The organism is Lysinibacillus composti (assembly GCF_016908465.1).
Taxonomy (GTDB): domain Bacteria; phylum Bacillota; class Bacilli; order Bacillales_A; family Planococcaceae; genus Ureibacillus; species Ureibacillus composti_A.
The window spans coordinates 1-57,671 of sequence record NZ_JAFBDY010000008.1 but is presented as its reverse complement, the minus strand read 5'-3'; the positions used below and the strand labels follow the sequence as shown (position 1 = coordinate 57,671).

At 36.9% G+C, this 57,671-nt stretch carries 53 protein-coding genes; 39 read left to right on the top strand and 14 right to left on the bottom strand.

Going from position 1 to position 57,671, the window contains the following annotated elements:
• Positions 1–198: 198 nt before the first annotated feature.
• Both JOD29_RS10490 and JOD29_RS10485 read left to right on the top strand, forming a co-directional pair.
• Positions 199–1,938 (top strand): 2-oxoacid:acceptor oxidoreductase subunit alpha, encoded by a 1,740-nt coding sequence (locus JOD29_RS10490; protein WP_124764695.1) that lies wholly within the window; start codon positions 199–201, stop codon positions 1,936–1,938.
• A complete protein-coding gene (locus tag JOD29_RS10485; RefSeq protein ID WP_124764693.1) occupies positions 1,938–2,804 on the top strand; it encodes a 2-oxoacid:ferredoxin oxidoreductase subunit beta in 867 nt (288 codons plus the stop codon). The genes JOD29_RS10490 and JOD29_RS10485 overlap by 1 nt, the downstream gene beginning before the upstream one ends.
• Before the next feature lie 44 nt (positions 2,805–2,848).
• Here JOD29_RS10485 and JOD29_RS10480 read toward each other — a convergent pair whose 3' ends face one another.
• Complete coding sequence (locus JOD29_RS10480) at positions 2,849–3,052, bottom strand: spore coat protein (protein ID WP_124764691.1); 204 nt, start codon at positions 3,050–3,052, stop codon at positions 2,849–2,851.
• A gap of 259 nt (positions 3,053–3,311) precedes the next feature.
• On the opposite strand from JOD29_RS10480, the gene JOD29_RS10475 reads away from it, so the two are divergent.
• From JOD29_RS10475 to cotE, 6 genes are all read left to right on the top strand, one after another.
• Positions 3,312–4,862, top strand: coding sequence for a methyl-accepting chemotaxis protein (locus JOD29_RS10475; RefSeq protein ID WP_124764689.1), 1,551 nt, complete (start codon positions 3,312–3,314; stop codon positions 4,860–4,862).
• Positions 4,863–4,960: 98 nt separating this feature from the next.
• Positions 4,961–5,917 (top strand): nuclease-related domain-containing protein, encoded by a 957-nt coding sequence (locus tag JOD29_RS10470; protein WP_124764687.1) that lies wholly within the window; start codon positions 4,961–4,963, stop codon positions 5,915–5,917.
• A 266-nt stretch (positions 5,918–6,183) separates the two neighbouring features.
• Positions 6,184–6,543 (top strand): hypothetical protein, encoded by a 360-nt coding sequence (locus JOD29_RS10465; protein ID WP_124764685.1) that lies wholly within the window; start codon positions 6,184–6,186, stop codon positions 6,541–6,543.
• A 368-nt stretch (positions 6,544–6,911) separates the two neighbouring features.
• Positions 6,912–8,456 (top strand): tRNA (N6-isopentenyl adenosine(37)-C2)-methylthiotransferase MiaB, encoded by a 1,545-nt coding sequence (gene miaB / locus JOD29_RS10460; RefSeq protein WP_124764683.1) that lies wholly within the window; start codon positions 6,912–6,914, stop codon positions 8,454–8,456.
• Positions 8,456–8,893, top strand: coding sequence for a YlbF/YmcA family competence regulator (locus JOD29_RS10455; protein WP_124764681.1), 438 nt, complete (start codon positions 8,456–8,458; stop codon positions 8,891–8,893). Before miaB ends, JOD29_RS10455 begins: the two co-directional genes overlap by 1 nt.
• 441 nt (positions 8,894–9,334) lie before the next feature.
• Complete coding sequence (cotE, locus tag JOD29_RS10450; protein ID WP_124764679.1) at positions 9,335–9,982, top strand: outer spore coat protein CotE; 648 nt, start codon at positions 9,335–9,337, stop codon at positions 9,980–9,982.
• Between the two features lie 773 nt (positions 9,983–10,755).
• Here cotE and JOD29_RS20595 read toward each other — a convergent pair.
• Complete coding sequence (locus JOD29_RS20595) at positions 10,756–10,878, bottom strand: hypothetical protein (RefSeq protein ID WP_275579644.1); 123 nt, start codon at positions 10,876–10,878, stop codon at positions 10,756–10,758.
• A 170-nt stretch (positions 10,879–11,048) separates the two neighbouring features.
• Here JOD29_RS20595 and mutS point away from each other — a divergent pair, with 170 nt between their 5' ends.
• The gene (gene mutS / locus JOD29_RS10445) at positions 11,049–13,673 is read left to right on the top strand and encodes a DNA mismatch repair protein MutS (RefSeq protein ID WP_124764677.1); all 2,625 of its coding nucleotides are present in this window, start codon (positions 11,049–11,051) and stop codon (positions 13,671–13,673) included.
• Positions 13,674–13,922: 249 nt separating this feature from the next.
• The gene (mutL, locus tag JOD29_RS10440) at positions 13,923–15,794 is read left to right on the top strand and encodes a DNA mismatch repair endonuclease MutL (protein ID WP_124764675.1); all 1,872 of its coding nucleotides are present in this window, start codon (positions 13,923–13,925) and stop codon (positions 15,792–15,794) included.
• Positions 15,795–15,879: 85 nt separating this feature from the next.
• On the opposite strand, the gene JOD29_RS10435 is transcribed toward mutL, so the two are convergent.
• Positions 15,880–16,080: a DUF6366 family protein gene (locus JOD29_RS10435; RefSeq protein WP_124764673.1), complete on the bottom strand. Its 201-nt coding sequence runs from the start codon at positions 16,078–16,080 to the stop codon at positions 15,880–15,882.
• Positions 16,081–16,380: 300 nt separating this feature from the next.
• Here JOD29_RS10435 and JOD29_RS10430 point away from each other — a divergent pair, with 300 nt between their 5' ends.
• The 5 genes from JOD29_RS10430 to JOD29_RS10410 all read left to right on the top strand — a co-directional run bounded on the left by JOD29_RS10430 (position 16,381) and on the right by JOD29_RS10410 (position 20,646).
• The gene (locus JOD29_RS10430; protein WP_124764671.1) at positions 16,381–18,012 is read left to right on the top strand and encodes a glycerol-3-phosphate dehydrogenase/oxidase; all 1,632 of its coding nucleotides are present in this window, start codon (positions 16,381–16,383) and stop codon (positions 18,010–18,012) included.
• A gap of 51 nt (positions 18,013–18,063) precedes the next feature.
• On the top strand, positions 18,064–18,993 hold the full coding sequence (locus tag JOD29_RS10425) for an alpha/beta hydrolase (RefSeq protein WP_239585666.1): 930 nt from the start codon (positions 18,064–18,066) through the stop codon (positions 18,991–18,993).
• Positions 18,974–19,900 (top strand): tRNA (adenosine(37)-N6)-dimethylallyltransferase MiaA, encoded by a 927-nt coding sequence (miaA, locus tag JOD29_RS10420; RefSeq protein WP_124764669.1) that lies wholly within the window; start codon positions 18,974–18,976, stop codon positions 19,898–19,900. Before JOD29_RS10425 ends, miaA begins: the two co-directional genes overlap by 20 nt.
• Positions 19,901–19,958: 58 nt before the next feature.
• The gene (gene hfq / locus JOD29_RS10415) at positions 19,959–20,195 is read left to right on the top strand and encodes an RNA chaperone Hfq (protein WP_124764667.1); all 237 of its coding nucleotides are present in this window, start codon (positions 19,959–19,961) and stop codon (positions 20,193–20,195) included.
• 148 nt (positions 20,196–20,343) lie between these two features.
• Complete coding sequence (locus JOD29_RS10410) at positions 20,344–20,646, top strand: rhodanese-like domain-containing protein (protein WP_124764665.1); 303 nt, start codon at positions 20,344–20,346, stop codon at positions 20,644–20,646.
• Between the two features lie 527 nt (positions 20,647–21,173).
• Here the strand turns inward: JOD29_RS10410 and JOD29_RS10405 are convergent.
• Positions 21,174–21,782, bottom strand: a complete 609-nt coding sequence (locus tag JOD29_RS10405) for a trimeric intracellular cation channel family protein (RefSeq protein WP_124764663.1) — start codon at positions 21,780–21,782, stop codon at positions 21,174–21,176.
• A gap of 167 nt (positions 21,783–21,949) precedes the next feature.
• Here JOD29_RS10405 and JOD29_RS10400 point away from each other — a divergent pair, with 167 nt between their 5' ends.
• Positions 21,950–23,200 carry a methionine gamma-lyase family protein gene (locus JOD29_RS10400; RefSeq protein ID WP_124764661.1) on the top strand — a complete coding sequence of 417 codons (1,251 nt, stop codon included), beginning with the start codon at positions 21,950–21,952 and terminating at the stop codon, positions 23,198–23,200.
• A 139-nt stretch (positions 23,201–23,339) separates the two neighbouring features.
• On the opposite strand, the gene JOD29_RS10395 is transcribed toward JOD29_RS10400, so the two are convergent.
• The 4 genes from JOD29_RS10395 to JOD29_RS10380 are packed head-to-tail and all read right to left on the bottom strand — an operon-like array spanning position 23,340 to position 27,979.
• Positions 23,340–23,741, bottom strand: coding sequence for a hypothetical protein (locus JOD29_RS10395; protein ID WP_124764659.1), 402 nt, complete (start codon positions 23,739–23,741; stop codon positions 23,340–23,342).
• Positions 23,742–23,744: 3 nt separating this feature from the next.
• Positions 23,745–25,142, bottom strand: coding sequence for an ATP-binding protein (locus JOD29_RS10390; protein ID WP_124764657.1), 1,398 nt, complete (start codon positions 25,140–25,142; stop codon positions 23,745–23,747).
• Positions 25,139–25,810, bottom strand: coding sequence for a response regulator transcription factor (locus tag JOD29_RS10385; protein ID WP_124764655.1), 672 nt, complete (start codon positions 25,808–25,810; stop codon positions 25,139–25,141). The genes JOD29_RS10390 and JOD29_RS10385 overlap by 4 nt, the downstream gene beginning before the upstream one ends.
• A gap of 45 nt (positions 25,811–25,855) precedes the next feature.
• Entirely contained in the window at positions 25,856–27,979 is a 2,124-nt protein-coding gene (locus tag JOD29_RS10380) for an MMPL family transporter (protein WP_124764653.1), read from the bottom strand.
• A 246-nt stretch (positions 27,980–28,225) separates the two neighbouring features.
• Between JOD29_RS10380 and JOD29_RS10375 the strand changes: the two genes are divergently transcribed.
• From JOD29_RS10375 to JOD29_RS10355, 5 genes are read left to right on the top strand one after another with little or no spacing between them, the layout of a single operon-like run.
• Positions 28,226–28,900 carry an adenosylcobinamide amidohydrolase gene (locus tag JOD29_RS10375; RefSeq protein ID WP_124764651.1) on the top strand — a complete coding sequence of 225 codons (675 nt, stop codon included), beginning with the start codon at positions 28,226–28,228 and terminating at the stop codon, positions 28,898–28,900.
• 1 nt (position 28,901) lies between these two features.
• The gene (gene cbiB / locus JOD29_RS10370; protein WP_124764649.1) at positions 28,902–29,855 is read left to right on the top strand and encodes an adenosylcobinamide-phosphate synthase CbiB; all 954 of its coding nucleotides are present in this window, start codon (positions 28,902–28,904) and stop codon (positions 29,853–29,855) included.
• Positions 29,830–30,909: a pyridoxal phosphate-dependent aminotransferase gene (locus JOD29_RS10365; protein ID WP_124764647.1), complete on the top strand. Its 1,080-nt coding sequence runs from the start codon at positions 29,830–29,832 to the stop codon at positions 30,907–30,909. Before cbiB ends, JOD29_RS10365 begins: the two co-directional genes overlap by 26 nt.
• Entirely contained in the window at positions 30,896–31,519 is a 624-nt protein-coding gene (locus tag JOD29_RS10360; RefSeq protein ID WP_158610562.1) for a histidine phosphatase family protein, read from the top strand. The genes JOD29_RS10365 and JOD29_RS10360 overlap by 14 nt, the downstream gene beginning before the upstream one ends.
• A 53-nt stretch (positions 31,520–31,572) precedes the next feature.
• Entirely contained in the window at positions 31,573–32,199 is a 627-nt protein-coding gene (locus JOD29_RS10355; protein ID WP_158610561.1) for a Bax inhibitor-1/YccA family protein, read from the top strand.
• A 113-nt stretch (positions 32,200–32,312) separates the two neighbouring features.
• On the opposite strand, the gene JOD29_RS10350 is transcribed toward JOD29_RS10355, so the two are convergent.
• Positions 32,313–33,008 (bottom strand): response regulator transcription factor, encoded by a 696-nt coding sequence (locus JOD29_RS10350; protein WP_239585665.1) that lies wholly within the window; start codon positions 33,006–33,008, stop codon positions 32,313–32,315.
• Between the two features lie 212 nt (positions 33,009–33,220).
• On the opposite strand from JOD29_RS10350, the gene JOD29_RS10345 reads away from it, so the two are divergent.
• The 6 genes from JOD29_RS10345 (at position 33,221) to glnA (ending at position 40,804) form a co-directional block, all read left to right on the top strand.
• A complete protein-coding gene (locus JOD29_RS10345) occupies positions 33,221–34,420 on the top strand; it encodes an iron-containing alcohol dehydrogenase (RefSeq protein WP_124764641.1) in 1,200 nt (399 codons plus the stop codon).
• Between the two features lie 187 nt (positions 34,421–34,607).
• Positions 34,608–35,510: an NAD(P)-dependent oxidoreductase gene (locus JOD29_RS10340; protein ID WP_124764639.1), complete on the top strand. Its 903-nt coding sequence runs from the start codon at positions 34,608–34,610 to the stop codon at positions 35,508–35,510.
• A gap of 24 nt (positions 35,511–35,534) precedes the next feature.
• A complete protein-coding gene (locus JOD29_RS10335; protein WP_158610560.1) occupies positions 35,535–37,010 on the top strand; it encodes an aldehyde dehydrogenase family protein in 1,476 nt (491 codons plus the stop codon).
• A gap of 266 nt (positions 37,011–37,276) precedes the next feature.
• Positions 37,277–38,728 (top strand): GntP family permease, encoded by a 1,452-nt coding sequence (locus JOD29_RS10330; RefSeq protein ID WP_124764635.1) that lies wholly within the window; start codon positions 37,277–37,279, stop codon positions 38,726–38,728.
• Between the two features lie 231 nt (positions 38,729–38,959).
• On the top strand, positions 38,960–39,364 hold the full coding sequence (locus tag JOD29_RS10325) for a MerR family transcriptional regulator (RefSeq protein ID WP_124764633.1): 405 nt from the start codon (positions 38,960–38,962) through the stop codon (positions 39,362–39,364).
• Positions 39,365–39,469: 105 nt separating this feature from the next.
• Positions 39,470–40,804 (top strand): type I glutamate--ammonia ligase, encoded by a 1,335-nt coding sequence (glnA, locus tag JOD29_RS10320; RefSeq protein ID WP_124764631.1) that lies wholly within the window; start codon positions 39,470–39,472, stop codon positions 40,802–40,804.
• Between the two features lie 150 nt (positions 40,805–40,954).
• Here glnA and JOD29_RS10315 read toward each other — a convergent pair whose 3' ends face one another.
• From JOD29_RS10315 to JOD29_RS10300, 4 genes are all read right to left on the bottom strand, one after another.
• The gene (locus JOD29_RS10315) at positions 40,955–41,416 is read right to left on the bottom strand and encodes a hypothetical protein (RefSeq protein WP_124764628.1); all 462 of its coding nucleotides are present in this window, start codon (positions 41,414–41,416) and stop codon (positions 40,955–40,957) included.
• Positions 41,417–41,954: 538 nt separating this feature from the next.
• Complete coding sequence (locus JOD29_RS10310; RefSeq protein ID WP_124764625.1) at positions 41,955–43,721, bottom strand: hypothetical protein; 1,767 nt, start codon at positions 43,719–43,721, stop codon at positions 41,955–41,957.
• Positions 43,722–44,162, bottom strand: coding sequence for a hypothetical protein (locus tag JOD29_RS10305; RefSeq protein ID WP_124764623.1), 441 nt, complete (start codon positions 44,160–44,162; stop codon positions 43,722–43,724). It abuts the gene before it with no gap.
• A 22-nt stretch (positions 44,163–44,184) separates the two neighbouring features.
• The gene (locus JOD29_RS10300) at positions 44,185–44,658 is read right to left on the bottom strand and encodes a type IV pilus modification PilV family protein (RefSeq protein ID WP_124764621.1); all 474 of its coding nucleotides are present in this window, start codon (positions 44,656–44,658) and stop codon (positions 44,185–44,187) included.
• A gap of 775 nt (positions 44,659–45,433) precedes the next feature.
• Between JOD29_RS10300 and JOD29_RS10295 the strand changes: the two genes are divergently transcribed.
• From JOD29_RS10295 to JOD29_RS10250, 10 genes are all read left to right on the top strand, one after another.
• Positions 45,434–46,753 carry a VanW family protein gene (locus tag JOD29_RS10295; RefSeq protein WP_124764619.1) on the top strand — a complete coding sequence of 440 codons (1,320 nt, stop codon included), beginning with the start codon at positions 45,434–45,436 and terminating at the stop codon, positions 46,751–46,753.
• A 16-nt stretch (positions 46,754–46,769) separates the two neighbouring features.
• Entirely contained in the window at positions 46,770–48,437 is a 1,668-nt protein-coding gene (locus JOD29_RS10290) for a GspE/PulE family protein (protein ID WP_124764617.1), read from the top strand.
• A gap of 12 nt (positions 48,438–48,449) precedes the next feature.
• Entirely contained in the window at positions 48,450–49,496 is a 1,047-nt protein-coding gene (locus JOD29_RS10285; protein WP_124764615.1) for a type IV pilus twitching motility protein PilT, read from the top strand.
• Positions 49,493–50,698 carry a type II secretion system F family protein gene (locus JOD29_RS10280; RefSeq protein WP_124764613.1) on the top strand — a complete coding sequence of 402 codons (1,206 nt, stop codon included), beginning with the start codon at positions 49,493–49,495 and terminating at the stop codon, positions 50,696–50,698. Before JOD29_RS10285 ends, JOD29_RS10280 begins: the two co-directional genes overlap by 4 nt.
• Before the next feature lie 34 nt (positions 50,699–50,732).
• Complete coding sequence (locus JOD29_RS10275) at positions 50,733–51,230, top strand: prepilin-type N-terminal cleavage/methylation domain-containing protein (RefSeq protein WP_420844553.1); 498 nt, start codon at positions 50,733–50,735, stop codon at positions 51,228–51,230.
• Positions 51,231–51,528: 298 nt separating this feature from the next.
• Positions 51,529–52,506 carry a type IV pilus biogenesis protein PilM gene (pilM, locus tag JOD29_RS10270; RefSeq protein ID WP_124764611.1) on the top strand — a complete coding sequence of 326 codons (978 nt, stop codon included), beginning with the start codon at positions 51,529–51,531 and terminating at the stop codon, positions 52,504–52,506.
• Positions 52,503–53,090, top strand: coding sequence for a PilN domain-containing protein (locus tag JOD29_RS10265; RefSeq protein ID WP_124764609.1), 588 nt, complete (start codon positions 52,503–52,505; stop codon positions 53,088–53,090). The genes pilM and JOD29_RS10265 overlap by 4 nt, the downstream gene beginning before the upstream one ends.
• The gene (locus JOD29_RS10260; RefSeq protein WP_239585664.1) at positions 53,090–53,806 is read left to right on the top strand and encodes a potassium transporter; all 717 of its coding nucleotides are present in this window, start codon (positions 53,090–53,092) and stop codon (positions 53,804–53,806) included. The genes JOD29_RS10265 and JOD29_RS10260 overlap by 1 nt, the downstream gene beginning before the upstream one ends.
• Positions 53,807–53,857: 51 nt before the next feature.
• Positions 53,858–54,613, top strand: a complete 756-nt coding sequence (locus JOD29_RS10255) for a prepilin peptidase (protein WP_124764605.1) — start codon at positions 53,858–53,860, stop codon at positions 54,611–54,613.
• A 112-nt stretch (positions 54,614–54,725) separates the two neighbouring features.
• On the top strand, positions 54,726–55,448 hold the full coding sequence (locus JOD29_RS10250; RefSeq protein ID WP_124764603.1) for a gamma-glutamyl-gamma-aminobutyrate hydrolase family protein: 723 nt from the start codon (positions 54,726–54,728) through the stop codon (positions 55,446–55,448).
• Between the two features lie 228 nt (positions 55,449–55,676).
• On the opposite strand, the gene lexA is transcribed toward JOD29_RS10250, so the two are convergent.
• Positions 55,677–56,297 (bottom strand): transcriptional repressor LexA, encoded by a 621-nt coding sequence (gene lexA, locus JOD29_RS10245; RefSeq protein ID WP_124764601.1) that lies wholly within the window; start codon positions 56,295–56,297, stop codon positions 55,677–55,679.
• A gap of 168 nt (positions 56,298–56,465) precedes the next feature.
• On the opposite strand from lexA, the gene yneA reads away from it, so the two are divergent.
• Both yneA and JOD29_RS10235 read left to right on the top strand, forming a co-directional pair.
• Positions 56,466–56,804, top strand: a complete 339-nt coding sequence (gene yneA / locus JOD29_RS10240; RefSeq protein WP_124764599.1) for a cell division suppressor protein YneA — start codon at positions 56,466–56,468, stop codon at positions 56,802–56,804.
• Complete coding sequence (locus JOD29_RS10235; RefSeq protein WP_124764597.1) at positions 56,791–57,468, top strand: YneB family resolvase-like protein; 678 nt, start codon at positions 56,791–56,793, stop codon at positions 57,466–57,468. Before yneA ends, JOD29_RS10235 begins: the two co-directional genes overlap by 14 nt.
• Positions 57,469–57,671: the final 203 nt, after the last annotated feature.

Below are 57,671 nucleotides of genomic sequence, written 5' to 3'. Positions count from 1 at the left end.
GATAATTCTTCGTGTTAAACTAAGAATGGAAAAATTTCTAACTTTACAGTGAAATTTACTTATTACAAATCGATCCCAATTAGTTGGATATTTTTAGTCAAAAATAATGTATTATGTAATAAGTTAGTGCCCAGTGATTTTTCTTCTCGAAACGCTGAGGCTATATAAATCAAATGCAAATTTTAAGGAGTTGTTACAATGTTACATCAGCTTTCATGGAAAGTCGGTGGGCAACAAGGTGAAGGTATTGAGAGTACTGGTGAAATCTTCTCAATGGCTATGAACCGTTTAGGGTATCATCTTTACGGCTATCGTCATTTCTCTTCACGTATTAAAGGTGGCCATACGAATAATAAAATTACAGTTCGTCCAACTGAAGTTCGTTCAATTGCGGACGATTTAGATATATTAGTGGCGTTCGATCAAGAAACAATCGAAGTGAACTATAAAGAACTAACAGAAAAAAGTATCATCTTAGCAGACTCTAAGTTTAATCCTGTGGAGCCTGAAGATTCAAAAGCTCCATTATTCTCAGTTCCATTTACTGAAATTGCTACTGAACTAGGTACTTCATTAATGAAAAATATGGTTGCGATTGGAGCAACTTCTGCACTATTAAAATTAGAGATCTCTGTGTTCCAAGATGTTGTGGATGAAATCTTCGGACGCAAAGGGAAAGAAGTTGTAGAAAAGAACGTAGAAGCCATTAAACGCGGCTATGACGTGATGAGTGACTTAATTGGTGACCGTGTAGGCGAATGGGCGCTTGAACCTGCTGACGGTAAACGTCGTATGTTTATGATTGGGAATGATGCAGTTGCACTTGGTGCACTTGCTGCAGGTGTTCGTTTCATGGCAGCTTATCCAATTACACCAGCTTCAGAAATTATGGAGTATTTAATTAAAAAGCTTCCTAAATTTGGCGGAGCTGTTATTCAAACGGAAGATGAAATCGCTGCAGCAACGATGGCAATCGGAGCTAACTACGGTGGTGTTCGTGCCTTTACTGCATCAGCAGGCCCTGGTTTATCATTAATGATGGAATCAATCGGTTTATCTGGAATGACGGAACAACCATTAGTCATCATTGATACGCAACGTGGTGGTCCATCAACAGGTCTTCCAACAAAACAAGAACAATCTGACCTAATGGCGATGTTATACGGTACCCATGGGGAAATTCCAAAAGTTGTCATTGCTCCTTCTACATTAGAAGAAGCGTTCTTTGATACAATTCAAGCGTTTAATATTGCTGAGGAATTACAGATCCCTGTAATCGTGATTACAGATTTACAATTAGCGCTAGGTAAACAAACGGCAGAACCATTTGATTACAGCAAAATTGAGATTCGTCGCGGTAAAATTGTCCAAGAAGAACTTCCAGCAAATGAAAATAAAGATTATTTCAGACGCTATGAAAATACAAAAGACGGCGTTTCGCCACGTGTTTTCCCTGGTACACCAAATGGTATTCATCACGTTACAGGTGTTGAACATGATGAAACAGGAAAACCAAATGAAGCACAAGGAAATCGTAATACTCAAATGGACAAGCGTTTCCGAAAATTAGAATTCTTAAACTTCGAAACACCAGTGCATACCAATGCACCATATGAATTTGCAGACGTGTTACTAGTTGGCTTTAACTCAACGCGCGGGGCAATCGAAGAAGTTCAAGAGGCATTAATTGCTGAAGGATTAAAAGTTAACCACGCACATGTTCGTTTACTATTCCCATTCCCATCTGAGGAACTAGCACCATTAGTAAACAGTGCGAAAAAAGTGATCGTTGTTGAAAACAACAAAACATCACAACTAGCCAATATTATGAAAATGAATGTTGGTGGTCATGATAAAACACTTAGTATCACGAAATATGATGGAACACCGCTTCTACCACGTGAGCTAAAAAATCGTGTAAAGGAGCTGCTTGATTAATGGCAACATTTAAAGACTTTCGTAACTCTGTGAAACCAAACTGGTGTCCAGGATGTGGCGACTTCTCAGTGCAAGCAGCGATACAACGTGCTGCTGCTAATGTAGGGATTGAACCCCATGAATTAGCGGTTGTAGCTGGGATTGGTTGTTCAGGACGTATCGCAGGTTATATTAACTCATACGGATTCCACGGGATCCATGGACGCGCACTACCAATTGCACAAGGCTTAAAAATGGCCAACCGTAACTTAAATGTTATCGCTTCTGGTGGAGATGGTGATGGATTTGCGATTGGTATGGGTCACACTATCCATGCAGTACGCCGTAATCTAGATATTACGTATGTCGTGATGGATAACCAAATTTACGGTTTAACAAAAGGTCAAACGTCTCCTCGTTCTGCTGAAGGATTTGTAACAAAATCTACTCCAGTTGGGGCAATTGAACCTTCTGTAAAACCATTAGAATTAGCCCTTTCATCAGGTGCGACATTCGTAGCACAAGGATTCTCAACAGATATTAAAGAACTAACTGCCTTAATCGAAGAAGGCATTAAACATAAAGGGTTCTCGTTCATTAACGTATTCAGTCCATGTGTAACTTACAACAAAGTCAATACGTATGAATGGTTCAAAGAGCACTTAACAAAACTATCTGATATCGAAGGTTACGATTCATCAAATCGTGACCTAGCAATGCAAACAGTTATGGAAAAAGAAGGTCTTGTTACAGGGATCATTTATCAAAACACTGAAACTCCATCTTACCAAGAAAAATTAGATGGCTACTCAGATCAACCACTTGTTGATACAGAGTTAGAAATGAACAAAGAACGTTTCGACGAATTAGTAAAAGAATTTATGTAATAAAGGACGGCAGGATCTCTCGTGGATTCTGCCGTTTTTTTATTTTAGTAGTTACGGTATCCTCCATATGGTGGGCGATAATATGGTGGTCTTTGATAGTATGGTGGGTAAATTGGATTAACTGGAAAATACGGATTAAAGTAAGGATTAAAATATGGATAAGGGCTTACTGGATAATACGGTCTTCTTCTACGACTTCTTCCATAGCTGTCATCGTAACGACCATCACGATTGTAATCAAATTGCACAAAGTTTCCTCCCTTCAATATCGCTATAAGTTATGCTTAAGATACAAATCATCCTAGTTAATAGCCTAGATTTTTGAGTTCAATCAGTAAGCAGGAAGTTTGTTTTATCACTTTAGGAGTAAAGAAATGAAATGAATTTTCTGGATTAAGTCAATATAACTAAAAATTCATATTAAGTTTACAATTCTGTTACAATTCCTTCATATTATTCCATTATGCTCAAACAATAGTAGAAATAGAGAGTAGAGGGGTCGTTTTTGTGCGTTTTTCTCGCTATATCAAGGTAAAAGACCGTTTAATCATGTTGATGATTGTGTGTATTATTTCAAACATAATTCTAGCAATCTTCAGTATTGATTATTTAAGAAAGATGGAAAACAATACAGAGTTAATGTATGAACAAAGATTACTTGCGGTAAATGCAATTTCTGATATCGAACAGGCAATGGAGGTTGGGGATCAGGCAAAATTTGGAGAATTACATAAAAGTTTATCAAAGTATAAATTCGATTCGAAAATGGAATTTTTTCTAGAGCAAGTCGATGCCGCAATCGAAAAGGGGAGTGAAGAGGACTTTTATGCTCTAACTTCTGAAATGAAACAATACATAATAGACCGAGCTGATGCTCAACTAAATGCATACCATAAAGATATTTCCTTTGGTTATAAACTGTTAATCAGTGTTTCTCTAATAATGATTGCAGTAGTAGTTTACTTCAGTGTTGTCGCAGCACGTTCAGTTAATGTTCCAACAAGGCAGCTGAAAAAGCTCTTAAAGTTAGCTCAACAAGGTGATTTCACCAAAACAGCAAATTATGATGCAAAAAATGAAATCGGCGAAGTGATCCTAAGTTTTAATCAGATGGCAACAGAAGTGAAGGAACTTCTTAAAACTGTTCAAGAAAGTGCATCTTCAGTTGATCAATCAAATGCCAAACTTCAACTTGCCTCTGAAAAAACAACAGAAGCCAGCATTCATATTTCAAATGATGCAAAGGATTTAACCACTGCAACACAGCGCTCAACCGAACAAATCAATTTAAACGCTGCTTCTATCCAAGAAATAGCAAGTGGAGTAGAGCTGATTGCATCACACATCGATAACATTGAACAAAACATAAAACAGTCTGTGGTAGATGCAAATGATGGTGTACATTTCGTTAACGTGAACTTAGTTCAAATGAAAGAAATTGAAGAGGGCGTAAAACAAACAAATGATCGAATGCAAGTGCTAGCAAGGCATTCGAAAGAAATAGAACAAGTCATCCAAATCATTAACACGATTGCCGGACAAACAAACCTTCTTGCCTTAAATGCAGCCATTGAAGCAGCACGCGCGGGCGAAGCTGGTAAAGGATTCAGTGTTGTAGCAGGAGAAGTTCGTAAACTAGCCGAACAATCCGTTCAATCAACGAAAGTTATAGAAGAAATCATTAAAAAGATCCAAAATGATACAGTGGAATCAATGCTGTTTATGGAAAAAGCAATGCATTCCGTTCAAAATGGCATTGACTCCACAAACCAAACAGCAGCGAAGTTCCAACAAATCGTTTCAGACGTAAACGAAATTGAACCGCACATTGTGGAAGTATCAGACACTGTGAAACTAATAAAAGAAAACACAAACGAAGTCGCGAACAACTCCATTCAGCTAAGTAAAGTGTCCGAGCAAAACTCGCAAAGGATTCATCAAGTCTCTACATCCACTGCTGAACAACAGGAAGCCACTCGCGCAATGTATAACGAAATCCAAAAAATCACCCGCAACATCCGCACCCTATCCCACGCCATCCAGCGGTTTACGGTGTAGCAAGACAATAAGGGTTATCTTGTGCAGGCAATGAAATAAAATATGTAAAAACCCTTCTCCGGTAATGCCAGGGAAGGGTTTTAAAAGGAGGAAGATGATTGATTACGGTAGAACGGCAAGTGCCATCAAAAATTTATGTATTAGATGCAATCAAAAGAAGAGCAAACGGAAACATTGAAACAATAGAGATGATTGAAAATCTACTGAGATTAGCGGAGATTGGTTACGAAGGAGAGTTGAAGGTAGATCGACTTTGGTCAGAAATTTCAGTACCTGACAATTCAATCCTTATTCATAGCTACGAAACGAAAAATGACTTTGGTAATTCTCATCAAATTGACACGCTATTCGTGTGTCCAAATTTTATCGTCATCCTCGAAATCAAAAACCTTACAGGATATATTTGGTATGAGAAAGAAAAAAATCAATTTCTACGAAGAAAGAAAAACGGTGAAGTCGAGAGCTTTCAAAGTCCGATAGAGCAGGTTATTAGACATGCAGACTTTATTGAAAGAACGGTAGAACGCCTAGGTCTAACTGTGCCCATTTATAAAATGGTTTTAATTGCAGAACCCTCAACCGTCATTGGTCCAGTACCTACTGACCCCCCGATTATCCACGCAGTTGGTTTACCTTCCAAAATAAAAGAATTAAATATACAATATGAAAGAAAAGCTCTCCCTAAAGTTCATTATGAATTGTTATCAAACCATATTCTTGATCGACTCAATCCTACTATTTACAAACCAAGATTTGAAATACCTCCTCTAAGGAAAGGAGCACTTTGTTTGTGTGGTAACAATATGAAGTTTGATTATGGGAAATTTATCTGTTCGTGTGGGATAAAATCTCGTGACCCTTTATATCAGGGGTTACATGACTATCGATTTCTATATAGTGAGTGGATTACAAATAGTGAATTTAGAAGTTTTTTCAATATCAAAAACCAGGCTTTAGTGAGTAAAGTTTTAGCTCGATTGAATTTTCAATATAAAGGATCAACAAAAAGTAGGAAATATAAGATTCCAAAAGATATATTAAAAAGAATAGACTAAACTCCTTTTTTTACAAGAAATGAAATACGAAAGAATGAAAGTGTCTAGAATAACTGGAAAAGTGTCTAGAATAAATCGAAAAGTTTCTAGATTAAGCTTTGATTTGTCTAGAATAACTTGAACTGATCGGATTTGTCTGGAAAAAATTAAAAGTGTCTAGAATAATACCCAAAGTATCTAGATTAATCCAAAAAGTGTCTAGATTAACTATGAATTTGTCTAGATTATTATAAATCTCCCCAAAAACATAAAAAGAGGTAACCAAATTGAACAATGTCATAGATTTTATCTCAATTAAACAACAAAAACAGGATGTGCAAGTGGCCAAGTTGTTCAGTAAAGCCAATTCACTTCAGAATCCAGAGCAAGTTAATAAGTTAGTAGAAGAGAAGTCGCTTGCAATACAGGACCACAAGCTATTTCTTGCGTTTCTTGCCTATTTAGAAGAGAAGCAAATTGATGCAGTATCGATATTCCAAGCAGTTCTTAAATTACCGAAGCACCAGTTTGAACTGCAATATTCAATGAACTGGCATTCTGTTGTGCAATTATGTTTTACGTTTCTTTCTATATTAAAAGAAAACGACCCGAAACATTACCAACAGTTTATTTCTGTGATGAAGTGAAGAGAACGTTTCAGGAGATAATAACATCTTGCAAGGTGAGGAAAAAATTACGCGCGCCAAAGTGCTTAATCCACATGCAAATTTGCAAACCATTCAGACCTAACTTACTCAATGCACCATAAACCTTTCACTTCACCCAGAATCTCCCGCGTTATTCAGACCGCACAAATTTCCATCATTCAATACCTAAGCCCCCATCGCCCCAAAAAAACCACCTTAAATAACACCCCAAAACTCTTATTCCATGTAATTTATGGCAAATCGGGTACTTTTCGATGTACGTTATTGTTCTTTTATCCTATGTTTCGTTATAATATGAAGATGGGATTCGAGTGTACCTGAACAATTGAAAGGAGTCTCAAGATTCAATGAATGAAGAACAACGACTAGCGAGTCAACAAGTGAAACAACCAAAACCTGAAGCGAAGCCTGAAAAGGACTATAGTAAATACTTCGAACGTGTCATTACGACGCCTTCATTAAAAGATGCGAAAAAACGTGGGAAAGAAGAAGTGAAATACCACAAAGATTTCTCAATTGATGAAGAATTTAGAGGCATGGGGAATGGTCGTAAATTTTTTATTCGTACGTATGGCTGCCAAATGAACGAGCATGACTCTGAAGTAATGGCTGGGATCTTCATGGAATTAGGGTATGACCCAACTGATTCAATTGAAGAGGCAGATGTCGTTTTATTAAATACATGTGCAATCCGTGAGAACGCTGAAAATAAAGTATTTGGTGAGTTAGGTTACCTCGTTAAATATAAACGTCAAAATCCTGAAATGTTAATCGGGGTTTGTGGCTGTATGTCACAAGAAGAATCAGTAGTTAATAAAATCTTAACTACATATCAACATGTCGATATGGTATTCGGAACACACAATATTCACCGTCTGCCACACATCCTAAAAGAAGCATACATGTCAAAAGAAATGGTCATCGAAGTTTGGTCGAAAGAAGGGGACGTTATTGAGAACCTTCCGAAATCTCGTAACGGTGCCATTAAAGCATGGGTAAACATTATGTACGGATGCGATAAATTCTGTACATACTGTATCGTACCTTATACTCGTGGGAAAGAGCGTAGCCGTCGTCCTGATGAGATTATTCAAGAAGTTCGTGAACTTGCAGCACAAGGCTATCAAGAAATCATGTTACTTGGTCAAAACGTAAATGCTTACGGAAAAGACTTAACAGATCTTGAATATGGTTTAGGGGATTTAATGGACGAGATTCGCCAAATCGGTATTCCGCGAGTTCGCTTCACAACAAGTCATCCACGCGACTTCGACGACCACTTAATCGAAGTGTTAGCAAAAGGTGGCAACTTAGTCGAACATATTCATTTACCAGTTCAATCTGGATCAAATGAAATCCTTAAAATTATGGCACGTAAATATACACGTGAACATTTCTTAGATTTGGTACGCAAAATTAAAGAAGCAATGCCAAACGTTGCGTTAACAACGGATATTATCGTTGGTTATCCAAACGAAACAGAAGAACAATTCCAAGAAACACTGGATCTTTACCGAGAAGTTGGATTTGAAATGGCGTTCACATATATTTATTCACCTCGCGAAGGTACACCTGCAGCAAAAATGACAGATAATGTACCGTTAGAAGTGAAAAAAGAACGTCTACAACGCTTAAATGCGGTGGTAGAAGAGTTTTCTGCAGCTGCGCTAAAAAAATACGAAGGTCAAGTAGTAGAAGTATTAGTTGAAGGTAGCAGTAAAAAACGTGATGACGTTTTAGCTGGTTACACTAGAAAAAATAAATTAGTGAACTTTGAAGCACCTAAAGAATTAATTGGACACATTGTAAAAGTGAAAATTACTGACGCAAAATCATATTCATTACGTGGTGAGTTTGTGGAGGTAGTTAATCGACAAGAGGTGGAAGTATAATGACAACAAAACTCTATACTAAAGACGAGATCGTAGAAAAAGCAAAAGAAATCGCACATATGATTGCGAACACAGAACAAGTAGAATTTTTCAAAAAAGCAGAAGAGCAAATTAACGATAACCAATTAGTCCGTGAAAAAATTGCAAGTCTTAAAACACTTCAAAAACAAGCAGTTAACTTCCAAGCCATTGGAAAAGAACGAGCACAAAAATTAGTGGAAGATAAAATCGATAAAATCCAAGAGGAAATCGATGCACTTCCTATCGTTCAAGAGTTCAAACAATCTCAAGTGGAAGTTAATGAACTTTTACAATTAGTATCTAACGCAATTGCAAACAACGTTACAAACGAAATTATTGAATCAACAGGCGGCGATCAACTGCGCGGCGAAACAGGTTCAAAAGTTCGCAACAGCCAACCAGGAAGCTGTTCATAATAAACCATCATTCTTTTAGGCTTTACCCAAATTGAATGAAGTAAGCCTCTCGCGCGGAGACATGCGATTTTTCAGGTGAAACCTACCCGAGCAGGCTCTAAAGCGTATAATAAATTAAGGTGACTCAAAAAGTTGGAAAAACTTCAATTTTTTGAGCTCACCTTTTTTTATTTTTTTTTGGAGCAAATTAGGTAGGTGCTTAATACAATAGTCTATGTGCGGAAGACAAAACCAATTTTATCCATTAACTATGACATGCGGTAACAGTATTATTCACAGTCCTTCTTCTAATTTAATTGAAATCATTCTTGAGTATCTTTAGTTTTTCAACGTCGTGTATCAGTTTATCTAAATAAAAAATTTATATAAACCAGGACATTTCACCAATTAGGCATTCGCCGCATACTATAGTTCGACAAGAGTGTAAAAGGAGGAAATGCGTTGAAACGTTTACGTCAAATCGTGACTAAAGCGGTAATCGCGAAAGGTAAGAAGAGAACAGAAGCAAGTGAAGTGTTACGTCCACCACATACTCCAACAAGTATTTTAGGATGTTGGGTAATTAACCATCATTACTCAGCAAAAAAAGAAGGCAAATTTGTTGTTGTATCAGGTAAATTCGATGTGAACGTGTGGTACGCGTTCAATAACCACTCAAAAACAGCGGTATTTACAGAAACAATTAGCTATAAAGATAAAGTGAAATTACACTACCGTGACGAAGATATTATCGATTCAAACGATTGCCACGTTCGTGTATTACAACAACCAAACTGTATCGAAGCAATTATCAACCCAGGTGGAGACTGCTTCAACGTTGTAGTGGAACGTGAATTCATAGTTGAAGTAATCGGTGAAACAAAAGTAGTCGTATCTGTACATCCAATCGAGTTTGAAGAAGAGTGGAGATTCCAAGATGACGATGACGACGATGATGACGATCGTGACCGTAAACACGACCGCAAAGATGAAAGTTCATCTTCTTCATCTAGTTCAAGCTCAAGTTCATCATCTTCAAGCGTAGATTCTGATTCACGCAGAGGGAAACACGGCAAATTTAAAGACGAATCATCTTCATTTCACCTATAAGAAAGTAAGAGCGCCATCTACTAAGAAAAGTAGATAAAAATGGCGCTCTTCTTTATTTCTTTTATGAATTTAAGTTGAGGGGGGAGCATGTAAGAGCTAAAGGAATTTCAAGAAAGGGAGTATTTTGAAGAAGTTCAAGTATTACTTTTTAAATTTTTTACAAAGTGATTCCCGTTCTTCGAAAGTATCTAGAATAATGTTAAAAGTGTCGAGATGATATTAGTGTCTAGAATAAATGCCAAAGCGTCTAGATTTCCATGAAAAGTGTCTAGATTGATGTTGAAAGTGTCCAGATTATTTCAATGTCTAGAAAAATCCCCAAAGCGTCTAGATTTCCATGAAAAGTGTCTAGATTAATGTTGAAAGTGTCCAGATTAATTTTAAGTGTCTAGAAAAAGTGTCAAAGCGTCTAGATTATCATGAAAAGTGTCCAGATTAATGTTGAAAGTGTCCAGATTATTTCAATGTCTAGAAAAATCCCCAAAGCGTCTAGATTTCCATGAAAAGTGTCTAGATTAATGTTGAAAGTGTCCAGATTAATTTTAAGTGTCTAGAATAAATACTAAACCGTCTAGATTATGATGAAAAGTATCTAGATTAATGCCAAAAGTGTCCAGATTAATTTTAAGTGTCTAGAAAAAGTGCCAAAGCGTCTAGATTTCCATGAAAAGTGTCTAGATTAATGTTGAAAGTGTCCAGATTAATTTTAAGTGTCTAGAAAAATCCCCAAAGTGTCTAGATTATCATAAAAACTGTCTAGAATATTGCCAAAACTATCTAGAATACCGAGCAACCTGTCTAGATTTTCTCCATCCCCCTAAGTTCCCATCAAATCCCCAATCCGCAAGAATAACTACAACTCCCCCAACAATCCCCTCATGAGAACGATCCTTCATCACTAAATACCTAAGATGCACCAAAATATCCCAATTCCCCTAACTCAATCCAGTTCAACCTCCCAAGTAGCTAGACAATTTCCAAAAGTAAGACTTAACCCGAGAACCTCCGCTTTTCTTAAAAATTTGTTATAATAAAAGATACAAAGTATTCAAGTGAGGTTTACGAAATGACGACATACACACCGATGATGCAACAGTATTTATTAATTAAATCTGAATATGAAGATGCCTTCCTCTTTTATCGATTAGGGGATTTTTATGAAATGTTTTTTGATGATGCCTTAAAAGCTTCCCAAATCCTTGAAATTACGTTAACGGGTCGTGATGCAGGTGGGAAAGAAAGGATTCCTATGTGCGGAGTTCCTTATCATTCAGCTCAAGGCTACATCGAGACGCTAGTTTCAAAGGGTTACAAAGTCGCAATTTGTGAGCAAACAGAAGATCCAAAGCAAGCAAAAGGTGTTGTAAAACGTGAAGTGGTTCAACTCATCACCCCGGGGACGATTACAGAGGGGAAAACAATTGATGGGAAATCTAACCATTTCCTTGGTTGTGCAGAACAGCTTGACGAGCAGCATTTTGCCTTTGCGTATCTTGATGTATCTACAGGTGAAGCGAACGCATCCATCATTGAGGGTGGATCGAAGACTTTATTGCTTCAACTACAGGCACTTAACATTAGAGAACTGGTAGTGACAGAGCACCTACAAATTTTACTTGCCGAACATGCGTCGAATCTCGGAATTGTTTTATCGCTCGAAAACGAAGAAATGCCAAATGCCGAGTCCGAAAAATATGTCCAAGGACTTCCAAAAACTTTACATGGTGTGGCAAAGTCGCTTTTACAATATGTTGAACGTACTCAAATGCGTTCTTTAACTCATATTCAATCGTTTACATATATCGAATCAAAACAATATTTACGTATAGACACGAATTCAAAACGTAATCTAGAGTTGCTTCAATCCATTCGTGGGGGAGATCAAAAAGGAACGCTTCTGTGGCTGTTAGATGAAACGGTGACAGCAATGGGCGGTCGTAAATTAAAACAATGGTTACATCAACCGTTAGCAAACCGTAGTGCCATTGACCGTCGACTGGGCATCGTTACAGAGCTATTAGATGAATTTTTCCTTCGCGATGAATTACGTGAACTGTTAAAAGCTGTTTATGACCTAGAACGTTTAGCAGGTCGCGTTGCATTTGGTAATGTCGGGGGCCGTGATTTAGCGCAGCTTCGTGAATCACTTAGACAAGTACCATTTATCAAAGAAAAGCTCATTCAAAGTGGCAAAGAAACACTCGTTCAACTAGGGTGCAATTTGGATGAATGCCAAGACATTGAGCAGATTTTAGCAAAAGCGATTACCGATGAACCACCGATTTCAATCAAAGAAGGTGGCGTTATTCGCGATGGTTATCATGAAAAATTAGATGAATTACGCTATGCGTCACGAAACGGGAAAGACTGGATAGCGCAACTCGAACAAAAAGAACGTGAACTAACTGGCATTAAAAACTTGAAGATCGGCTATAATCGTGTATTCGGTTATTATATCGAAATAACAAAATCGAACATTGCCAATGCTGACTTAACACGTTATGAACGCAAACAAACCTTAGCCAATGCTGAGCGCTACATTACAGAAGAACTAAAAGAAAAAGAAGCAATTATTTTAAATGCTGAAGAACAAAGTTTATCGCTGGAATATGATTTATTTGTGGAATTACGTGAGGAGTTAAAAGCTTTCATCCCACGTGTACAAGTTCTTGCTTCTCAAATTAGTGAACTAGACGTGTATGTAAGCTTTGCAGTGGTAACAGAAAAATATCGCTTTGTTAAACCAGAATTTCATGAAGGAAAGGCATTGAAAATAGTGAATGGTCGTCATCCGGTTGTTGAAAAAATGTTAAATAAACAACTTTATGTTCCAAATGACTGTATTTTAACGGAGCAAAAGAACATGATGCTCATCACGGGGCCAAACATGTCCGGTAAAAGTACGTATATGCGTCAAGTGGCGTTAATTGTTGTACTGGCGCAGATGGGCTGTTATGTTCCGGCTGATGAAGCGGTGCTACCAATTACCGACCAAATTTTCACACGCATTGGGGCTGCGGATGATTTAGCAGCTGGTCAATCAACGTTTATGGTAGAAATGATTGAATCCCAACATGCCATAACAAATGCAACAGAGCAAAGCTTATTGTTATTCGATGAAATCGGGCGCGGGACTTCAACATACGACGGGATGGCGCTTGCCCAATCGATGATGGAATATATTCACGATAAAATTGGTGCCAATACGTTATTCTCAACTCACTATCATGAACTAACAGAACTTGAGGAAGAGCTTGCAAAACTACAAAATGTACATGTTAGCGCGACCGAAAAAGATGGGAAAGTTGTCTTTTTACATAAGGTGAAGCAAGGCGCAGCAGATAAAAGTTACGGTGTTCACGTAGCGCAGCTTGCTGAGATGCCAGACGCCATTATTGAACGTGCACAGATTCTATTAGAGAAATTCGAGGCAAAGGAACGTGCAACGGTCAAAAATTCCGAAGAAAAAGATGGAGAATTGCAACTTTCATTCTTTGATGAAGAAGTAAAACAGGAAGTAGTCCATGAGTCACAAGCGGAGCAAGTTGAACCATTAGAGCAAGTAGTACAAACAAATGCCGAGCTTGAAGTGATCGAACGACTTGAAAAAATGAACATTATGGGAACATCTCCAATCCAAGCCATCAATGTTCTTTATGAACTTCAGCAAACATTGCTAAATAAAAAATAAGTTCGGACAGCGCGAAAGATTCATACACAAGTGAACACAACCCAGGCTAAGCGAACACAACGGCCCTGTAAGTGAACAGAAACCAGGCTATGTGAACATAACGGACCTATAAGTGAACACAACAGGCCATAGGTGAACACAACGAACTTGTAAGTGAACATAACGAGGCAATGTAAACACAACAGACCCGTTAGTAAACTGAACTGAACGAAGATTCTAGGTCTGAAATAAAAAAAGGAGGCGCTTCACATGGGGAAAATTCAAATTATGGATGAATGGCTATCCAATAAAATAGCAGCAGGTGAAGTAGTAGAAAGACCTTCTTCTGTTGTCAAAGAGCTTTTAGAAAATGCCATTGATGCCGGAAGTACGTCGATCGAAGTATTTCTTGAAGAAGCTGGTCTTACCTCCATCCAAGTTACAGATAATGGCAGTGGAATGGATGAAGAGGATGCCTTAAAATCGTTTTCTCGCCATGCTACATCGAAAATTTCAAAAGAGCAAGACCTGTTCCGGATTCGTACTTTGGGGTTTCGCGGTGAGGCACTCGCTTCGATTGCTTCTGTTTCAAAAATTAATTTAAAAACTTCCGATGGTGAAAATAGTGGGATTGAACTAGAGATGGAAGGTGGACATGTCATTAATATGCAACCAACTGCCTTCCGTAAAGGGACGGATATCACGGTTTCCCAGTTATTTTTCAACACACCGGCACGATTAAAATATTTGAAGACGATTCAAACCGAACTGGGTCACTCCATTGATTTACTTAACCGTCTCGCTCTTGGTAATCCAGATATTGCATTTAAACTTGTACATAACGGTCAAACCTTACTTCAAACGAACGGGCGAGGCAATGTGCAACAAGTGCTAGCTGCAATTTATGGTGTTCATAATGCGAAAAAAATGGTGCCATTTAGTGGAGAAAGTCATGATTACAAAGTTCATGGGTTCGCAACGTTACCGGAAGTCACTCGGGCATCGAAAAATTACATGTCTCTTTTTGTGAACGGTCGTTGGGTGAAGCATTACCTTGTTCAGAAAGCAATTGTTGATGCCTACCACACGTACTTGCCAATTGAGCGCTATCCGATTGTTGTTCTTTATATTGAAGGGGACCCTTATTTAACAGACGTCAATGTTCATCCCGCAAAACATCAAGTTCGTCTAAGTAAAGAACCTGAATTATTGAGTCTCGTTGAAAAATCAGTTCGTGAAGCGATTCGTGGGGCGATTCATGTTCCTGTTGTGGAGAAAAAGGAAAAACCTGTACGCGTGCCGACTGAGCAAATGAACATCTTTAAACCAGCACCATCCTTTGATGAATCAAAAATAAACGCGATTGTGCATAAATTAAATGAAGAACAACTTGTCGTGAAAGAAAACCAAACAAACGTCATGCCATCAGTGTGGGATGAAACACCGTTTGAAGAGGCTTTACCGACTCCAGTAGAAAAACCGGCTCAAGAGCAATTTGATTTTCCAATGAATGAAGAAGTGGCACCCAATCCCCCTCAAATTGAGGAAACAAAGCCACCATTCCCAGATCTTGAAGTGGTTGGTCAAATTCATGGAACGTATATTGTGGCGCAAATGGAAGACGGATTTTATCTCATTGACCAACATGCTGCACAAGAACGAATTAAATACGAATACTTCCGTGATAAAGTCGGCGAAGTTGATCCAAATGAAAGACAAGCTCTTTTACTGCCACTGACTTTCCATTATTCAGCCGATGAAGCCTTGATTTTAAAAGAAAATTTGCAAGGTTTACAGGAAGTGGGGATCTATTTAGAGGAATTTGGCCAATCTTCTTTCATTGTTCGCGACCATCCAACGTGGTTTCCAAAAGGATTTGAACAAGAAATTATCGAAGAGTTAATTGAAGAAGTTTTAAAAGAACGCAAACCAGACGTGAAGAAGCTACGAGAAGAAGCGGCGATTATGATGAGCTGTAAACGTTCAATTAAAGCAAATTATTATTTAACGAAAGAACAAATGGATACATTGCTTCGTGACTTGCGAAAAGCAGACAATCCATTTACATGTCCACACGGTCGTCCAGTCATGATTCACTTCTCAACCTATGAAGTGGAGAAAATGTTTAAACGGGTCATGTAGGAATTCCCATTTAGCTGAATTAATTTTAAAAAGCGTATTCGAAATTTCTAGAATACGCTTTTTTGTTCACTAGAAATTAACCCGGTTAAAAAAATAATGAAAATACAATATATCCAACAATCAGGATTAAAATTAATATACCCGTCTCTTTCCAACTCATATCACTTAAATTTGGTGAACGTCCTCTATTGAATCCTTCATTTAAAGAACCGGCTGGATTATTTTTTAATTCCTCTTGGCGCATACGTTCTCTCATTTCTTCTGGACTTTCTTTTTTAGTGGACATCATCTCACCCCTTTGAAATTTCTCCCCTAAAGCCCTGTTCGTTTTGGGTAAGAGCAAACTCATAAAAAGATTGCTGTTTTGCGTTTTAGATTTCTTCATTCTAATTTAGTATAATATACCGTAGTAAGCTGTTTTTCCCAATAATTTAGAAATAAGTTCGATTTACAAAGAATTTTCATCAACTAAATAAATAGTTACATAACATTTGAAGGTTATGATATTTCATTATCAAATGAAAGAAGCATTCAACATGACGAAAACAATTGTAATAGAAATTTCGTAGACTAGAGGGGGATCAACATGTTCTCATTTAAAGAACGTACAAATATTATAAATATACTAAATCGATATTCGTTTGATGTCTTAGTTATTGGAGGCGGGATTACGGGGGCTGGCATTGCACTTGATGCTGCATCACGCGGACTTTCGGTGGCACTTGTGGAAATGCAAGACTTTGCGGCAGGAACTTCAAGCCGTTCCACAAAACTCGTGCACGGAGGACTACGTTACCTTAAACAATTTGAGGTTGGGTTAGTCGCAGAAGTAGGTAGGGAACGTGAAATTGTATATGAAAATGCCGTGCATGTGACAACGCCTGAATGGATGCTGCTACCACTTTATAAAGAAGGAACACTCGGAAAACTCTCTACTTCTGTCGCCCTTAATCTTTATGACAAACTAGCCAAAGTGAAGAAAACCGAGCGTCGTCAAATGCTATCCAAAAAAGAAACGTTAGAAAAAATTCCTAATCTAAAACAAGAGGGGCTGCTTGGGGCTGGCTATTATGTGGAATATAAAACAGACGATGCGCGGCTAACAATTGAAGTGCTTAAAAAGGCTGTTGAATATAAAGCGATTTGCCTAAACTATGCCCGAGTAACGGACTTCATCACTGAGAAGAAAAAGATTGTTGCTGCAAATGTACGGGATGAGATTTCGGGTGAAACAATGACGATTCATGCTAAGCAAATTGTGAATGCAACTGGTCCTTGGGTGGATGAAGTGCGAAAACTTGATCAAATCGAAAATGGTAAATACCTCAAACTTACAAAGGGTATACATATTGTCCTAAATCAATCCGATTTCCCACTCGAGCAAGCAGTATATTTCGATACTCCAGATGGGCGCATGGTGTTTGCCATTCCGCGAGATGGTAAGACATATGTCGGCACAACAGATACGTTTTACGAAGAGGATCCAGTTCAACCAATCGCAACGAAGGAAGAAGTCGTTTATTTACTTGATGCAATCCATCACATTTTCCCAGACTTAAACTTGAGACCTGAGCAAGTGGAATCAACTTGGGCAGGGATTCGACCATTAATTGCTGAAGCTGGGAAAGATCCTTCCGAAATTTCACGTAAAGATGAAATATGGTTCTCCTCAAACGGTCTGATGACAATCGCGGGTGGAAAACTGACGGGATATCGCCAAATGGCAGAAGAGATTGTGGACAAAATTGTAAAAAGACATCGCTTTAAACATGCACAAGATTGTGAAACAAAGTATTTATTATTATCGGGTGCTAAAGGGTTGAACTCGCAAAACTTCAATGACTATGTGGCGAACAAAGCAAAAGTTGGGGAAGCTGCAGGTATTGAATATGAGGAAGCAAAAAGGCTTGTTAGACGCTACGGAACAAATGTCGATCGAGTATTTGAGTATGCGCGTACTTTAGAGCTCAATGGTCTTCCGAAGGCACTCCATGCTGAATTGTTATATGCAATTTATCATGAAATGATCTATACGCCTTCAGACTTTTTCATTCGCAGAACGGGGCAACTGTATTTTAATATTGAGCAAGTGGAACGATTTAAAGAAGCTGTACTGGATATCATGCAAGAAATAATCGGCTATTCAGATAGTGAGAAATTGTTTTATCAAATTCAATTAGACCAGTTTTTAGAAGATGCTAAAAACCCAGCAAAATAATAAGGGAATTTAGGTGGATACAAAAATCCAATTAGCTAAGGGTGAGCCAAGTTGAAAAAACAAACGAAAGTACTAGCGATGAGCGATGGCCATCAGATTTTCATCCGTTTTTTTGTGCCAGAGGGGGAACCAATCGGTAATTTTCACATTCTTCATGGCATGGCGGAACATAGTGCCCGATATGATGCCTACGCTTCATTACTTTGTGAGCAAGGCTATTTTGTTACCGTTCATGATCATCGCGGTCATGGGAAAACCGTAGAACTTAATGGTTCATATGGATATTTAGCAGATGAAAATGGGTTTGACCGTATTGTAGAGGATGTATATGAAATTGTTCAATACATTCGAAATGAAAAAGAAAACGTGCCAACGATTCTTTTCGGACATAGCATGGGTTCATTTATGGCAAGGCGTTTTATTCAGTTGTATAGTGATATGGTTGATCGTTGTATTCTTTGTGGAACGGGAGCAACTACAATTCTTCATCGAATGGGGAATAGTCTTGCTAAAACCTTGGCTCGTGTGGAAGGGAAAAATGTTGAAAGTAAGCTTATGAGCGATTTAAGCTTTGGGAGTTTCAACAAAAAATTTAAAAACGCCAAAACCCCTTTTGATTGGCTTTGTGCAAACGTCCATGAAGTGAAAAAGTATATCGATGACCCGTTATGTGGTTTTATCCCAACCCATCAATTCTTTGTTGATTTAACAGACGGGTTACTCCTCATCAATCGAACATCAGAAATTGCGCAAATTCGAAAAGACTTACCAGTACTTTTAATTAGTGGTAGTGATGATCCAGTAGGGGATAAAGGCATTGGCGTCTTTAAAGTGGCGAAACAGTTGGAAAATGCAGGACTTGAAGATGTTGTGGTGTATTTGTTTGAAGGCATGCGCCATGAAATTTTAAATGAAAAAAATAATCAATACGTTTATGAAGTAACGACACGGTGGTTAGAACATGACAGAAGAAAAAATTGAAGTAGTGGCAGTTGTGGGGCCAACAGCGTCAGGAAAGACAGCGCTGAGTATTAGACTTGCAAAAGAATTTAATGGTGAAATCATTAATGGGGATTCTATGCAGATTTATAAGGACCTTGATATTGGGACTGCCAAAATTACAGAAGAAGAAATGGAAGGCATTCCCCATCATTTATTAGATATAAAAGAACCGACTGAAAGCTTTTCCGTTGCAGAATATCAAACTCTCGTACGTGAAAAAATTTCAGAAATACAAGAACGTGGGAAGTTGCCTATTATCGTTGGAGGATCTGGCCTCTATGTTCAGGCGGTTCTTTATGATTTTCAATTCACAGAAGAACAAGTGGATGAAGAAGCGCGTAAAAAATATTATGATGAATTAGCTAAAATCGGACCAGATGCGATGCATGAAAAACTTGCGAAATTGGATCCAGAAACGGCCAAAACAATTCATCCGAATAATACACGACGCGTAATTCGAGCCCTTGAAATGGTCGAATTGCACGGGGAGTCAAAAGCAACTGAAGAGCATCAGCGCGGCAATGTTCCCATGTATCATCATTTAATAATTGGCTTAGATATGGATCGTGAGAAACTTTATGACCGCATTAATTTACGCGTGGATTTGATGATAGAAAAAGGGTTACTGCATGAAGTTCGAGGCCTTTGGGAAAGAGGTATTCGGGACGTTCAATCGGTACAAGCCATTGGATATAAAGAACTTTACGCTTATTTAGATGGACTTGTCACATTTGAAGATGCTACAGAACAATTAAAGCAAAACTCAAGACGTTACGCAAAACGACAACTAACTTATTTCCGCAATAAAATGGATGTACAATGGATTGGGTATGATTGGAAAAAAATAGAAAAACTTTCTAAAAACTTTAAGTTTCAAGAAGGATAATAATCTCTTTTGTCGAATAAGTACATGTAGTAAATAAGATGGATGAGGTGTGTTCAGCGTGAAATCAATCAATTTACAAGATACTTTTCTCAATACTCTTCGCAAAAACAATACTTTTGTAACAGTTTTTTTACTTAATGGTTTCCAATTGAAAGGATTAGTAAGATCTTACGATAACTTTACTGTCCTAATCGAGTCGGAAGGAAAGCAGCACCTTATTTATAAACATGCTATTTCAACTTTCGTTCCCTCGAAGCCTGTATCAATTGGTGCAGAAGATGAAGGGGCAGAGTAATTTATCTTGTGAGATGCTTGGCTAAATTACTATAGGGTAATAATTTCCAAGGAAATATATATAAGTAAATCGGCTAAGTTGTTATACTAGCCGATTTTTTCTTTTTTCACTATAATGGCAATATGTGTGTATATTGGAGGTAAAGTAAATGAAAACAATGACAACAGATGAATTAATCAACTTATTAGATGCAAACGAAGATTTAAACATTATCGACGTTCGCGAAGATCACGAAGTAGAAAACGGAATGATTCCAGGTGCGGTTCATATTCCACTAGGCTCAATCCCTGAAGAAGCACCAAACCTAGACAAATCAAAGGAATACATCCTTGTTTGTAAAGGTGGCGTACGTAGTGCAAACGCAGCTGAATACCTAGAAGCGCAAGGCTTCGAAGTGGTAAACCTTGAAGGCGGCATGATGAGCTACGATGGAGAATTAGAGTTTAAATAAGGTACTGCATAGTATTATAATGAAGAATCCCCTTTGCATTTGATGGCAAAGGGGATTTTCTTGTTATTAGGGTAATGAACAACAAAAATGGTTGAGAAGTTATTTTGGGAAAGTCTTTCCTCAGGAGTATGAACGACTAAACTATATTGAAATTAGAGAGAAAAGTCGTTCATCAGGGATATGAGCGGCAAAACCAGATTGGAATTAGAGAGTAAAGTCGTTCATCGGGGCTAAGAGCGGCAAAACCAGATTGGAATTAGAGAATAAAGTCGTACATCAAGACTATGATCGACAAAACAATATTGAAAATCAACAGAAATATCATTCACCAACTATAGGAATAGAAATCTTAGCTAATTCGATTCAATGGCACTTGTAAGCCGATAATACCTTATTCCATCAATCTCACTAAATCAATCATGTTCCTTATGTTCATCCCACTTACGCTCTCAATCAATTGATACTCATTAACAAAATCGACTCCACAAAAAAAGATTGCCTCAAAAGACTCTGAGACAATCCCACAATTATATATTCAAATTTAGCTTTCTTACTGGCAGTTTCCAATGCTTTGTATAAGAGGCAACTCGTAAAGTAGTAATGATGGCAAATAAAAGGTACAAGAATAGATCATCAGTAAAAATTTCAAGACCAATGATTAGCCCAGCGAATGCTGCCCAAACAGCATAGATTTCTGCACGTAAAACGAGTGGTTTACGGCGAGCTAATAAGTCGCGAACGATTCCTCCACCTGCACCGGTTAAAACAGATGCCACAATTACGGCACTTATTGGTAAATCCAAAGACACAGCATACATGCCACCTTGGATGGCAAATGCTGCAAGGCCAATTGCATCTGTGAAGTTACCCCATTTGTTCCAGTGCTTTACAAAATATCGAGGAACTAGGTAAAAGATTGTAATCGAAATCATGGCAATTTGGAACATCATTTCTTGTCCCCATAAGGTTGATACAGGTAAACCAATTAATATATTTCGAATTGCACCACCACCAAAAGCGGTCACAACGCCAAGTAAGTAAACACCAAATAAATCATATTCTTCTTCCATAGCTACGATTGCACCGGAAAGAGCAAATGCAATCGTTCCAACAATACTAAACACTTCCCATGCCATAGCCTTTCCTCCTTAAATAAGCAAGTAATTATGAGAATATCAGCTTATTACTTTGAAGTCAAAATGATTTTATCATATATTACAATCAATTTGTGATGAAATAGTTGACGAGTTGGCATGAATTGATAAGATGATAGAGGACTATAAAAAGAACGGAGCTAGAAAATATGGCATTTATATCAGCATTAAAGCCAGAAACAATTGAGTTGGCTAACATAATAGAAGAAAAAGTAAAACCATTCCACACAAAAGTAGATGAAAATGCGTTTTTTAATCAACAAAAAGTATTAGCTGCATTTCGTGAACACCAGGTGAGTGATTTTCACCTAAATCCATCTAGTGGTTACGGTTATGACGATGAGGGACGAGACAATTTAGAACGTGTTTATGCAACAGTGTTTGGAGCAGAAGCAGCAATTGTGAGACCACAAATTATTTCAGGTACCCACGCGATTACGTTAAGTTTGTTCGGCGTTTTACGACCAGGTGATGAACTTCTATATATTACAGGTAAACCTTATGATACGCTACAATCCATTGTGGATGGTGGAGAAAAAGATACTGGATCATTGAAAGACTTCGGAATCGCTTATTCCCATGTAGATCTAATCGACAATCGTAATATTAATTGGGATGAAGTAAGCAATCAAATCAATGAAAATACAAAAATGATTGCCATCCAACGTTCTAAAGGATACGCAACTCGACCTTCTTATACTATTGAAGCGATTCGTGAAATGTGTGTTCGCATTCGTGAACTAGCACCAAATGCAGTGATTTTTGTAGATAACTGTTATGGAGAGTTTGTAGAACAATTTGAACCAACAGAAGTAGGTGCGGATTTAATGGCAGGCTCACTCATTAAAAATCCAGGTGGGGGCTTGGCAAAAATCGGTGGATATATTGCTGGTCGCGCCGACTTAGTAGAAAAATGTGCTTACCGCATGACGTCACCAGGGATTGGTGCAGAAGCAGGGGCTACACTGAATACGTTAGGAGACTTTTATCAAGGCTTCTTCTTAGCACCGCATGTTGTAGCACAAAGCTTAAAAGGCGCTATTTTCACTTCAGCAATGTTAGAAGAAGTGGGAATGACAACTTCGCCTCATTACACGGATGACCGAACTGACCTAATCCAATCGGTGTCATTCCAAACAGCCGATCAAATGGTCGCGTTCTGTCAAGAAATCCAAGCAGCCTCTCCAATTAATGCCCATTTCGCTCCAGTACCAGCGTATATGCCGGGGTATGAAGATGACGTTATTATGGCAGCGGGGACGTTCGTTCAAGGCTCAAGTATTGAATTAACAGCTGACGGCCCAATTCGCCCACCATATACAGCCTTTATCCAAGGTGGATTAACGTACGAACATGTAAAATATGCAATTTGCAGTGCAGTACAAAAGATAAAAGGATAACCTTTTTCTTAGTTGATAGACTTAAAAGGACTAATTCAATAACGGGTGTCTGGAAATGATTTTTCAGATGCTCGTTTTTTTGTGCATATGAAAATACGTAGCGTCCTAATGAAAGTTAGGGACACTACGTAAAGGAAAATTATTTTCTATTATTCTGCTTTTCTATTAAAAAAGTAATTGGAACGAATAGTAGAAAGGCAAGCAACAGTAAAGTGCCGCCGACGATAAATAACACCATAACAAAGGTTTCATTTAATTGGAATGGATTCAAATTGTACATCCACATGCCAAGGGTTAGGCCGAATGCACCGGCCATACCTAGGATACTATGGATGCTAACAAGTTTCTTAAACTTAATGGTATATACTTTGTAAAAAATGCCCCAAGCAAATACCGAAAGCCAGCCGACCAATAAAATATGTGCATGAATTGGTCTTAATGAATAATCCATATTTCCGGACATTTTAGAACCAATAAAGGTCCCTATGATGCCAAAAATAGCTGCAAATCGTATTAATCTAATACTCCAAATTTGTTCCAATTGTTATTCCTCCAATTTTGTTTTGAACGTAGGAAGCGAGATCGTGAATGTCGTCCCTTCTCCAAGCTTACTCTCAACAGAAATCTCACCTTCATGCAGTTCAATGATTTGTCTAACAATCGATAAGCCAAGACCAGTTCCTTCTTTTTTTCGAGAAGCATCCACACGGAAAAAACGATCAAAAACCTGAGGAATCGCTTCTTGTGATAACCCCATTCCTGTATCTTTAAAACGAATGGTAGTCAATGAGTCGTTTTGAGATAAGCCAATCCAAATACTCCCACCATGAGTATTATACTTAATGGCATTTGTTAATAAATTGTCCCAGACATTGCTCATAAGTTCCGCATCAGCCTTTATGTGGATGGGGGAGAGGTGATAAGAAACCTCAATTTCTTTTTCCTCTATTCGCCATTGATTCCTACGTAAAATCTGTTTTATTTGTTCGTCAACTTGGACATCCGAAAGCTTCATGGGGTAAGCTTTTTGATCCAACGAGGTTAATAGTAAAAGCTGCTTTGTTAAATTTGAAAGCCGTTTTGATTCATCTTCAATAATCTGCAAATATTCTCCATAGTCATTACCAATATCGGTTTGAGATTTTAATAGCTCCGCATATCCCTGAATATTCATGAGTGGCGACTGAAAATCATGGGAGACATTGTTAATGAATGATTTACGAGATTCGTCATTGTGTTGTAATTGTTTTTGCATTGTATTAAAACTTTCGACTAATTGTCCAATTTCATCTTTACGATGAATTGCTAAAGTGTAATTGAAATTTTCTCTTGTGATTTCTTTCGTTGCATCTGTTAACTTAGTGATTGGTTGTATTAAGTGTTTTGTAAACCAAATGACACCACTAATACTCACTATGGCAACAGCAACAAAAAACCAAGCAAAAATCATATGAATATCTGAAAAAAGTAGTTTATTGTTGGGACGTAGAAATAATCCGTATACCTCCCCATTTAATGTGAAAGGAACACCTACCGTATTTTTTACATCGTTTGAGAAGTGTCCCATCATTAGAAGCTGGTGGGACACTTGATCCATACCATGGTAAATCTCATTTTTATAAATCAGGTCCAATGCTTCTTTTGGAAGTTCTGTTTTAATGAACGGTTGGCCGAAATAGGCTTCTTTTCCTGATTCACTAACGATATAAATTTGATAGCCGAGTTTTCCAATTGATTCTAAGTATGGATCAAAGGAAGTAATATGAGCATGCATCCCTTCTAGGTTTACAGAGATTTCTTTCGCTACTTCTACATTTTGTTGATCAATTTTTTCCTTAGTTGAAGTCATGTACACCAAATTGGCTAGTAAAAACCCAATCGTCATACTGATCGTTAAGATGGCTAAAGTGGCAATAATAAATTTTCCGTAAAGTGTTTTCATTTGATTTCCTCTAGTTTATAGCCAATCCCACGGACAGTTTGAATTTCAACCGTTGCTTCATATTTTTTCAGACGCTCTCGAATTCGATTCATATGAGTATTTAAGGTTTGTTCACTACCTTCGTAATCTACTCCCCATACTTGCTCAATTAACACAGCTCTCGGTGTCACCTTATTAAGTCGTGAAGATAATATGCTTAGTAATTCAAATTCTTTTAGAGGAAGAAGAATTGTTTCTTGATTGATTACCACTTCAAATGTTTTTCGATCAATCTGGACATTCCCAACTTTGATGATTGCTTCCATTGATCTTTCAATACGTCGTAATACAACTGCCACACGAAACAAGAGTTCCTTCACTTCAAAAGGTTTGACGATATAATCCTCTGAACCTGAAAGAAAACCTTTTTCCTTATCGTCTAGTTGCCCCTTCGCAGTTAGTAAAATAACGGGAATTTCATAATCATTCGACAGAATTTTTGTCAATTCAAATCCGTCCATCCCTGGCATCATGACATCGACAATAGCTAAGTCAACCGTTTTCTCCTCCAATAGCGCTAAAGCTTCCTCGGCATGATTGGCTCGGTAAACGTTGTAGCCTTCTTTACTTAAATGGATTGAGACTAGTTGTTGGATAAAGATATCATCATCTACAACAAGAATTTGCATAACTTACCCCCCTATTCAATACAAAAGGGTGTCCGTTTGTATTTTTTATCTTTCACTATTATGAGAGGTAGTTCCATCTTTTTCAAATAATAGTATGAGGGCTGGTAGAAGCATGCCTCTAACTAGGAATGTGTCAATTAATATTCCTATGGAAACAATGAACCCGAATACGAATAAATCAGCAATTGGCATTGTTGTTAGTGCAGCAAAAGTTGCAGCGAGTATGACCCCGGCTGAAGAAATGACACCACCTGTATTTCTAATGGCAATTTCTAGTGCATCTTTTACCTTATGAGATTTTCTTTCTTCAATAAATCGAGAAGCTAGAATAATGTTATAGTCGATTCCAAGTGCCACTAGGAATATAAAGGCGTAAATAGGGACGCGGGTACTTAAGGCGTCGTAACCAAACAATTGATCAACTAAGAAAATTCCTAAACCTAAAGCAGAAACAAATGAAAGTAAGATAGTCGCCATCATATAGATTGGCATCTTAATAGAACGTGTAAGTGCAAATAATAAGACTAAGATGAGTATTACTTCAAGTATGACAATGGTGATAATATCTTTATTATTTACAATCTGTTCATCCACAAGTTTTGGTGTCACACCACTATAGTGAGCCTCTCCATCTATTGAAAGGTCATCTAATAATTTAGGTGAGCTTTCTCGTAAATCCTCAATAAAAGCAATTGCTTCTGTTGAATATGGATTGATGGATAATGCGATGCTAAGTTTTAAAGCTTTTGCATCATCTGAAATTGCTGACATTCGAACAGAAGCAATTTCATCAAATTCACTCCATTTTTCAATAATCGCTGCGGTAACTTCTTCAGAAAGAGATTTGTCACTCTCAATAAGTAGTGTTGAAGGGGCAAGCTCTCCTTTGTCATACCTTGCTTCAACAATTTCATATCCAACCCTAGAAGGTAAATCTTCAGGGAATTTTTTAACCGTATCAAACTCATAATCTAGGTTAAATACATTAATAGCAGTCACGACAAGGAAAATTGCCACAAGTCCACCTGAAAGACCAGGTTTGGTTACTACGAATTTGGCAATTGGTCCCCAGATGCCATGTTTGATACCTTCTTGTTGACCATAAGTTGGAACTTTCGGCCAGAATGCTTTGCGACCGAATAATGTAAATAATGCAGGGACCAATGTAATCGATGCGAACATAATAACGAACATCGCTAGTCCAAAGATTGGTGCGAAATTTTGATAATCACGGAAATTAGCAAAGAATAAGATGAGCATCGCCGCTAAAACAGTTCCGCCGGCAAAAAAAACAGGCTCTCCCGTTGCGCGCATAGCAGAACGCATCGCTTCATGTTTGCTTTCGAATTTGTTTAGCTCCTCACGATAACGAGAAAATACAAATAACGAATAATCAATTACAGCAGCGAAAAGCAAAATACTCATGATGGAAGTTGTGGAATTGTTGATTTCTAAACCACTAGCACCAAGTAACGCAACACTTTGATTGACAACTTGGTAAACAATTACCGTTGCCAATAATGGGATAAACGCAAGTAATGGCGATCGATAAATAATGATCAGTAATACTAAAATAATAGCGATTGTCACAAGAAGTAGAACAAAGTCAGCTTGTTCGAATAATTTCAGAGTATCTCCTGCAATTCCAGCAGGTCCTGTAATGTAAAACTTTGTACTATCTAATGTTACTGCGATCTCATTACCAATCTCAGAAACATGATCGTTTATTTCAGCGTACTGACTATTTCCAAGCCCTATTTCTAATACCATTGGCACAATCAACGTAGATCCATCTTCAGAGATAAAACTATTTATCGCATGAGGTGGCAGTGCATTGAGATCCACGATATTGTCAATTCCTTCGATATCTTCTGCCAAAATGCCACTCAAAATTTGTTTGACTTCTTCGACATTCACGTCTGTCGTATCACTATGGAAAACAAGGATTCCCGGTGTTCCTTGCTCGTTTGGAAAATACTCTTCTACCTTTTTCTCAGCTATGATTGATTGTGCTTCGTCGGGAAGTGATTGGAAGTTGCTTACTTTATAATCACTTAGTTTTGGTCCAGCACTTAATCCAACCATTAGCACCAGCCAGGCGATGATTGTAATCCACATACCTCTCTTTGTAGAAACCCAATCTGTTATTGGATATAATAATTTTTTCACAAATAAACCTCCTTTGTACTTACGAAGGCAATTTTACTGGATGAACATAAACTGAATATCAACTTTTGTTTACATTTATAGAACTTATGAAGTGAAATTTATAACATAATAGTAATGACCATGCTGAAATTTACTTTAGAAAAATAAATTTATAGAATTGGGATTTGTCCCAAAAGCCTATTTAATCTACAATAGAATAAGATTTTCCAACTTACAAACCGCCTAAAAAAGAAACGGGGCATACAAATGATTACATTAGAAAATATCAAAAATCACGGAGAATATATAATCGTAGAATCTGTCCAGCCTCTGAGAACCTTTAGTTCGGCGATGTACAATGCTGGGTATGGCAATTTTACATATTTCATGAATCGAACAGTAGATAAAAACTATTATCCGGATGATGCGAACGAAGAAATACGAGAATATATTAAAAATAAGGGCTACCCACTGGATCAAACCGTTGCTATGATGACGGCTGTTGATATGGAGTTTGCTCAAACTGCAACCTATAAGGATGGAGATACAACCATCACCATTCTTGTTACAGCAGGATTAGGTAATGCGGTGGATGTAACGCGCTCACATGAATATGCGTACCGAGTAGCTCCTGGAACTATCAATATGTTCATCTTTATCAATGGAAATTGTTCCGATGAAGCGCTAATACAAGCACTTTGCTGTGCAGTTGAGGTGAAAACAAAAGTGCTACACGATAAAGGAATACTTGACCTGCAATCCAACTCTTTAGCAACGGGGACTTCAACTGATAGCGTACTGATTGCAGCAACCCAGCAAGGAGAGTTTCATCAATACGGTGGCTCCATCACTCGACTCGGATCATTAATCGGAAAAGGTTTATATGAAACATTACATAAAGCGGTGGATGAATACATCGCGTTTATTGAAGGGGTAAAGTAAGATGCAGATTTTAGCGGTTATTTTAGGGCAGTTACTTGACCTAATCATCGGTGATCCACCAAAGTGGCCACATCCGATTCGGTGGATTGGTTCGTTCATCTCCTGGTTGACGAAAAAGTTAAACAAGGGCGATCATCGTTTTTATAAAGGACTGTTTTTGGCTATCATTGTAATTTCGACTGTCACACTCACGACTTTGGCAATCGTTTACGCAGCCTATCAAGTTCACATGGTTGTAGGATTCATTGTCGAAACCATTCTCATCGCAATTGGCTTGGCCCAGAAAAGTTTAAAAGAGGCAGCAATGGTTGTTTATGATGCCCTGAAAATGGGGGATATGCAGGAAGCACGCACTAAGCTATCGTGGATTGTTGGGCGAGATACGGCGGAGTTAGAGGAACCAGAAATTGTGCGTGGTGTTGTGGAAACTGTGTCTGAAAATACGAGTGATGGAATTACAGCGCCTTTATTCTATGCAATTCTTTTTGGTGCACCAGGATTATGGGCATATAAAGCGATTAATACCCTTGATTCCATGGTGGGCTATAAAAATGAAAAGTATCGGCAGTTTGGTACTGTGAGCGCAAGACTTGATGACGTGGCGAATTTCATACCAAGTCGCATTACAGGATTACTAATTCTCTTGTTTACAAAGAATAAAACGAACCGTACTCTTTTAAAACGAATGAAACTTTGGCTAAATGATGCGAAGAAGCATCCAAGTCCGAATAGCGGATATCTCGAAGCAGCAACAGCCTATCAACTAGGCATTCGTTTAGGGGGTTATAATACATATCACGGTGTTACGTCGTTTCGAGCTTATATGGGTGAACCCGATGAAGAATTGAGAAGCGTTCATATTAAAGAGACGATTCAACAAATGACCATTGTCTCGCTCATTTTTACAATAGTAGTAGGAGGTGTTAACCTTGCAATTTCCTTCCCATGGCGCTAATTATGAAGCGCTCTACCAGAACTTTGGAATCAACATGCCTGAACAAGTTTTCGACCTAAGTGAAAATGTGAATTTTTTAGGAGCTCCAAATGCAGTGAAAGAAGCTTGGCCAAATTTACTTCCAAAAATTCAAGCATACCCACATCCACAGGCAGAACCACTGCGGTCGCTTCTTGCACAATCGCATCAAGTAAAGCCTACTCAAATTTTAGTAGGGAATGGTGCTGCAGAACTTTTAACCTTTTTTGCACAAAGGTTTGCGGGGAAACGAGTAATTTTAATTCATCCCACATTTTCTGAATATAAAATGACTTTAGAAGCGGCTGGGGCAGATATTGAAGAGATCACCATAACAGATATTAAAAAATACACACTACCGATTCAACAGATAAAAGATGCGATGAATTCTGCGGCATGTTTATATTTGTGCAATCCTAATAATCCAACAGGGTCATTAATAAAGCGAGATGTGTTAGAAGATTTCATCACGTATGGTGAAGAAGTTGGGTGTGAGATCCTCGTCGACGAAGCATTTATGGATTGGACTGACGAAGAGCATTCGGTAATTTCTCTCATTAACCAATATTCAAATGTAACAGTAATGCGTTCCATGACGAAAATGTACGGCATTGCAGGTGTACGACTTGGATACTTAATTTCACGCGTTCAACGAGTCCAAGAACTTGCAAAAAAGTTACCCCATTGGAACGTAAATGCACTTGCACTAGCTATAGGTGAAATTTGTCTAATGGATCAAACATTCCGTGAAGAAAGCATTATAAAAAGTCGTGAATTAAAAGAAGAAATAGAGGACTTTCTAATAAATCGTGGTTGCGAGGTAACCAAAAGCGCGGCTAACTTTTTATGTTTCCAACTAAAAGAGCCAAGTAAAACACGGGATTTCTATTTTTATTGTTTAAAGCGCGGCATTGTTCTTCGTCATACGGAAAATTATTTAGGCATGAATGGACAGTGGCTACGGATTGGAATGAAGGGAAGTCGTGCTGTGGAAACGTTTATGAAAGTAATGGATGAATGGCATGAACAAAATTGAAATCTTTTTAATTAGGCACGGAGAAACTGAATGGAATGCAGAAGGAAGGCTTCAAGGCTGGCTAGATTCGAATCTCACGCCAACAGGTCGACTACACGCTGAAAAACTTCGTGACTTCCTAGCGCAAGAAACCTTCCATGCGGTGTATTCAAGCCCTTCTCAGAGAGCGCTCCAAACTGCCAACATTTTAACCAATCAAAAAATGAACATTATTCAAGATAAACGGTTACAGGAAATCCGTCTTGGCAATTGGCAAGGACGTTTAATCGAAGAAATTTTACAAAATGATTCAAAGCGTTATTTACACTATACAGAAAGTCCAGAACTGTATGATCCAGACCCTGAAAGTGAGAGATTTGAACAGGTGTCCAAGAGGATGGGGGAGTTCCTACATAATTGTGTGCAGAAACACGACGGCGAGCGAATAGTAGTCGTAACGCACGGTGTGGCCATTCGCGCTCTACTCGTTGCCATTCGTCAATTACCTATTCAAGAAATTTGGAACACCGGAGAAATAATTGGTACAAGTTTGACGAAATTAATAGTAGAAAACGGTGTCGTTATGCCTGTGTTTATAGGAAAAACGCCGCATCTAGAAAATTCTCATTAATAACCACCAAAGTATAGAAATATACTAGATTAAAAAAGATGGGTGGTTTTGCATTGGCGCATTTTGCACGAAGTCCAAATACTAGACTCATATTGCAGCATTTGGCTTGTATGTGGGTGTTGACGGTAATTGGGGTATTTCTTGGAATATTGTTGCCACCTTGGATTGTGTTGCCCTTATCTATCATTTGTTTCACCTTATTAATTGTTACGTACTTTGTTCGTACGATTAAGTTGGCGAATGCTATTTTGTATTCAATACCATTCCTCATGGGGATTATGCTGTTTTGGGTAACGCAATTTTTCATTCATTTTTTAGGTGTCGTGCTTGTATTATCTGTGTTTATCTCAACAGTTATTATATTCATTTTATTAGCGGTATTAGGCCTGACGTTAAAAGCTGATATTTCAAATTGGGGCACTTATTTATTTGTCACTTTAATTGTTGTGGTTGTGTTTTCATTCATTGGTATTTTCATCCCAGTGGAAAGTATGTTTTTACTCGTGCTTTCGGCCATTTGCGTCCTACTATTTGCAATTTACACGGTATATGACTTTAATCTTATACGACATAATCATGTAAGAGAAGATGAAGTGATTCGAATGGCGCTCGGCTTGTTTTTGAATTTTATTAATATGTTTATAAATTTACTAGAAATAGCTGCGTATTTTAAAAACTAGTATGTAGGGGATTCTCTTTAAAGAGAGCCCCCTTTTTTTATCGAAATTAATTAAATCTTGTATCTTTAAAAGAAAAAATATCCCTCATGATGATAAGCCTCTAGTAAGCCCCTTTATTTCAAAATCCCTTGTTGATACAAAAATGCTACTGCATGTGTCCGATTAGACGTATTGGTTTTTTCCATCACACTTTTAATGTATTGCTTTATAGTTGTTTCACTAATTGCTAATAAACTGGAGATTTCCTTAGAGCTATTACCGACAGCCAAACATTTCATCACTTCATATTCACGCTTTGACAGTTTGATAGAATTTTTTTCGTCAAAGCTTTGGTGTTTTACGAAGAGTTCACCTATTGTCTGACTAAAAACTTTAGCATCAAATAGCATTTGCTCTTTGAAAGGTGTTTTGAACTTTGTACCAAGAAAATAGCCAATGACCACCTGGTTAAACAGCACTGGTAAAACGAATAACGAGTTGTTATTTTGTGAAACAATATACTTTCTTGGAAATTTCAAATGATAATTGATCCCTTCAAAATATTTTGGGCATTGTTCATCGATTGCCTCATAAATGGCAGGAATCGTTTTAACATCATCCCGAATGGAAGTGATATTCCTAATCTCTCCGTCAGTTATTGAAAAAATCCCTTCGGCTAAATGATCGATGGGAGAATATCTGAAGAGTAACAATTCTTTTAATGAAAAGGTTGATAGTATAACTTCCATTACCTCAAGTAGTTTTTTATCTATATGGTCTATTGTTTTCATTCTTTCTACATCAATTTTCCAACTGCTTGCTACGGTCAAATATCGACACCTCTCCTCATGAAATATATGAAAATACGTCAAATAATAGAATAAAGTATATAAAACTTAGTTATTTTTTACAAAAAGTGTGTACTGATTTTAAGAAAAGGGGGAATATATTTCTAATGTTAGGAAAATTATAATAGTTTTAGAGAGTATTTTCAAATATTCTGACAGATGAAGCGAAAATATAAATTTATAGGAGGAGAATTATGAATTTTACTGGAGAATTACGTATACCAAATGTTATTCATTACGGTAAAGACAGTCTTTCCAAATTAGGCAAAGAGGCAAGTAAGTTTGGATCAAAAGCATTATTAATAAGTGACAAGCCTATGAATGATTTAGGTTATGTTAACCAAATCATTGAATCTCTTCAAAAAGAAAATATTCAAACAGTTATATACTTAGGAGTAGACTCTGAAACGAAAGATACTCATGTTGAAGAGGCTTTGACTATTTTTAACGAGCAGAGCTGTGATTTAATTGTTGCACTAGGCGGAGGAAGCTGTATTGATGCAGCGAAGGCGGTCGCTTTATTGGCTACAAATGAAACAGAATTAATTGAATATGTAGGTGGGAAGAAAGAAATAGAAAATGACCTCGTTCCAGTCATCGCTATCCCAACAACAGCGGGTACAGGGTCTGAAGTAACGGATGCGCTTGTTGTCACTCATACAACGAAAGATATCAAAATGATGATTAAACAACCTAAAATAACTCCAAAGGTTGCGATTGTTGATCCAATTTTGACGCAATCAGCTCCAAAAATGTTAACGGTTGCAACAGGGATTGATGCACTATGCCATGCATTAGAAGCATATATTTCACGCAAGTCACATCCTTTAACTGATACACTAGCGCTTTCCTCAATTAAATTAATTGTTGAAAATATTCAACGCGTATATGTTGATGGAAAAGATTTAGAAGCGAGATCTCAAATGGCTTTAGCTTCAATGCAAGCTGGGATTGCTTTTTCTAATTCATCTGTATGTCTAGTTCATGGGATGTCTCGTCCGATTGGTGCGCTTTTCCATGTACCACATGGCATTTCAAACGCTATGCTTTTGTCAGCCGTATTAGATTTTAGTCTTGAAAGTTGTACTGAAAAACTTGCTCAAATTGGACGAGCTATTTTAGAAAATGTGGACACTGATTCTGATGAGGTAGTAGCCGAAAAAACGGTTTTGTCTATTAAACATCTATGTATTGAATTAGGTATACCTAATTTGCAATCTTGGGGAATTAATGAAGAACAATTTGAAAATTCTCTAGAAAAAATGGCTACGGATGCACTAGCTAGTGGAAGTCCTGGAAATAACCCACGAGTTCCTACTAAAGAAGAAATAATCGAGCTTTATCGAGTTGCTTTCACTTATGACTATAAAAACCTGAAAGTTCTAAATGCATAATTTTGAACGATAAGGGGGACATCACTAGATTCATTAGTCCCTAGATTTTATTGGTCAGTTCATAGATTCGGAGCAAAGTCCTTAGTAAATATTATGATAGCTGGAAGAGTACTTTTGGATGAACAAAATGTAAACGCACTCATCTATCAAATATTTATTTTTAAACTACATGAGGGGAGATAGAAAAATGAGTGAAAACATTAGACTTGGTTTTATAGGATTAGGAAATATGGGATTCCCGATGTCCGAAAATTTAGTTAAAAGCGAGTATACAGTATATGGTTTTGACATTAATCCAACTGCAATTAGCAAATTTAAAGAACTAGGTGGACAAGTATGTCAAAGCATTAAAGAAGTAGTTCAACAAGTAGACGTGCTATTCCTAAGCTTGCCTTCACCAGCTATTGTTGAAAAAACATTTTATGAAGAAGGGATTATTAAGTATAGTCCTGAAGGTTTAATGATTATTGATACAAGTACAGTAAACCCTGAATTGAACCGTACTATATTTAATGTTTGCCAAGAAAATAACTTAAAGTACTTAGGAGCTCCAGTTAGTGGTGGTGTAATTGGTGCTGTTAATGCAACCCTAACATTTATGGTGGGTGGGCCAAAAGAATATTTTGATGAAGTACTTCCATTATTAGATGTTTTAGGGAAAAACTTGTTCCACGTAGGTGAGAGTCCAGATAGCGGAACGGTTATTAAGTTAATCAATAACTTGATGATTGGCTTCTATACTCAAGCAGTTGGAGAGGCTTTAACTCTTGGTGAAAACATGGGCTTAGATCATGAACGTATGTTTGAGATCTTAAGTGTGAGCTATGGTCAAAGTAGAATTTATGAAAGAAATTATAAAGAGTATATCGCAGAAAATAACTATGAGCCTGGCTTTACAACGAATCTACTATTAAAAGATTTAAAGATTGCTAAGCAAATGGCTGAGGAATGTGAAGTTAAACTTCCTATCGGTGAACAACTAGTAGACTGGTATACGAAGATTGCAAATGAAGGCTACGGAGATAATGATATGTCTGCAGCATACTTAATGACTAAGGATCTAGCAAAAAAAGCAATTGAAATCAAATAAATGACTAGAATAGGAGAATTGACTATGAGCCAAACAACTACTTTAAATAAATTCTATAACATTATTGGGGGTCAATCTGTACCTTCATCTTCAGGAGATACATTCGTTGTCGAAAACCCAGCAAATAAAGAAATGAAACTTGGAGTTTTCCAACAATCTACTGAAGCAGAATTAAATCAAGCAGTTCAAGCTGCAAAAGAAACATTGCCTGCATGGAAAAATATAGCTGCACCTTCACGTGGACAATATGTTTATAGAGCAGCACAATACATTGAGGATCATGCAGAAGAATTTAAAGAACAATTGATTCTTGAGGTTGGAAAATCATATAAAGATGCTGATGCAGAAGTAATTCGTACGATTAGAGCGATGCGCTTTTTAGCAGGTGAAGCTGAACGATTAAAAGGAGAAACAATTCCATCTTGGGACGCAACTGTGCGTGGATTTACGAAACGCGAACCAATTGGTGTTGTTGGTGTCATTACTCCATGGAATGTGCCTCTTGCCATTTCTGCTTGGAAAATCGCGACTGCATTAGTATGTGGATGTACTGTTGTCTATAAGCCTGCAAGTATTACACCAGTAGTGAGCTATAAATTAATGGAAGCTTATGAGTCTGTTAATCTACCAGCAGGAGTTATTAATATTGTAACTGGATCTGGTTCAGTTATCGGTAATGCGATGGCAAAACATAAAGATATCAATGCGATTACTTTCACAGGTTCTAATCCAGTTGGAAACCAAATCAATCAAGTTATAGCTAGTAGAGGAGCTCGCTTCCAGGCTGAAATGGGTGGGAAAAATCCTTTTGTCGTATTAGAAGATGCTGATTTAGAACTAGCAACAACTCATGTAATTGAAGGTGGATTTGGAGAGAGTGGTCAACGTTGTACTGCTACAAGCCGAGTAATCCTGCTTAAAGGAATTGCTGACCAATTTGTTGAGCTACTTGTTGAAAAGGTGAAAAATCTTAAAGTAGGAGATCCACTAAATCAAGAAAATCAGATGGGTCCAGTTGCTGAAGAAAAGGCGATGAATGAAATCCTGAATTATATTGAAATTGGGAAGCAAGAAGGGGCTGAATTACTTACAGGGGGCTACCGCTTAACTGAAGGTGACCTAAGTAAAGGGTATTTTGTTGCTCCAACTATCTTCCGTGGTGTTACGCCGCAAATGAGAATTGCCCAAGAAGAAATCTTTGGCCCAGTGATCAGCATTATGGAAGTAGATACTTATGAAGAAGCTCTTGAGTGGGCTAACGATATTGAATATGGTCTTTCTTCTACAATCTATACGAATGATATGGAGAAAGCTCTACACTTTATCGACAATATCCAAGCTGGATTTACTCATGTGAACATGATGACGATGTACAGTGAGCCTCATTTCCCATTTGGCGGTATTAAGGGGACTGGTCTTGGCGGATTTAGAGAACAGGGTAGTGTAGGAATCGACTTCTTCACTGAATGGAAAACTGCATACCTTAAGTCTCATAGTTAAATCTAGTATTTTTAATCGAAAATGAGTTAACTGCGGTGGAATACGCAGTGATAACTGAATTTACTTAAAAATACACTTAATTAATCCCAGTAAAACTATCAATATTCCATGCGGGCCATTTCTGTCATTCTAAGTGGCTTGCATGGATGAGTGATAGTTATGAAGAAAACGCTTACAAATGTGCTCAAGATAACTGTGGAATTATTATTCAGGTTGATTGAAGCATTCAAAGAATATACCTATAAAAATAAAGAAGGTGCTAAATAATGGATCTAATAATTATACTACTAGCGCTAGGACTTCTTATGTTGATTGCTTATCGAGGATTCTCGGTTATCTTATTCGCTCCACTTTGCGCATTGCTTGCAGTAATTTTAACGGAACCGAATTATGTATTACCGTTTTTCTCTAATATCTTTATGCAAAAAATGGTTGACTTTATTAAAATGTACTTCCCTGTGTTCTTACTCGGGGCAATTTTCGGAAAAGTAGTTGAGATGTCTGGAGTGGCTGAATCAATCTCCAAATCAATCGTGAAAGTGGTTGGTGCAAAAAGAGCTATTTTAGCAATTGTCATGATGACAGCTATCTTAACTTATAGTGGCGTAAGTGTATTCGTTGTTGCCTTTGCCGTTTATCCATTTTCGGTAAAATTATTCCAAGAAGCAAATATTCCAAAAAGATTAATCCCTGGTACTATTGCTTTAGGAGCGCTTACCTTTACGATGGATGCTTTACCAGGAACACCTCAAATACAAAACGTTATCCCTACCTCATATTTTAAAACAGATATTTATGCAGCCCCGTCTCTTGGTATCATTGGTGCGATCTTTGTATTTACTTGTGGGATGCTATATTTAGAATCACGTAGACGGAAAGCACATGCAAACGGTGAGGGATACTTAGGTTTTGCAGATGACGCATCGTTAGCTCAAAAGGAAATGGCTGCAACTGCAGATGTTTCTATTTCCCAAATTGAGGAAAAGAAAACTGATTCTATTCATTGGGCGCGACAGTTGTTGGCATTTTTACCTTTAGTTCTTGTAGGAGTAACAAATAAATTTTTCACTGCCTCTCTTCCAAACTGGTATCCAAATGGTTTTGATTTTGCTAGCATTGGGATGGAGTCTTTCGGTAAAATTGAAATTTCAAGTGTTGTTGGGATCTGGTCTGTAGAATTAGCCCTTGTCATTGGAATTATTGCAAGTATTTGCTTTAATTGGAGTGCGGTTTTTGAGAATTTTAAAGTAGGCATCAACCAAAGTATCGGTGGAGCTTTACTAGCAGCCATGAACACAGGTGCTGAATATGGTTTTGGTGGTGTAATTGCTGCACTTCCTGGTTTTGGAATTGTTCGTGATGGGATTTCGCAGACATTTACAAATCCGCTAGTAAACAGTGCAGTTACAACGAATGTGTTAGCCGGGATTACGGGATCTGCATCTGGAGGTATGGGTATTGCATTAAGTGCCATGGGTGAGCAATACATGGAAGCTGCAATCAAATACAACATTCCACCAGAAGTAATGCACCGTGTAATATCCATGGCCTCAGGTGGTATGGATTCTTTGCCTCATAATGGCGCGGTTATTACAATACTTGCAGTAACAGGAATGACCCATAAACAATCTTATAAGGATATATTTGTACTTACAATTTTTAAAACACTAGCATGTTTCTTCATCATTTTAGTGTACAGTCTTACAGGAATTATATAAGTTTATTAGGAAACTGCAGGCATTGGGATACCCGTGTTCTGCGGTTTTTTTATTTCTCTTTACATAGTGTGGGAGTTTATTGAAAATTTAGAATAGCTGTACTTAACGCAATATTCTTCTTCAAATAATAGAGTTTTTTCTCAGTTTTATCTTGCGTGTAAGTTTTCCTAACATATCATTGACAAGTAACATGACCGAGCGTATTATATTGGTAAGAGGGAGGTGGGTTAAATGAGTAGTGAAAACAAAAAAACGAGTGAACTTCGTAGATCGATGCCGTTACTACCAATTGGTACGGTAATGCAATTGACAGAATTATCTGCTCGTCAAATTCGCTATTACGAGGAACATGATTTAATTCAACCACACCGTTCAGAAGGGAACCGACGCATGTTTTCATTAAATGATGTCGATACTCTTCTTGAAATAAAAGATATGCTAGAACAAGGCATTAACATGGCAGGAATAAAAAAACTATTTGCACTTAAAGAAAATCCGGCAGTTCAAGCAGCTCAAACCGAAAAAGAAATTTCTGATGCTGATTTACGCCGTATTTTACGCGAAGAGATGAAAGTTGCTCAACGTATGCAAAAGACATCATTACGTCAAGGGAATTTATCGCGTTTTTATCAATAAAATAAAAACGCATAAATAATAAAAAAATATACTAAACATCAACGTGTTAGCAGACTAACCAAAAAAGCGCTAGCAGCTGAGGTAACTATTAGGAGAGTGAAATCTGTGGGGAAATACACAAAAGAAGACATTAAACGCCTTGTGGAAGAGAAGGGTGTAAAATTCATCCGTTTACAATTTACTGACATTCTAGGGACAATCAAAAACGTTGAAATTCCTGTTAGTCAATTAGACAAAGCAATCGACAACAAAATGATGTTTGATGGATCTTCAATCGAAGGTTTCGTACGTATTGAAGAATCAGATATGTACCTATACCCTGATCTTGACACATTCATGGTGTTCCCATGGACAACTGATAAAGGAACAGTTGCTCGTTTCATTTGTGATATCTACACTGCTCAAGGAGAACCATTCGCTGGTGACCCACGTAACAACTTAAAACGCGTATTAAAAGAAATGGAAGAAATGGGCTTCACAGATTTCAACTTAGGGCCTGAACCAGAATTCTTCTTATTTAAATTAGATGAAAAAGGCGAACCAACTTTAGAAGTAAATGACCACGGTGGATATTTCGATTTAGCGCCAACGGACCTTGGAGAAAACTGCCGTCGTGACATCGTGCTTGAACTAGAAGAAATGGGCTTTGAAATCGAAGCTTCTCACCATGAAGTAGCACCTGGTCAACACGAAATCGACTTCAAATATGCAAACGTAATTGAAGCATGTGACAACATCCAAACGTTCAAATTAGTTGTTAAAACAATTGCACGTAAACACGGATTACACGCAACATTCATGCCGAAACCATTATTCGGTGAAGCGGGTTCAGGTATGCACTGTAACGTTTCTTTATTCAAAGGGAAAGAAAATGCATTCTATGATCCATCAACTGAGATTGGTTTATCAGAAACAGCTATGCAATTCATGGCAGGGATCTTAAACCACGTAAAAGCATTTACTGCGATTACTAACCCAACTGTAAACTCTTACAAACGTTTAGTACCAGGTTATGAAGCACCATGTTACGTAGCATGGTCAGGACAAAACCGTTCACCATTAATTCGTATCCCAGCTTCACGCGGAGTTTCTACACGTGTTGAAGTACGTTCGGTTGACCCAGCTGCAAACCCATACTTAGCTTTAGCGGTTATTTTAGAATCTGGTTTAGAAGGAATCCGTCAAGGGTTAACTCCACCACCAGCAATCAACCGCAACATCTATGTAATGTCTGAAGCAGAGCGCATCGAAAATGGGATCGATAACTTACCATCATCACTTCTAGACGCACTTAAATTATTAAGTCAAGACGAAGTAGTGAAAAACGCATTAGGCGAACACATCTACGAAAACTTCAAAGAAGCAAAAGAAATCGAGTTCGACATGTTCCGTACACAAGTACACCCATGGGAACGCGAACAATACATGAAAATGTACTAATTAGAAGAAGCTTCGACACGTTGACCGTGTCGAAGCTTTTTTATTTTGGTTGTGAGGATTGCGCGGGTGTTAGCTATTCGGGCAATTTGGAAACAATTCTAAAGATAAAAGAACCCCATCTGTTTTGAGATGGGGTTTCGCTATGTGTATTTAACTTTCTTTCCATGTTAGGACGTTCTCAAGGTTCGATATTAACGAACCATTTTCCTTATTGAAAATTTGAATTAACACTCTTGATAGATTTGGATACGCTTCATGTGGTTGTAGCTTTAATAATATATAAACGTCGGAATCAGTATGTTTTTCAAAAGTATAAGTTGATTTTTCTACCTCAGGTTCGCTATAACCAAGAGATTGAATCACTTCAATTCGATCGTCATAAGCTGTCTCAGTTGCAATAGCAGAAGCGCCAGCTAATTCATGTTGCGCTACTTGTTGTGCAGCTTGAATTTCCTCTTCAGAAAAGTTAGCGCGGTCTTTAAATTGGTAATAGATCCCGATGGCACCGGAAATGAGGAACAACAGAATTAATGTAATCGAAATCACTTTAACGCTAGAGCCACCGCGTTCATTTAGGCGGTTTGATAAAAGGTTCTTTGCTCGCTTAATCATGCGGAACACCTTCTTATTAAAATTTTAATGGGAGAGGGTGGGGCAACAGACGTGCCCCCTATAACTATTAATCTACTCTATATTATGCTCCAAAACTAGCTAGTTTAAGCGACTAAATATTACATTTCCATGAACGTTATTTCTCGGTCCAACTACAAACATTTAAGGCAAAATTTCATAGCCAACAAGTACAATCATTTCGGGTTTGCTTAACTTTGTAATATATTCTTCGTTTTCACCTCGATGGATGAAGTATATTGTAAGGTGACATTTTCTCGTTATACACTACCTAAATGCTTTGGTAAGGAAGTTGTTTGATTTTGGAGAAAGAGGAAGTGGTATGAATGCTAAACGGTTAATAGTCGTTGAATTTGACAAAAACATTTTATGAGAATAGTATACTAATACTAATTGCAAAATGAGACACAATTGTTAGATGACAGGTGTAGAAAGAAAAAACTTCTGCAGGGAGGCAGAAGTTTTTAGTATTTTTAATAATCCTTTACGATAATATTTAAAAGATAATCAACAAAATATTTTATCTATCGTTTTCTAGTAAGGGCCCTTCAATAAATAAATCACTTTTGGTTACACCGGAATATGGTTGAGATGGTGGTGCAATAGGAATTGCTGGATTTGGTACTATTGGCTCGCCAAAGCTAATACTTGTTCCACCTGTCGCTGTGATTGATTCAGTAATTACAATCCCTTTCATATTCCCTCCGCCATTCAGGTCTAATTTTGCATATGGAGCAACAAACCATTGACCGATAGTGGGTACGCCACCTGCAATATCAACATTCGAACCACCGCTATAAAAGTTTCCGTATAATCCCGCTCCACCAGTTAATTTCACATCACTTTTTTTTACATATAAAGAACTATATAATTTTGTACTTCCATTAAAATCTAATCTATCTGATCCGTTGTAATATAAATTTGCAGAGGCAGGATTCCCGTTTTGGTTGAATGAACCTTTAATATTTAGGTTATCAGTTACATACATATTTAAAATCCCGGTATTACCTACAATAATATGACCATCATTTATGTCAACATCTTTCACGCTAATATTTATTTTATTTTCACCCAGATTTATTACACTATTACTGCCTATGTTAAATTTATTTTTCACAAAGATATTTAATTTACCCGAACCGGTCACTTTTATATCGCCATTCTCAATATTCAAATTATTCACATATAAATTAACTTCGTTGCTGCCAATATTAATAGTTAAATTATTATCATTTCCTAATATAAAATCTTTAAATCTAGTATCCTTCTCTAATGGTAATGTATACGAAGGTGTCATCCATGTACTTGAAGTAAAATTACCATCCTTTATAATCATTGTTTTATTCGATTTATCATAGATAAACTCATTATTAGGTGGATATGGAACTAATTCTCCTGTTTCTATTAGAAATTCAGGGAATGTTGGTAAAAATTGTACTAATGGATTAGGAGAATTAATTTTTATTGAAGAAGGTAAAGTTGAATATTCAGAGCCAGTTATATTTGCACCACCATTAGTAGATATTTCCCCTCCGTTGGTAGCAGCATTTCCATTAATAGTAGCTCCGCCTTTTAAAGTGATATTTCCATTTGTAAGAGCTGCAAAATTTTCTAAAGGGTTTACATAACCTCCGCTCCCATTCTCTTCTGAAACAGTTTCTTCGCTTCCGCCTGACCCTCCATTGTTACCCGAACTACCTCCTGAAACTTGAGGATTAGCGTCAATTTTAAGTTGCTGAGAAACTGTTCGGAAATTTGAAGGTGAATCTTCAAAATATCCATTTGATGTTATGTTAACAGTACAATCCAGAGAGCGAGAGCAATCAAACAAGACTGTAGTCTCAACAACAGGTTGTTTTTCAAATTGTTTTCCTAATTTAAAATTACTTGAAAAAGTATTAGAACTACATTTATTAGACTGTCCTACTGGATTGAAAAGTGAATTAAATTCAGAGCAAAAATCATTACTCATTTTAGTATAATAATAAGTTTCGAAATCATTGTTAAAACTACTTAATAATGCAACTTGCGAATCGTAGTCTAGAGAATTGAAATAATCCTTGATATCTCTGTCTAAATTTGTAATTACTGTAGCTATATTTGATTTTTCAAGGTTAATTCCTGCTTCAGCAAAATAAAAAGTAGACTGATCTTTTCTTTCGTTTATTGTGGTTTTATTAGTATTCATACTTAATGTGAGCAGGCTAATGCCTGTTATTGATACTAATAAGATTAGTAAAATTGTGATAAATAGTCCATATCCATCATTGTTTTTTAATAATTTCATTTATGAAGACCCCCTTCTAAAAGTAATAGAAGTTTCGAAATTTTTATTATTTAACATGAAATCTAAATGTACTGTTTGGTCACCATAAATCGAGAGGCTTTTAATATTCTTTCCTATTAAGACATTGTTTCTATAAAGCTCATAGTTGCTATTCTTATATTCATAGATGAATAAAGAGTTATTAGTTTGATCTTGAAAGTAAAAAATAGTATTGTCACCACTTGTTATCGATGTAACTTTAAAGCTTTTCCTTAAATCTTTTGTTATTTGTTTTAGGATATATGCTCCATCTTGAAGTTGCAAAGATTCCTTAGTTTGTTCACTTTGTTGTTTTGATGAGGAATTCATAATATTGAAAACAAAAAATGAAATGAGAGTTAATATAATTAAAATACCTAAAACCTCTATTAAAGTCATTCCTTTTTCATTTTGTTTAATCATCGAATAATTGCCACCTAATCTTTTATTTCCAAACATAAACGTTTTCTACAGTTGCTTTAATTTTATTATTTGTATCAATAATATCAATTAAAATAGTGGTGCTTTTCTCAAAATCACAAAGCTGCCTTATCATAATAATACTCTTATATTTTTCGTTTAAAGTTTTTTCATAAACAATTTCGCTTGTATATTCATTATAGTTTAGTTGATTCAAATCGTCACAAGCTCTTATACTTCTATTACTGGTCAACGAATATCCGGTGATGAATGTAGAATTTAAACTTGATATAGATTGATTTTTTGATAACTCGTATATTTTTTCCATTTCAGTTTGAGCTAAATATGTAGCATCAGAGATTGATTCGGCATTTGAATTGGTCTTTTTTGATTGTATGAACATCCCATAAAAAGAAATTAATATAATGGTTATAAGTAGTAAAGAAACAACAGCTTCAATAAGTGTTATTCCTCTATTATTGCTTAGTATCTTCCTCAAATAATTACCCCCAAAACTATAGTAACTTAATAGATATAAAAATACAGGAATTCTAATAAAAAAATATTTTTGTATACCCCCGTGATCTTGCTCGCAAGAATTCAAAACAGCAGTTCTCTTTATAATTTATAGTAAACATTTTTGATTTTTTCATCTGTTTTTAGGTTTGAGTTTCCTAAGTTAAAAGATAAAAAGTACAAATATACTTCTTAATATCAGTAATTTTAATATTACACAAATAAGCTAATTGAAAAGATCTTGTAAAATCCATAATTTACTCGTTACATTTTGTGTTACGCTATATTAATATAATTGTAGATATAGAATGATATTAAATTATTACGTTTGATGACCCTATAACGGTTTTATTATACAACAAATGGAGATTTATTGTACTAAAGTCACATAAAAAAATTTTTTTCATTTATTTTAAAAGTATAGTGGTAAAAAAGTTATATACAGATGTAAAAAAAAGTTGTATATTATGATTAACTTATTCAACAACTTAGTCTTTTGATTCTTTGAGAGTGAGAAGACGAATTCTTAGTACAAAAGTTTGTCACAACTTGCGTGAATACTTTGTACTATTGTTAAGTAAAATTGTTTTAAAGTGAAATAATATTTGGTAATATTTGAAAAATTTATTACAACTATTACAAATGGATATACATTTTACATGCTTTTGTGTATTCTAAGCCTATAATACATAAGTCGTAGTTTGAAAGATTGAATCATTATAGAAACTAAATACATAATAAAATGTGGGGTTGACGAGATGAAAATAAAATTAATCGGTATAGCAGTTATATGTGTTTTCCTCGCCTATATTTGTTTACCCACAACTGAATCAAAAACCGCATACGCAGATGATGAGGGGAATGGTTCAACCATTGCTGGTGTAAATGTTAAAGGTCTAGATAAGGAAGAGATTGAAAAAGCCTTACAAAAAGAAGTTAAAGAATGGATGAAAACTCCTATTCTCGTTTCAGATGGTGCAATTGAAATGGAGATTGATTCTAATAAACTTGAATTTGATTTCAACTCAACAATTTCTAACTATGAGTCACAAACAGATAAACCATGGTACCTTTTCTGGGAATCTGATCGTGTTGTTCACTTACCATTACAAGTATTACCTAACGATGAAATTAAAAACGAGATTGCTAGTATAGGTACTTGGAATGCAGATGAAACATATAACCAGCTTTTAGCACAAGCGTCTTACTTAAAGGACCATGAAATAAATGCTACAGTGAATGATTCCACATTATACGAAAATGAAAGACTTGCATTAACTATTGGAGAAATTCCTGAAGATGCAGCAGGAATTTATGAACTTTCAGAGTCTCTAAATAATTTAGTCATAAACCCAGGAGATTCTTTTTCATTCCTTGAACATACAGGTGAAGCTACATCAGTTGCTAATTCTGAAGCAATTAATTTCGTTGCTTCTTTATTATATAGTGCAGTCTTACAAACGGAATACGAACTATTAGAGCGACATTCACAAAAATCTGTGCCTCCATACTTAGAATTAGGAATGGAAGCTGCGATTGATATTAACTCAAACAAGGATTTAAAGTTTTATAATCAATCTGAATATCCGACAAAAATTAAGACTTCAACTGAAGGGAATTCTATGAAACTAGAAATAACTTCGGATGAAAAAGTGAAAGAGGTCCTAGTTCAAGTAGAAAAAGAAATCATTCAACCGAGAATTATTGAACGATATTCAGATGAGCTTCCTATAGGATCAGAAGAGTTAATACAAGAGGGAAATTCAGGTTATCGCATTGAAGTGTATCGAACGATTTCAGAAAGTGGAAGTGCTGAAGAAGAAGTGGTGTCTCGTGACTATTATGCTCCAACGAATCGAATTGTGTTGAAATCTTCAAGACAACCAATCACAGCAGCAAATGACAATAGCTCGACACCTACTTCAAATGAAGCGAGTAAAACAAACAAAAAGAATGATTCAGATTTAGATATTGATTTAGATGGCGATGGCCTTCCAGATCTTGAAGCGCCAAAAGATGAAGATGAGCTACCACCAGGAAGTTATTACGATAAAGGTGGAAATTTAGTGACTCCGTAGAGAGGAGGTAAAAGATTTGAAAGTAAAAACGCGTAAACGACTTGGGGATTTACTTGTTGAAGCCGGAGTAATTACGAATGAACAGCTTGACTATGCGTTATCAAATAAAACGCAAGATGAAAAGCTTGGCGATTTCCTAATTCGTGAAAATTACTTAACCGAACAACAATTAATTGAGGTTCTCGAATTTCAATTAGGCGTACCTCATATCCAACTAAATCAATATTCCATTGAGCCGGAACTTTTGCAACTAGTTCCTGCTGAGTTGGCAAAACGTGCAAGAATTATGCCAATTCGACGTGATAAAAATAAATTGTTTATTGCCATGGCGGATCCAATGGATTACTTCGCCATTGAAGAAGTTCGAATGGCAACAGGTTGTCAGATTGAAACAAGTATTGCTGCTAAAGACGATTTATACCGTACGATAACAAAATATTACGATTTACAAGAGTCGATGGAAGCCGCACTTTCCGACTTAGGGGTTTCACCAACAAATGAACCCCAACAAGAAATTATTGATGAAGATTCACCAATCGTACGTCTTGTTAATCAAATCATCGCAAACGGTGTAGCTCAACATGCTAGTGATATTCACTTCGATCCACAAGAAACTGAATTCCGAGTTCGCTACCGTGTAGATGGGATTTTAAGAACTGAGCGATCATTACCTAAGCATATGCAAAATATGATGACAGCCCGTGTCAAAATCATGGGGAACTTGAATATTACAGAAAATCGTGTTCCGCAAGATGGACGAATTAAAACCACAGTGAACTTTAAACCCGTTGATATTCGTCTATCGACATTACCAACCATTTATGGTGAGAAAATAGTAATGCGTATTCTTGACTTAAGTAATGCTGCCGGTAATATTTCAAAGCTTGGATTTTCAAAGGCAAATGAACTGCTTTTCAGAAATCTAATTTCAAAACCTAATGGTATAGTACTGATTACTGGACCAACTGGTTCCGGTAAATCTTCTACTTTATATGCAGCACTCTCTCATCTGAATAATGATGGAGTGAATATTATTACAGTAGAAGATCCAGTGGAATATCAACTTGAGGGAATTAATCAAATTCAGGTTAAGGAAGAAGTTGGTCTAACCTTTGCAGCTGGATTACGTTCAATTTTACGTCAGGATCCGGATATCGTCATGATTGGGGAAATTCGAGATTTAGAAACTGCCGAAATTGCCGTTCGGGCGTCACTAACTGGACACTTAGTATTAAGTACATTACACACAAATAGTGCCGTAGAATCTATCTCAAGATTACAAGATATGGGGATTGAGTCGTTCTTAATTTCCTCATCATTAAACGGCGTCATGGCACAACGGTTAGTACGCCGTGTTTGTCGTGATTGTGTAGAAACTGTTTCAGCTACACAGAGAGAGAAAGAAATCTTTGAAGCAGTTGGTCTGCATGTAGAAAAGGTAAGACGTGGCCGAGGCTGTCCTGCATGTAGCCATACTGGGTATCGCGGAAGACTTGCCATTCATGAAATCTTACCAATTGATCGGAAATTAAAAGAACTTATTTTACAACGTCATAGTATTTCCGTGATCCGCGACCATATGAAAAGTGAAGGATACCGTTCATTACTCGAAGATGGACTATTAAAAGTATTAGACGGCATGACAACTACCGAAGAAGTATTGCGTGTAGCAACGTTAGATTAGGAAGTGATAGTGATGAGCGAACTTTCAATATCTTCTCTATTGCAACGAGCATTTGATGAGAAGGCATCCGATTTACACTTAACAACCGGGATCCCACCTGTATATCGAATTGATGGTCGATTACAACAATACGGGGATGTTTCTGTCACCCCTGATTTAATTCGGGTAATGATTGAAGAAATCATTCCTGCATATAAGGTCGAAGAGTTTAATCAGACTGGGGAAACGGATTTTAATTATTCACTAGGTGATTTATGTCGCTTCCGTGTGAATGCTTATCATCAGCGTAATGAGGGCGCGATTGCTGCTCGTTTAATACCGTCAAAAATACCGACCATTGAGTCGCTTAGTATGCCGAAAGTATTGTTCGAATTATCTGATAAACCTCAAGGACTCGTATTAGTAACAGGTCCAACGGGTTCAGGTAAATCAACAACTCTCGCAAGTATGATTAATTATATTAACGAGACGAAATCAAAACATATTATCACCTTGGAAGATCCAATCGAGTACTTGCACTCACATAAAAAATCGATGGTGAATCAGCGTGAAATTGGAATTGATACGGAGAATTTCTCCAGTGGTTTACGGTCGTCTCTTCGTCAAGATCCAGACGTCATTTTAGTAGGTGAGATGCGAGACCTTGATACGATTTCAACTGCAATTACGGCTGCGGAAACAGGGCATTTAGTGTTTGCAACATTGCATACATCCAGCGCACCAACGACGATTGATCGAATTATTGACGTGTTCCCACCACATCAGCAAGGGCAAATTCGAATCCAATTAGCTAATGTGTTACAGGGGATTATCTCTCAACGATTATTCCGGAGACGTGATTCAACAGGTCGAGTTGCTGCAACAGAAATTTTAACTGCTGTTCCTGCAGTTACGAACTTAATTCGAAATGAAAAGGTTCATCAAATTCAAAGTGTGATGCAAACTAGTCGTGCACTTGGTATGCATACTTTACAAAATTCAATCTCAGAACTTGTATCTAAAGGGATTGTGTTAATGGAGGAAGTCAAACCTTACTTGAACGTTGGTGAGTACAGTTGACCGTTTATAAATATGTGGGGCGTACTAAAACTGGAGCACCAAAAAAGGGCACAATTGATGCAGCAAATATAAATGCGGCCATCACCAAGTTAAGGGAAAAGGGCATTAATCCTCGTCAAATTGAAGAGTCGAAAAGCATCTTGCATAAAGATCTCAATTTTGTTGGAGGAGTTAAGAACCAGGATTTTGTTATCTATTGCCGACAATTTGCGACGTTAATTCGAGCTGGTGTATCGATTGTTGAATCCACAAATATTTTAGCCCGCCAAACGAAAAATAAACCGTTAAAAAAAGCGCTTGAAGAAGTGGAAGAGGATATTCGTTCAGGGCTTTCTTTCTCAAATGCAACCGTCAAACATCCGAAAGTGTTCCCAGCGCTATTTAGTAATATGATGCGATCAGGTGAAGCAACAGGGAATATTGACGACACGTTAGAACGTCTCGCCAATACGTTTGAAAAGCAATATAACTTAAAGAAAAAAGTCCAATCGACCTTAACATATCCGGCAGTATTATTATTCGTTACGATATTAGTTGTGTTCTTTCTATTAGTTTATATCGTTCCTACGTTTGTTTCATCATTTGAAGAAATGGATGCCCAACTACCGATGATCACGATTGTTACTGTTGCCATTAGTGACTGGTTGAGAGATTTTTGGTGGATTGTGATTCTCGTAATATTTACTGCTTTAGGTGGATTTCAGTTTCTGTATAAAAGTAATAAAGAATTCAACTATGCAGTTCACTATATGATGTTAAAAATGCCAGTACTTGGTCCATTATTACAAAGGTCAACAATCGCGCGTATGACAAGAACCTTATCTTCATTATTTAGCAGTGCAGTACCGATTTTACAATCATTAGTTATTGTTGAAAAAGTTGTGGGAGATCCCGTAGTTGCCAAAGTAATGGTTGAAGCCAGAGAAAGCTTGGAAAAAGGAAGTACGTTAACAGCACCACTAGAAAAAAGTTGGCTCTTCCCACCTTTAGTTACTTCCATGACTTCAATAGGAGAGTCAACCGGTTCACTTGATTACATGCTTGAAAAAATAGCAGACTTTTATGAAACGGAAGTTGATCGAGCGGTTGATACATTAAAATCGCTAATTGAGCCTTTAATGATTTTATTTTTAGCTGTTATAGTAGGATTCATTGTGGCAGCTATTATGATGCCGATGTTTAGTTTATACGAGCAGATTTAGAGAAGGAGGACGTTTTGCAGGGAGGTGAGAGTACATGCAAACAATGTCCGTACAAAAAACTGGTAAATTTAAGAAAGATAAATATAATGGGGGAAATAACATGTTTAATAACTTATTGAAAAAACGCCTTGGTAATGAAAAGGGGTTAACTTTAATTGAATTATTAGCTGTGATTGTAATATTAGCAATTATTGCAGCGATTGCAATTCCTGCAATTGGTAGTATTATTGATAATTCTCGAGGAAAAGCACAAGTTGCTGATGCTATTAATATACTAGACGCTGCAAATCTTTATTTCACTGATAATCCAAATGATACTGATAATACTGTTAAGGGTACGGAGTTACTATCTGCTGGATATGTTGAGACACTAGGGAAAATTGATACTGTAACAGTAATTAAACCTAAAGATGCTCCGATTAATATTACATTTAAAGACACAAATGGTACAACGCATAAAAATAAAACTTTAGATAATTTAAGTGATGCAACTGTAAAAAAAGGAGTTATTTCAATTCCAACTACTCCGTAACAATTTCTAAGTTAGTCTTTCATCGAACACCTAAATTAAATTGGTTAGGTGTTCCATTGAGAAACTAAATTTTAATGGAAACTATAACTTATCAGTAAATTATTTTTATTAAAGCCCCGGTACTAATAATAATTTATTAATTTAAGACGCTTATATGTACTAAAGACTATAAAGTAGTTTTAATTAATAGTAATCAAATAGTATAAGAAAAATAAATAATTAATAATGTCAAACTTTGCTAAATACCTAATAAGTATTTTACTATGTTTTATAAATTATTAAAAAGGAGCCCTCACAAATGTTCAACCTTAAGAAAAAAAGTCATGTATCAATCGAAATAAATGATTACGTACTTCGTGCACTTGTGATGAAGGGCCCTGATTTTGCGCAAGCAAAAGTATTTGAAGTGCCTCTTCCTCCAAGTATTGTCGAAGAAGGGGTAGTGGCTGATGATATGCAGCTGTTTGATATTTTTAAAGAGCATCAACATAATTGGGGAGGGAAACGACAAAATGTTCGTTTCTTTGTACCCGATTCTATTATTCTGTTAAAATCATTTGAGCATCCAGCAGATGTGACCTCTGATAAGTTAAAAGAATTTGTTGAAATGGAACTTGGCCATTCGGTTCATTTACCTTTCCAGGATCCACTGATTGATGTGTATGACCCGGAAGAAGGGGACGGGCAAGCGATGATGTTTGCTGCTGCCGCTGAAGAGGTCAATAAATTTATCCACTTATTTTTAGATATTAAAATGGAGCCGGTTGTGGCAGACATTCGGTCACTTTGTAATTTACGTGTACTTGATCATCTACAACTTCTTCAACCGGATAAAACGTATTTACTTGCCAATTGGTTAATTAACGAATTATCCATTTGTATTTATTCCAATGGCCAAGTTGATTTTATGCGCTATCAACCGATAAACACGGATTTAGCCTTATGGCGAGGAAAGCAAAAAATCAACGAACAAGTAGAATTTACTTTTGATGGGGAGCCGGAAGATTATCGGATGGTGATTACGGATCAATTGCTTGAACTTGATCGAATCATGAATTTCTTTAGGTTCTCTTTACATAAAGGGGAAAAGTCTGTCGATGAGATTGTCGTCATGGGGGATAATCCGCTTCTTCATCAAATACATTCACTTTTAGAGGAAAATTTAGCAGTTCCCATCAAAGTAGTTGATGATGCATTGATTCAAGAACACTTCCCTGGATTTAAAGCGAAACATGCATCGTTGTTAGGGCTTGCTTTAAAGGAGGTTGCTAAATGATTCCAGATATTAATCTCATCCCGAATCTCGACAAGGATGATTCGGGTTCCAAGATCGTGTATTTGATTATAAGTATCGCAGCTTTACTCTTACTCTCTTTACTAGCTTGGCAGTATTTCCAGGCTCGTGCTGATATCGTAATTTTAACGAAAGAGCAAACAGCGTTACAATCACAACGAGACGATTTGAAATCACAACTAGATGGGATGAATTCAACAACTCAAGGGTCCCTAGAACAATCTGTTGATTTCGTTGAGCTTGTTTCATATCCTGTTACACCATTAATTGATGAAATTCAAATGTTACAAACAAATCATTCGTATTTAAGAAGTTATTCTTTCGATGCTGAAAGTGTTTCAATTACAGTAGATTTTGAAACCCTTAACGATGTGGCAGACTATATCTCTAGTCTTACAAATAGTAGTTACTTTACAGATGTACAAGTTTCATCTGTATCAAATTTTGATTTAGGTACTGAGAACACTACTGAAAGTGAAAAAGACTTTAATGTCATTCCTAGACAGACTGCAAATTTCACATTGGTCATAGATGAAGGATACTTAGCTACTGGAGGTGTTGAATAATGAAAATCTCTAGTAGTAAAAATTCCGCTGTTCTACTTTTAACAGCATTAGTCGCTACGTTGATTTTTGCTGTGTACTATTATGTTGTGATACCTAAAAAGGATGAAGCGGAAATGCTAAGTAATTCGGTTAGCAGCTTACAGTCAGAAATTACAACCTATCAAGAGCAGTTAAAAGGGTTAGAAGATACCCAAGCTAAAAATACCCCAACAACTTTTAATTTGCGTAAAAAGGTACCACAGAGTCGTGAAATTGATGGATTATTATTAAATATTGAAGAAATCGCCTATGTGACAGAATCTAATGTTCAGTCCATTAATTTTAATAATTATGATTCACTAGTTTCTGAGTCTGGCTATATCGAACCTGAAACTCAAGAAGAGACTTCATCTACTGAAACAGAAGGCACGGAAACAACTGATCCAGAGGCAATTGAAAATGGTGAAGCGATTCAAGAAGATGTACCTATTTCAACTCTAGCACAGTCTTTGCCACCGGAACTAAAACTAATAACATTTAATCTTGAAATAGAATCACCAGATTATACAAGATTACAACAATTCATTAAAGAAATTGAAGACTTAGAACGTGTTATGCACATTGATACAATCAGCTATTCACTTCCAGGTGAGGAAAATGAATTTGCTGAGGATGCGTCGGATGTTGCTACAGCGTCCGTTCAAGTGACGACGTTCTATTATGAAGGTGAACAATAACCTTCCATTCACATTACAAATTACAACAGGTAAAGGTTAGGTGCTTAATAAATGGAGATTGTTTATACAGTGTTTGCGTTACTTTTCGGCCTTGTTTTTGGTTCGTTTTTTAACGTCGTTGGGTTACGAGTCCCCAAAAAGGAATCCATTGTGAACCCACCGTCGCACTGTACAAGCTGCAATCGACGTTTAACTGCACTAGATCTTGTACCTGTTTTTTCATACCTTTTTTTAAAAGGAAAATGTCGCACTTGTGGGGTGAAAATATCCCCGATTTATTGCGTGACTGAACTGGTTACGGGTCTTCTATTCGCCTTTGCTACATGGCAATTGGGCATTGTACCTGAGTTATTTGTTGCTCTTTTGTTTATCTCTTTACTTGTCATCATTGTCGTATCAGATATCGCGTACATGCTTATTCCAGATAAAATTCTATTATTCTTTTTACCATTCTTGCTTATTGGTCGCCTGGTATCGCCATTAACACCATGGTGGGATAGTCTTCTTGGGGCTGTCATTGGATTCGGAATCCTATTCTTAATTGCCATCATTTCAAAAGGTGGTATGGGTGGCGGTGATATTAAGCTATTCTTTTTAATTGGCTTGGTGTTGGGAACAATACATACATTATTAACTCTATTTTTAGCTTCTGTCATTGGAATGGTTGTAGGGCTCATCGTACTAAAGGCAAAAGGGCAGGGGAGAAAGACACCCGTTCCTTTTGGCCCCTCAATTGCAGCAGCAGCAATCATCGTTTATTTCTATGGTCACCGAATGATTGATTGGTATATGAACCTTTTACTCTAAAGCTTAGCACAATTGCTAGGCTTTTTATTATATAAGGGAAAAATTAGGAAATATTAGTAATGGGTAGGAGTATTGTATTATAAAATAGAAAAGGTAATATGGGGGTGGTTTTATGAAACCAGTGATTGGGATAACGATGACAACTACACGTGATGGTCGATATGTAATTAATGAAGCGTATGTAGAATCTGTACTAGATGCTGGTGGGATTCCTTACTGCATCCCCTTTGGCGTAGAAGGGGATGTCGAGAAAATTATTAGTATTGTGGATGGGTTGTTACTTACAGGTGGAGTTGATGTGCATCCACATTTTTTTAGCGAAGATCCTCATCCAAAGCTCGGAGAAGTAATGATTGAGCGTGATAAAGTTGAATTGTATTTATTGCATGAAGCGGTTAAGAGAAAACTACCGATATTTGGGATTTGCCGTGGTATTCAACTGTTAAATGTCGGTCTGGGTGGGACGTTATATCAGGACATTCAATCGCAATACGAAAAAGTGCCGATACAACATAGTCAACTAGCACGTAGAGCAGAAGCGGCACACTATGTGAAAATCGAAAAAGAAAGCAAACTGTATTTAATGTTGAAAAAAGAGAAGATATCAGTGAACTCATTCCATCATCAAGCGATAAAGGATGTAGCGGAAACCTTAACGGTTGTTGCTAAGTCTAGTGATGGAATAGTGGAAGCCGTTGAAATGAAAGACTATCCTTTTGGAGTTGCCGTACAATGGCATCCAGAAGAAATGGCGCAGGGTGGCGATCCTAATTCTCTAACGCTGTTCAAAGAATTCATTGAAGTTTGTACGAAAAAGAACAGTCTAGTAAATTAAAAATAGTTTAGTAAACCTCGCACAATATTTAATAGTGCGAGGTTTTATATCTTCATGCGAATATTACTCCCCACTGAGGTAGGAAATGTATTTAGATAATAAAGTAGGAGAGCCGAATAAAGGTAGAATGAAGATAAGCCTCCGGCGGATGTCACGGATTTTGTAAGGAGTTAATTGTGCAAGCACAATTCAAAATCCGGACGCAATTACGTCAAGACGTAATTGATTTTAGTGTATTTGTCGATAAAGTCCAACTACTTTTCCTAATATCGTGACACGGTCAACTAGAATTGGGTCCATTGTGGAATTCTCAGGTTGTAATCGGAAGTGTGTAGCTTCTTTAAAGAAACGCTTCACTGTTGCTTCATCATCTTCAGTCATGGCTACAACAATTTCCCCATTATTTGCAGTAGATGCTTGCTTTACAATAACGTAATCTCCGTTGAGAATACCTGCTTCGATCATGGATTCTCCCATTACTTCTAACATAAATAATTGATCTTCGCCCGCTCCATATGTATCTGGTAGAGGGAAATACTCTTCAATATTTTCAATCGCTGTTATTGGTAGACCAGCAGTTACCTTCCCTACTAAAGGAACATGTACGACATTTTGTTTTTGTACCAAGTCTTCTTCTTGATCTAAAATTTCAATCGCGCGTGGTTTTGTTGGGTCTCGGCGAATTAGTCCCTTGCTTTCTAGACGGGCTAAATGTCCGTGAACAGTTGAGCTTGAGGCAAGACCAACAGCTTCTCCGATTTCACGGACAGATGGTGGATAGCCTTTTGCACGAACTTCTTCTTTAATAAAAAGTAAAATATCTTCCTGCCGCTTTGATAACTTTTTCAAAACTTTCACCTCTCTATGTGAATATGTATCTGGTGTTGTTACATATAGTATAGCAATGATAGAACAGAAACGCAAACATAAGTTCGAATATTCAGTTGACAAAAACACATGTTCGTATTAAATTAAAAATATACATACGAACAAATATTCGCAAAAGGGGATTTTAGCATGAATTGGTTACAAAAAAATAACTACATTGCCATTTTATTTGGAGTTACTTTATTTATCGTTGGATACTTACTAATTACAGATGACGGAAATACAGCATATAATGAAATTAAAATCGAACACGGAGATACACTTTGGTCATTAGCAGAACGTTATAGCGGTGAAATGTCACATATAGATTGGATTAAAACAGTAAGAGCGGAAAATAATCTATTAACTGAAAATATTGAGGCAGGACAAGAGTTAGTCATTCCAATCTCAACAGATCACGTTTATATCGCTTCAGATGATGAAGAGTATGATTCAGTAAAGGTAGCGAGCAAAAATGAAAACAGATAACAATAATGCAGTGATTTACTGTCGAGTAAGTACAGAGAAAAATACACAAGAAACTTCACTTACTCGACAACAGGAAGAATTACAAAAATACGCAGAGCAAATGGGGTATAGAGTTTTAGATACTTTTCAAGACCAACAAAGCGGTTATGATGTAGAACGAGATGGTTTACTTGAAATGTTAGATTATATAAAAGAACGAAATGTAAAAGCATTATTTGTGCAAGACGAAACACGTTTAGGACGTGGGAATGCTCGAATGGCCATTTTACACTTACTTCAAAAAAGCGAAACGACTGTTTTTTCACTCAACAATGCGGGACCATTAACATTTAATGAAATGGATACAATGTTACTTGAAATCTTAGCTCTTGTAGAGGAATACCAACGAAAGTTACATAATGCCAAAATTAAGCGCGGGATGAGACGAGCTGTAGAGAATGGTTATCGACCTCAAGAAAACCTTAAAAATCGCGGCAATCATGATGGACGAGAACGAATTGAAGTTCCAATAGAAGAAATTGTGAATCTACGCAATAAAGGGCTTACTTTTCAGGAGATTGCATCCACACTACGAGGATTAGGATTTCAAGTTAGTAAAGCGACAGTTCACCGAAGATATACAGAATACATAGAGGAGCTCGACAAGCTGCCTGAAATTTACTAGATTTAATGTGTATAAATAGTAGTTTTCCAAAATTGGTTCACGCACAGTTAATCCAATAACATGTAGTCATAATAGTATAATAACTTTTTTCAAGCCTCTGCTTAAAAATGAACTGCCCCGTAAAAGTTAGACACAAATCTAACTTTTACGGGGTGTTTTTATGGCCAGATTTACAGCAGAAGAAAAAATACAAATTGTTAAAC

What these genes read in the sequence shown, in the direction of transcription:
- JOD29_RS10490 (WP_124764695.1), top strand. Translation starts at nt 199, where the DNA reads ATGTTACATCAGCTTTCATGGAAAGTCGGTGGGCAACAAGGTGAAGGT.
- JOD29_RS10485 (WP_124764693.1), top strand. Translation starts at nt 1,938, where the DNA reads ATGGCAACATTTAAAGACTTTCGTAACTCTGTGAAACCAAACTGGTGT.
- miaB (WP_124764683.1), top strand. Translation starts at nt 6,912, where the DNA reads ATGAATGAAGAACAACGACTAGCGAGTCAACAAGTGAAACAACCAAAA.
- JOD29_RS10455 (WP_124764681.1), top strand. Translation starts at nt 8,456, where the DNA reads ATGACAACAAAACTCTATACTAAAGACGAGATCGTAGAAAAAGCAAAA.
- JOD29_RS20595 (WP_275579644.1), bottom strand. Translation starts at nt 10,878, where the DNA reads ATGAAGGATCGTTCTCATGAGGGGATTGTTGGGGGAGTTGTAGTTATT.
- mutS (WP_124764677.1), top strand. Translation starts at nt 11,049, where the DNA reads ATGACGACATACACACCGATGATGCAACAGTATTTATTAATTAAATCT.
- mutL (WP_124764675.1), top strand. Translation starts at nt 13,923, where the DNA reads ATGGGGAAAATTCAAATTATGGATGAATGGCTATCCAATAAAATAGCA.
- JOD29_RS10435 (WP_124764673.1), bottom strand. Translation starts at nt 16,080, where the DNA reads ATGTCCACTAAAAAAGAAAGTCCAGAAGAAATGAGAGAACGTATGCGC.
- JOD29_RS10430 (WP_124764671.1), top strand. Translation starts at nt 16,381, where the DNA reads ATGTTCTCATTTAAAGAACGTACAAATATTATAAATATACTAAATCGA.
- miaA (WP_124764669.1), top strand. Translation starts at nt 18,974, where the DNA reads ATGACAGAAGAAAAAATTGAAGTAGTGGCAGTTGTGGGGCCAACAGCG.
- JOD29_RS10410 (WP_124764665.1), top strand. Translation starts at nt 20,344, where the DNA reads ATGAAAACAATGACAACAGATGAATTAATCAACTTATTAGATGCAAAC.
- JOD29_RS10405 (WP_124764663.1), bottom strand. Translation starts at nt 21,782, where the DNA reads ATGGCATGGGAAGTGTTTAGTATTGTTGGAACGATTGCATTTGCTCTT.
- JOD29_RS10400 (WP_124764661.1), top strand. Translation starts at nt 21,950, where the DNA reads ATGGCATTTATATCAGCATTAAAGCCAGAAACAATTGAGTTGGCTAAC.
- JOD29_RS10390 (WP_124764657.1), bottom strand. Translation starts at nt 25,142, where the DNA reads ATGAAAACACTTTACGGAAAATTTATTATTGCCACTTTAGCCATCTTA.
- JOD29_RS10385 (WP_124764655.1), bottom strand. Translation starts at nt 25,810, where the DNA reads ATGCAAATTCTTGTTGTAGATGATGATATCTTTATCCAACAACTAGTC.
- JOD29_RS10375 (WP_124764651.1), top strand. Translation starts at nt 28,226, where the DNA reads ATGATTACATTAGAAAATATCAAAAATCACGGAGAATATATAATCGTA.
- cbiB (WP_124764649.1), top strand. Translation starts at nt 28,902, where the DNA reads ATGCAGATTTTAGCGGTTATTTTAGGGCAGTTACTTGACCTAATCATC.
- JOD29_RS10360 (WP_158610562.1), top strand. Translation starts at nt 30,896, where the DNA reads ATGAACAAAATTGAAATCTTTTTAATTAGGCACGGAGAAACTGAATGG.
- JOD29_RS10345 (WP_124764641.1), top strand. Translation starts at nt 33,221, where the DNA reads ATGAATTTTACTGGAGAATTACGTATACCAAATGTTATTCATTACGGT.
- JOD29_RS10340 (WP_124764639.1), top strand. Translation starts at nt 34,608, where the DNA reads ATGAGTGAAAACATTAGACTTGGTTTTATAGGATTAGGAAATATGGGA.
- JOD29_RS10335 (WP_158610560.1), top strand. Translation starts at nt 35,535, where the DNA reads ATGAGCCAAACAACTACTTTAAATAAATTCTATAACATTATTGGGGGT.
- JOD29_RS10330 (WP_124764635.1), top strand. Translation starts at nt 37,277, where the DNA reads ATGGATCTAATAATTATACTACTAGCGCTAGGACTTCTTATGTTGATT.
- JOD29_RS10325 (WP_124764633.1), top strand. Translation starts at nt 38,960, where the DNA reads ATGAGTAGTGAAAACAAAAAAACGAGTGAACTTCGTAGATCGATGCCG.
- JOD29_RS10315 (WP_124764628.1), bottom strand. Translation starts at nt 41,416, where the DNA reads ATGATTAAGCGAGCAAAGAACCTTTTATCAAACCGCCTAAATGAACGC.
- JOD29_RS10310 (WP_124764625.1), bottom strand. Translation starts at nt 43,721, where the DNA reads ATGAAATTATTAAAAAACAATGATGGATATGGACTATTTATCACAATT.
- JOD29_RS10305 (WP_124764623.1), bottom strand. Translation starts at nt 44,162, where the DNA reads ATGATTAAACAAAATGAAAAAGGAATGACTTTAATAGAGGTTTTAGGT.
- JOD29_RS10295 (WP_124764619.1), top strand. Translation starts at nt 45,434, where the DNA reads ATGAAAATAAAATTAATCGGTATAGCAGTTATATGTGTTTTCCTCGCC.
- JOD29_RS10285 (WP_124764615.1), top strand. Translation starts at nt 48,450, where the DNA reads ATGAGCGAACTTTCAATATCTTCTCTATTGCAACGAGCATTTGATGAG.
- JOD29_RS10275 (WP_420844553.1), top strand. Translation starts at nt 50,733, where the DNA reads ATGCAAACAATGTCCGTACAAAAAACTGGTAAATTTAAGAAAGATAAA.
- pilM (WP_124764611.1), top strand. Translation starts at nt 51,529, where the DNA reads ATGTTCAACCTTAAGAAAAAAAGTCATGTATCAATCGAAATAAATGAT.
- JOD29_RS10265 (WP_124764609.1), top strand. Translation starts at nt 52,503, where the DNA reads ATGATTCCAGATATTAATCTCATCCCGAATCTCGACAAGGATGATTCG.
- JOD29_RS10260 (WP_239585664.1), top strand. Translation starts at nt 53,090, where the DNA reads ATGAAAATCTCTAGTAGTAAAAATTCCGCTGTTCTACTTTTAACAGCA.
- JOD29_RS10255 (WP_124764605.1), top strand. Translation starts at nt 53,858, where the DNA reads ATGGAGATTGTTTATACAGTGTTTGCGTTACTTTTCGGCCTTGTTTTT.
- JOD29_RS10250 (WP_124764603.1), top strand. Translation starts at nt 54,726, where the DNA reads ATGAAACCAGTGATTGGGATAACGATGACAACTACACGTGATGGTCGA.
- yneA (WP_124764599.1), top strand. Translation starts at nt 56,466, where the DNA reads ATGAATTGGTTACAAAAAAATAACTACATTGCCATTTTATTTGGAGTT.
- JOD29_RS10235 (WP_124764597.1), top strand. Translation starts at nt 56,791, where the DNA reads ATGAAAACAGATAACAATAATGCAGTGATTTACTGTCGAGTAAGTACA.